We start from the raw sequence: 57,671 nt of genomic DNA, 5'->3' as shown, positions 1-57,671 counted from the left end.
CCACGCCGGCGTGCAGCCGCCGATGGACGCCATCGCCCTGCCCTATGCGCTGTACAACGACGACGACATCGCCAACCGCACCCTGTACGTCGAAGCCTCGCGCGGCTGCCCGTTCAAGTGCGAGTTCTGCCTGTCGTCGCTCGACAAGACCGCCTGGCCATTCCCGCTCGACGCGTTCCTGGCCGAGATGGAAGCGATGTACGCACGCGGCGCGCGCCTCTTCAAATTCGTCGACCGCACGTTCAACCTGAACGTCAAGACAAGCCTGCGCATCATGGATTTCTTCCTCGATAAAATCGCGCAGTATCCGGACGACCCGATCTACGCCCACTTCGAGCTGGTCCCCGACCACCTGCCCGATGCGCTGAAGGACACCATCGCCAAATTCCCGGCCGGCGCGCTGCAGTTCGAGATCGGCATCCAGAGCTTCAATCCCGAAGTGCAGGCGCTCGTGAGCCGCCGCCAGAACAACGAGAAGGCGGCCGAGAATATTCGCTGGCTCACGCAGCATGCCACCGCCCACCTGCACGTCGACCTGATCGCCGGCCTGCCGGGCGAAGACGTGGCCAGCTTCGCGCGCGGCTTCGATCAACTGGTGGGCCTGGGCGCTGAAGAAATCCAGTTCGGCATCCTCAAGCGCCTGCGCGGCACGCCCATCATCCGCCACACCGAAGCCTTCGGCATGGTCTACGACCCGTACCCGCCGTACACCGTGCTGGCGACGGACAAGATCGACTTTGCGACCATGCAGCGCCTGGTGCGCTTTGCGCGCTACTGGGACCTGGTGGCCAACTCAGGGCGCTTCGCCAACACCACGCCGGTGCTGCTGGGCGCGGCGCCGTTCGACAACTTCATGGCGTTTTCGGACTGGATCTATACGCGCACCGATGCGACGCACCGCATCGCGCTGGACCGTCTGGCCAAGCTGGTGGCCGAGTACTTACAAGTGCGCGGCATGGCGGCGCATGAAGCGGCCAGCCTGCTCGCCAGCGACTACGCCGGCAAGGTCGATGCGCCGGCGCGCACGCCGCAACCGGTCCCCGATACGGCGCGCGCGGTGGCCCCTTCGCGCCAGGCGCGCCACCTCGCGGCCTGATCGCGCAACCAACAATGTGGCAGCGGGCGCGATTCTCTTTTACACTGCCGCAATGCAGATTGAAAATGCGCCAACATTAACCATTCAACAGGCCGGCCAGGGGGCAGGCCAATCTGTCATCGCCAGCGGGGTCTGGCAAGTCCACGGCCTGTCGCAGCACGGTATATTGAAGGGCATCACGCGCCAGCTCGCGAGCCTGAAAGACAAATCAGCCTGCACCTGGGACCTGTCCGGCGTCGATAGCCTCGACCACATCGGCGCCCAGATGTTCTGGAATACCTGGAACAAACAGCGCCCGCCACGCCTCACGCTCGACCCGCGCCAGGAAGACCTGTTCAAGCGCATCGAAGCAGCCAGCAAGATCACGCTGCCGCGCCAGCGCGTCAGTCCCTTCGACTGGCTGATCAGGCTCGGCGCCGGCATGCTCGACTTTTTCGCGCACCTGCGCAGCTTCATTGGCCTGATCGGCATCGTGATCCAGGACCTGTGGCGTTTTGCGCGCCGCCCTGCAACCGGCCCGTGGCGCGAAATCTCGGCCAATATCTATCACTCGGGTTTCCAGGCACTGGGCATCACGGCGATCGTGGGCTTTTTGATCGGGATCGTGCTGTCGTTCCTGTCGTCGCAGCAGTTGCGCATGTTCGGTGGCGACGCCTACCTGGTCAACATCCTCGGCATGGCGGTGATCCGTGAACTGGGCCCGCTGCTGGCCGCGATCCTGGTGGCGGGCCGCTCCGGTTCGTCGATCACGGCGCAACTGGGCGTCATGCGCGTGACCGAGGAACTCGATGCGATGCTGGTGATGGGCGTCTCGCACGGCTACCGCCTGATCCTGCCGAAGGTGATTGCGCTGGCGATCTCGATGCCGCTGCTGGTGGTCTGGACCGATGCGATGGCCCTGCTGGGCGGCATGGTGTCGGCAAAAATCGAGATGGGCATGTCGTTCCGCTACTTCGTGCAAAAGCTGCCCGATGCGGTGCCGTTCGTGAACTACACCATCGGCCTGCTCAAGGGCGCGACCTTCGGCGTGCTGATCGCGCTGATCGCGTGCCACTTTGGCCTGCGCATCAAGGCCAATACCGAGAGCCTCGGGCGCGGCACCACGACCTCGGTCGTCACCGCGATCACGGTGGTGATCCTGGCCGACGCAGTCTACGCAATCATCTTCAGCAACACGGGATTCTGATGGCCGATACCCAAGCACAATCCCCCCAGCGCCTGAACCTGCGGCCCGACGAAGAAGTGGGCAAACCCGTCGTCGAGATCCGCAACCTGTGGACCCGCTTCGGCCGCACCGTCGTGCACCAGGACCTCAACCTCGAGATCTACGATGGCGAGATCCTGTCGATCGTCGGCGGCTCGGGCACCGGCAAGACCGTGCTGCTGCGCCAGATGCTGGGCCTGGAGCGCCCGTCACAGGGCAGCGTGCACGTGTTCGGCGAAGACATCAGCGCGGCCAGGCCGGAGCAGCTGCAACGCATGCGCAACCATTGGGGTATGCTGTTCCAGCAGGGCGCGCTGTATTCGGCGCTGAACGTGTTCGACAACATCGCCCTGCCAATGCGCGAGCTGCATGCGCTGCCCGAAGACGTGATCCGCGACGCAGTGCTGCTCAAGATGGACATGGTGGGCCTGGGGCCGGAGCACGCGGCCAAGATGCCGGCCGACCTGTCCGGCGGCATGGTCAAGCGCGCGGCACTGGCGCGTGCGCTGGCGCTCGAACCGCAACTGCTGTTTCTCGACGAGCCGACCGCAGGCCTGGACCCCGACCTGTCGGATGCCTTCGTCACGCTGATCCAGACGCTGCACCGCGAACTGAAACTGACGGTGGTGATGGTCACGCACGACCTGGACACGCTGTTCGCGCTGTCCTCGCGCATCGCGGTGCTGGCCGAAAAACACGTGCTGGCCGTCGGACCGTCGTGCGACGTGCTCAAGGTCGAGCACCCGTTCATCAAACACTTTTTCCTGGGCCCGCGCGGCCAGCGGGCACTGGAAGTGCTCGACGAGCGCCGGGCCCAGAACGAATCGGAGACACACTAGTATGGAAAACAGGTCACATGCGCTGATGACCGGCATCTTCACGATCGCCCTCTTGGTGGCGACGGTGCTGATCGGCCTCTGGTTCAACCGCGACAAGACCGAGCTGGTGCCGTACGAGATCGTCACCACGCAGTCGATTCCCGGCTTGAACCCTCAAGCCACGGTGCGCTACCGGGGCCTGGAAATCGGGCGCGTCGACACGATCATCTTCGATCCGCGCGTCACCGGCCAGATCCTGATTCGCCTGTCGGTCGACGAAGCCTCGCCCATCACCAGCACCACCTATGCTTCGCTCGGCTACCAGGGCGTGACGGGCATCGCGTTCATCCAGCTCAACGACGAGCGCACCGGCTCGCCGCGCCTGAAGACAGGCTCGGACGCGATCGCCCGCATCCCGCTGCGTCCGGGCCTGCTCGATCAGCTCGAGGACCGCGGCCTGGCCATCCTTGTCAAGGCCGAACAGATCACGACCAGCCTCGACGAGCTGCTCAGCCCAGAAAACCGCGCCACGATGCTCGGCGCATTCGAGAGCGTGGACCGCGCCGCCGAGGCCTACGCGGCAATCCCGCAGCGCCTCGATCCGGTGCTGAACCAGCTGCCGTCACTGATCACGAAAGTCGACCGCAGCATGGACTCGATCGACACGCTGGCCACCAGCGCCACATCGATGACGCGCAACTACGACAACCTGGCCACGCGCCTGCAAGCGCCGGACGGCCCGATCGAACGCCTGAACAGCACCATCGGCGCGCTCGGCGCAGCCACCAGCGAGCTGGAACTGGAAACGCTGCCGCACGTGGTGCAGATGACTGACGAAGCGCGCGCCTCGCTGCGCGCCGTGCGCCGCACCGCGAACTCGTTCTCCGACCGCCCGCAAAGCATCCTGTTCGGCACACCGGGCGATGCGCCCGGACCGGGCGAGCCGGGCTTCGCGCCCCCGACCAAATGAGGACCACCGTGAATCTCCGCCCCTACCGTCTCGCCGTTGCCGTCGCCTGTGCCGCGCTGCTGGCCGGCTGCGCCAGCAACAAGGGCGCGCCCAATACCATCTATGACTTCGGCGCGCCATCGGCCCAGGTGTCCACGCCCGTGCAACCGGCGTTGCTGCCCCCGATCGTGGTGATGGACGCCACCGGCGGCGCCGTGCTGGACAACGAGCGCATGGTCTACCGGCTGAACTACGCCGACCCGCTGCAGGCCCGCACCTACGCCGGCAGTCGCTGGAGCGGCACGCCGCTCGACCTGATCACGCGGCGCCTCAAGGTGCGCCTGGCGCAAGCCGGTGTCACGGTGCTGTCGGCCACTGACGCGGCTAATCGCGTGCCGATCCTGCGCATCGAGGTCGACGACTTCGTGCATGCGTTTTCCAGCACCAGCGCAAGCGAAGGGCAGATCCTGCTGCGCGCCTCGGTCCTGGCCGACCATCGCCTGGTGGCCCAGAAAAGTTTCGCGCACAGCGCCCCTGCCCCGAGCCAGGACGCCGCCGGCGGCGTGGCCGCGCTGGCCGCCGGCACCGACCGGATCGCGCTCGATCTCAAGAACTGGCTGTCGACCCTCGACCTGCAGGGCAAATGAGCGACGGGGCCATCTCCGCCGAAGTCGCAGCCGGCCGCTCGCGCGGCTCGCCGATCGTGCGCGCCGCGCTGATGGCGTATCTGCTCCTGATCATCTACGCCAGCTGGTTTCCGTTCACCGGCTGGCGCGATACCGGCGTGCCACCGCTGGCGTTTTTGAATCTGGTCAAGCAGCGCTATTTCACGGGCTTCGACGTGGGCGTCAATATCGCCGGCTACATCCCGTTTGGGCTGCTGCTGGTGCTGTCGTTCTATCCCCGCGTGCGCGGCATCTGGGCGGTGCTGCTGGCCGCCCTGATCGGCATCTTCACTACCGGCGTCATGGAAACGGTGCAGAACTTCCTGCCCAGCCGCGTGCCGTCGAACCTCGACTTCGTCACCAATGCGGGCGGCGCGCTGCTCGGCGCCGTGCTGGGCGCCTTGTGGGCCCCTGGCCTGCTCGATCGCAGCCGCCTGTTCAAGCTGCGCCAGCGCTGGTTCGCCCCCCATGCGAGCCAGGGGCTGGTGCTGGTGGCCATGTGGCCGCTGGCGCAGATCTACCCGCAAAGCTACCTGTTCGGCCATGGCCAGGTGCTGCCGATCGTCTCCGGCTGGCTGTCGTCGTGGTTCGATACCGACATCGACCTGGTGGCGATGCTGCGCCCCGGCGTGACGATGAGCGTCGAGCAGTACTGGCTGTCCGAGACCATCATCACCGCCTGTGGCATGACCGGCGCGGCGCTCACGCTGATGTGCCTCGTGCGGCGCGGCGCCCCGCGCTTCTGGCTGATGATCGCTCTCTTGGGGTCGGCGCTGGTGCTCAAGGCATTTGCCAGCTCGCTGCTGTTCCGGCCCGATAACGCGTTCGTCTGGGTCACGCCGGGCGCCGAAGGGGGCTTTTTGATTGGCATGATCATGCTCTCGGGCCTGGTCTTTGCGCCGCAGGTGGCGCAGCGGCGTCTGGCGGTGGTGACGCTGATACTGGCGCTGGTGGTCGTCAACACGATTCCGGTGAATCCGTATTTCTCGTCCACGCTGCAAGGCTGGGTGCAGGGCAAATTCCTGAACTTCAATGGCGCGGCGTGGTTCCTGTCGCTCAGCTGGCCGTTCTTCGCGCTCTGGTTCCTGCTGCTGCCGTCACATAAACTCAATCGCCAGTAAGATAATACTTCTGCCTTTTTCGACGAGAACGCCATGACCGACCAACCGTTTTACCAGCACCACGTCTTTTTCTGCATGAACGAGCGCGAAGGCAAGGATGCGCGCCAGAGCTGCGGCAAGTGCGGCTCTGAAAAAGCCCAGAAACACGCCAAGAAGCGCATCAAGGAACTGGGCCTGAGCGGCGAAGGCAAGGTCCGCATCAACCAGGCCGGTTGCCTCGACCGCTGCGAAGAAGGCCCCGTGCTCGTGGTGTACCCGGAAGGCGTCTGGTACACCTATGTCGATAACGAAGACATCGACGACATCATCGATACCCACCTGGTCGGCGGCAAGGTCGTCGATCGTCTCAAGATCTGACCATGAACATCCACTCGCAAAAATTCTATCTGGACGGCGACGCCGGCAAGATGCAATGCCTGCTCGACCTGCCCGACGACGCCCCGCGCGGCATCGCGCTGGTCGCGCACCCGCACCCGCTGTACGGCGGCACCATGGAAAACAAGGTGGCGCAGACGCTGGCGCGCACCTTCGTCACGCTGGGCTACGCCGTAGCGCGCTTCAATTTCCGCGGTGTCGGTGAATCCGAAGGCGTGTACGACGACGGCAAGGGCGAAGTGGACGACATGGCCATCATGTACGAGCACATGCGTGCGCGCTACCCCGACCTGCCGGTCACGCTGGCCGGTTTTTCGTTCGGCACCTTCGTGCAGGCGCAGTTCGCGCTGCGCCTGGAAGCCGAAGGCCGCGCGCCCGAGCGCCTGGTGCTGGTGGGTACTGCGGCCGGCAAATGGCCGATGCCACCCGTCCCGCAAGACACAATCCTGATCCACGGCGAGCAGGACGACACGATCACGATGCAGCAGGTATTCGACTGGGCGCGCCCGCTGGATATCCCGGTGATCATCATTCCGGGCGCCGATCACTTCTTCCATCGCCGGCTCGGCCATATTAAAAATCTGGTCGTTCAACTGTGGCGCCGTGACATTTAACGGTCACAGTCCCCTATAATCATTCCCTTCTCTTGAGGCAGTGCCCCCGGGCATTGCCTTGCGCTCTACCACCGCTCCACCTTTTACAATGACGAACGTTTCCATGAAAAAACTGTTAGCGGCCTTTGCCGCCAGCCTGGTAATGATCTCGGCCAGTGCGCAAACCGTGCCGGCTCCATCCATCGCAGCCAAGTCGTGGTTACTGCTCGACACCACGAGCGGCCAGGTCATCGCGTCGCAAGACCAGAACATGCGCATCGAACCGGCATCGCTGGCCAAGATCATGACCGCGTATGTCGCGTTCTCGGCGATCCGCGACAAGCGCCTGTCGATGAACCAGATGGTCAATGTGTCCGAGCGTGCCTGGAAAGTCGACAGCAGCAGCTCGAAGATGTTCATCGACCCGCGCGTGCCGGTCTCGGTCAGCGACCTGCTGCATGGCCTGATGATCCAGTCGGGCAATGACGCCGCCGTGGCGATCGCGGAAGCCGTTGCCGGCGACGAAGCCACCTTCGTCACGCTGATGAATCGCGAAGCGCAGCGCCTTGGCCTGAAGAGCACACGGTTTGCCAACCCGCACGGCCTGCCGGACGCGAACAACTACTCGACCGCCGCCGACCTGGCCAACCTGGCCTCGCACGTGATCCGCGACTTCCCCGAGTTCTACAAGATCGACTCGATCAAGCAGTTCACGTACAACAAGATCACGCAGCAGAACCGCAATCGCCTGCTGTGGCTCGATCCGACCGTCGACGGCATGAAGACCGGCCACACCGATTCGTCGGGCTACAGCATGATCTCGTCGGCGCGCCGGCCGAATGGGAGCACGGGCGAGCGTCGCCTGGTCGCCGTCGTGCTGGGCACCAGCTCGACCGAAGTGCGCACGCAAGAGAGCCAGAAGCTGCTGAACTGGGGCTTCCAGAACTTCGACACCGTCAAGCTGTACTCGAAAGGCCAGGCGATCCAGACTCCGCAGATCTGGAAAGGCTCGCAGCCGACCGTCAAGATCGGCTTCACACGCGACATCCTGGTGACCGTGCCGAAGGGCGTGGCCGGTAAACTCAAGCCGGTGCTGGAGCGCCGCGATCCGCTGGTCGCGCCGCTGGCGCGCAATGGCGCGGTCGGCACGCTCAAGATGACGGTCGACGGCAAGCCGCTGCTGGTGCTGCCGGTCGTCGCCCTGGAAGAAGTCCAGGAAGCGAGCATCTTTGGCCGCGCCTGGGATTCGATGCGTCTCTGGATGCAGTAATCCGGTCATCGGTGTCTGACAAGCCCGCCCGCGCAGCAGCGCCGGCGGGCTTTTTTCATGGGACGGCGATCAGGAGTTGGCGGTGGCAGGGCTATAATCGTGTAATCCTGTCATGACGAAAGAAACACGATGTCGCCTACCCTGCCTGCCGATCTGCGCTGCCCCCGCACCCTTACGCGCGAAGGCGGCCCGACGCTCTCGCGCATCGTCGCCGGCATGTGGCGCATGACCGAATGGGCGATGCCGGTCGCGGCGCGCGTCGAGTTCATCGAGCAATGCATCGCGCTGGGCGTGACCTCGTTCGACCATGCCGACATCTATGGCGACTACGGCGTCGAGATGCTGTTTGGCGAGGCCCTGCGCGCCCAGCCTTCGCTGCGCGCGCGCATCGAACTGGTGAGCAAGTGCGGGATCCGGCTCATGTCGGCCAAACATCCCGGCCACACGATCCAGCACTACGACACCGATGCCGCGCACATCATCGCGTCGGCCGAAGAATCGCTGCGCCGCCTGCATACCGATCACCTCGACCTGCTGCTGATTCATCGCCCTGACCCTTTGATGAACTTCGACGAGATCGCCGAAGCGTTTACGCGACTGCAGGCGGCCGGCAAGGTGCGGCACGTGGGCGTGTCGAATTTCACGCGCCACCAGTTCGAGTCGCTCAATCGCCGCGTGGCCCTGAGCACCAACCAGGTCGAGTTCTCGCCGCTCGTGACCACGCCACTGTTCGACGAAACCTTCGACGGCCTGCAAGACCTGGGCATCGCGCCGATGGTCTGGTCGCCGCTGGGTGGCGGGCGCCTGTTCGACCCGGCCAACGAGCGCGCAGCCGTGCTGCGCCAGACGATCCAGGGCATTGCCGATCGGTTGAACCAGCCGTTTGCCAGCGTGGTGTTCGCGTGGATCATGCGCCTGCCAAGCCGGCCGATTCCACTGACCGGCACCGGCCGCATCGCGGCGATTGCCGACGCGGTGGCCGGCACGACGTTCACGTTGTCGCGCGAGGACTGGTTCCTGATCCTGCGCGCCGCGCGCGGCCACGAGGTCGCCTGATGCTCGAGGCCCACGTCAAGATCGTCGAAGGCAAGGCGCTGACGGCGCCGCAAAAGAAGGACCTGCTGAACCGGCTGGCGCGGATCGAGGGCCAGTTGCGCGGTGTGCAGAAACTGATTGCGCTGGCCGACACGCCGTCGGACTGCGACGCCGTGGCGCAGCAGATGTCGGCGGCGCGCAAGGCGCTCGACCGCTCGTTCGTGCAGCTGCTGACCGCATCGATCGTGACGCAGACGAGTGGCGCGGCCGACCTGCCGGAAGCGCGCGAACGGGCCGCGCACCTGGCGGCAATGCTCGACAAGTTCGCCTGAACGAAAAAACGGCCCTTGTCAGGGCCGCCGGTTCATTCTTCGTCGTAGACTTTCGGCTGCGCCACCCCGCGCCAGCCCATCTTCCAGCCGATATTGAGCAGCAGCGTCAGGCTGATGTACACCAGGAAGAACAGCACGAAGAAGCGCGTCTGCAGCACGGCCAGCAAGGCTGCGCAGACGGCGACGATGACGATCATCAGCTTGCCGCTCGGGTGCTTGGAGCTGGGGAAGCGAATGGTTGAAACCATCAGCGCGCCAACCACCACCATCAGGGCCGCCACCATGAACGCCTGGGCCATCTGGGTAACCGGATCGGGCCAGGCCACGACCACGGCCGACACGCAGGCCGCGCCGGCGGTAATCGGCATGCCGACGAAGTAGCGCGGGTCGGTGCGGCCCTGGCTGATATTGAAGCGCGCCAGACGCAGCGCGCCGCACGTGACGAACACGAAGCAGGCCAGGCCACCCATGCGCACCAGCGTCGGATGCACGTCAGTCAGTTGCGTGAAGCCGTAGCAGTACAGCAGCAGGCCGGGCGCGCAGCCGAAGTTCATCACGTCGGCGATCGAGTCGAGCTGCATCCCGAAGCTGGACTGGGTATTGGTGGCGCGCGCCACGAAGCCATCGAGCGCATCGAACACGCCGGCCAGCACCAGCAGGATGGCGGCCAGGCGGAAGTCGCCCGGGGCGCCCACACCCGCGTTGTCGACCGAGATCACGATACTGGCGAAGCCGCAGGCAATCGACAGCAACGTGACGGAACTCGGCAGGGCGAACTTGGCGCGTGCGAGGCGTTGTTGGTTAATAGGCTTCAATGGACGACTCGACAAGATAAATGATGGCTTATTCTACAGCCTGCAAATCAAGGTGGTTGCGCGTTGACGTCACCACCCGCCATGACATCAAGATTTGCCCTAGAATATCGAATTAAGCCCGTATTGACAGGAGTTGTAAAATGAGCTATACGCGCCGTTGGCAGCTGATGATCCCAGCCCTGGCTGCCGTCCTGGGCCTGGCTGGCTGCGGCAGCAGCGATAGCGACAGCCTGTCCGGCCAGGTCGCCGGCGGCACCACCGTCAATCCCGATTCGTCCGTGGCCCCCGACCCCACCGGGGCCGCAGCGCCCACGCAGACCGGCAATATCGCCGTCGACGGGCGCAACTGGATCAACTACCGGCGCAGCCAGATCGGTGTGCCGCAGGTACCCGAGAACGCGCAGATCAACAACGCCGCGCTCGGGCATGCCGAGTACCTGCGCGTCAATAACCTCATGAGCCACGACCAGGTTGCCGGGCGCCAGGGCTTTACCGGCGCCGACCTGGGCGCGCGCCTGAACGCGGCCGGCTACACGTTGCGCGCCGATCGTGGCTATGCCTACGGCGAAGTCATCTCGGGCAGCCGCAACGGCTCCGGCTTCTACATGGCCGAAGAACTGATCACCGCGATTTACCACCGCTTCGTGATCTTCGAACCGATGTTCCGCGAGATCGGCACCGGCGCGGCCACGGCCAGCAGCGGCTACCGCTACTTCACAGCCGATTTCGCCAGCCGCGACGGCTTCGGCCCCGGCATCGCACGCGGCACGCTCGTCACCTGGCCGTTCAATGGCCAGACCCAGGTCGTGCCGAACTTCTTCAGCAATACCGAACAGCCCGACCCGGTCCCCAACGCCAACGAGGTGGGCTATCCGATCAGCGTGCACACCAACCTCGATGCCAACGTCACGGTCACCAGCTTTACCGTGCGCCCGCGCGGCGGCAGCGACCTGACCGTGCTACGCATCGCGCCCCTGTCCGACAACAAGCCTGCTGCGGCCATCATCCCGCTGCAACCGCTGCGCGGGTCCAGCGTCTACGACGTCAGCTTCGCAGGCACGGTCAATGGTGCGGCCGTCACGCGCACCTGGTCGTTCACTACACAGTGACGGGCGCCCCGAGCGGCGATGCCGCAGCTTCCATCGACCTGGCAACGGCCCTGGACCGGGTCATGGGCGACCGTGCGATGTTCCTGCGCCTGCTGGCGCGCTTTGCCGGCGACTACCGCGACCTGATCCCGCGCCTGCAAGCCGCCATCGCTGCCGGCGATGCCGTGCTGGCGCAGCGCATCGCCCACACGCTCAAGGGCGCGGCCGGCATGATGGAGGCACTCCCGCTGCGCCGCCTGGCGCTCGACGCCGAACTGGCGCTCAAGACGGACGGCGCGGCGTCGGCAGCGCTGATCGATGCGCTGGACTGTGAGCTGGCGCGGGTGCTGGTGGAAGTCGATGCGCTGCTGGTAGCGCCGGATGCGGCGCCTTTGCCGGTGGTGTCGTCGTCAATGGCATCGCCAGCGCTGCCGGTCGATGCGCGCGACCTGGCGCGGCTGCGCGCGATGCTCGACATCGGCGATGGCCGCGCGCCCGAGCTGGTGGCGCTGCTGCGGCCACGCCTCCTGGTCACACTGGGCGCCGACCGCATGGCGGCGCTGGAGAAATCCATCGAGCGTTTCGATTTCGAGCATGCGTTGCTGCTGCTGGCGCATGCAGGCAACGCATCGCCGCCGGACCTCAACGCGTAAACTCTGCCTCTTCGTCGAAGGCATCGGCGCAGGGCTTGCCGCAGAACCGCCGCACGCTGTCGAGCGGCTTTTCGCAATACCAGCACGAGCCCTTGGCGGGCAGGTTGGCGCGGGTGGGCGCGGCGCTCACGGCGGCGGCAACCGAGACGGGCGGCGCCTGAAGCGGCCTGCCACCGTTCGGAAAACTTTCATAAGTCGTTTCCAAGATCCACCCCCTGATACGACAACCTGAAGTCAGAGAAAGATTACTTCAGTGGAACTCCATGCCCATGAGAAAGCGCAAGCGGGAGCCCAACTGGCGAACCCATCACTGCGGTTCTTTGCGTATCAGTGTGCTCCGAATGCAATGCGGGTGCAATCCCTGACCTGCCGTGCCGATGCAATTTGACGCAACTGCAACATGCGGAGCGGATTACGTTACTTCGCCGGTTCGAGCGTGACCAACAGGCCCGTGCGGGTGGTCTGGATGCGCGTCGGGACGAACTGCACGCCGGCGTAGCGCAAGTCTTTCTGGTCAAACGCGTATACCGGCATGTCGCGCGCGACGGTGTCGATCAGCGTGTTGGCCACACGCGCCAGCCGGCGCTCGGCGTCGGGATTGCCAAGCTGCAGGCGATCAACGCGCGGCTCGGCCATCATGACGGCGGCGCGCCCCGGATCGATGTACAGGCGGCCCGAGAACGCGACGTTGCCAGCCCATGCGCGCGCAAACGGCGGCGCAACCGACGCATCGACGGCGAGCGCGACCCGGTCCTGGTCCGGCACCAGCGACAGTTGCGGGCGCGTGAGCTGGACGTCGAAGATGTCGAGCAGGCGCTCGTTGATCGGGAAGCGTTTGTCGAGGCTGGATTGCAGCTTGTGCAGCGGCAGCTCGACCTGGCGCGGGCCGAGGACGCTGGCGCAGGATGAGAGCAGGCAGGCGCCAGCCAGCATGGCGGCGAGCCGAAACAGCGTGCGGCGCGCAGGATGGGGGGCAAGGGTCGTGATTCGCGTGTTCATACCAGCAAGCCTAGCATGCCCGGCGGTGTTGGCGCGCGACGCGTCGCGACAACAGCGGTGAGCGATGCGCAAATGCGAGCCATTGCGCTTTGGACAGCTACCGCTATTCGCACAGGCATTTCATACAAGTTGATGCGCTGGCGACGGGCAAGACCCTCTCAAGTTTTGGACGACACAATACCCACTCACAATTCATCGGAGGTGGATATGGCGAATCGTATGAGGTGCGCAGTTCTGTGCGCTGTCCTGACGCTGATATGCGGCGCGGCGGCGCAGCCGCTTGGCGCATTCACATGGCACCTGTCGGGCGATAGGTTCGTGGCAAAGGTGACGGGACAGCCAGGCGTGGATAAATGGAGCCAGCAGCCCGATGCGGCGTTCCAGCAGCGGTATGCAGAGGGCTATCAGGCCGGGGTTGTCGATGCAACGCAGGGGCGGCTGTGGTGCGCGCCGCCGGGCATGAAGCCGCTGGAAATCGATGATCGTATATGGGACGAGCTGCGCGGGCGCGCTGGCTCGATGCCGGGCAATGCAGCCGCCGAGCTGATAGCGCTGTATGTGGCTCGCTTCCCTTGCGCTGATGAAAAACTACCCGAGTAACCGCGTCGTCAGCCGCGACACGTTGTTCCAGCAGATCGGGTGGGATGACCTGATCAAAATCCCTGCTACGGCAATACCTGCGCGATCCGCGTCAGTTTGGCGCTGATCCGGCCGCGCGTCACAATCCACGGTGGTCGCCTTCCTATCAAGAGGATCGAGCCGGGACAGGCATCGAATCCCCCATTGGCAACTATCTATTTCCCGATACAGAATCGCCCGAAAATCACCCCCAGTAAATCGTCCGGCGTGAACTGCCCGGTAATGCTGGAAAGCTGATCCTGCGCCAGCCGCAGCTCCTCGGCAAACAGGTCGAGCGACTGGTCATCCTGCATTGCATGCTGGCGCGCCAGTTCCAGATGGTCGCTCGCCGCCCGCAGCGCAATCAGATGCCGCTCGCGCGCCAGAAACAGCGATTCACCCGTCTGCTGCCAGCCGGCGATGCGCAGCAGTTCGGCGCGCAGCAGGTCGATGCCGAGCTTTTCGTGCGCCGACAGATACAGGTGCACGGCGTCCGTGCTTTCATCCTTTGATGGCTTGTGGCCCGACAGGTCGATCTTGTTCCAGATGCGCACCACCGGCACGTTGGCCGGGAAGGCAGCGACGATGGCTTCATCGGCCGCGCTCGGGCCCAGGTTCGCGTCCAGCAGATGCAGGATCACGTCAGCCTTGCCCACTTCACCCCAGGTGCGCTCGATGCCGATGCGCTCGACCACGTCGATCTCGTCACTGATCGCGCGGATGCCGGCGGTGTCGATGATGTTCAGCGGGATGCCCTCGATCTGGATCGTCTCGCTGACCTTGTCGCGCGTGGTACCGGCAATCGGCGTGACGATCGCGACGTCGGCCCCGGCCAGTGCGTTCAGCAGCGACGACTTGCCCACGTTCGGCTGCCCGACCAACACGACATTCAACCCTTCGCGCAGCAGCGCGCCTTGCGCCGCCTGGCGGAACACGTGTTCCAGCGCCGTGATGATCCCGGCGAGCTGGCCGCGCGCGTTCGATTTTTCGAGGAAGTCGATTTCTTCTTCCGGAAAATCGAGCGTGGCTTCGACCAGCATGCGCAAGTTGGTCGTCTGGTCCACCAGCGTGTGCACCACTTGCGAAAACGCGCCCGACAGCGACTGCGACGCCGACTTGGCGGCTGCTTCGGTCGATGCGTCGATCAGGTCGGCCACCGCCTCGGCCTGGGCCAGGTCGAGCTTGTCGTTGAGGAACGCGCGGCGCGTGAATTCGCCCGGTTCGGCCAGGCGCAGGTCCATGCTGCTGCCCGCTTCGAGCACGCGTCCCAGCAGCATCTGCAGCACGATCGGGCCGCCGTGCCCCTGGAGCTCCAGCACGTCTTCGCCGGTGTACGAATGCGGCCCCGGGAAGTACAGGGCCAGGCCTTCGTCGATGATGTCGCCGTTGGCGGCCTTGAACGGGATGTAGGTTGCGTGGCGCGGCACGAGCGTCATGCCGGGGAACAGCGCGGTAATCAGGTTGCCAAGCGACTTGCCGGAGGCGCGCACGACGCCGATGCCGCCGCGGCCCGGGGCAGTGGCGATGGCGGCGATGGGTGAGGTATCGAGTTTCATGGGGCGATTGTAAGGGATGCGCGCGGCCGGGCCTATCGGCGGGCCGCGAAAAACAAAAAAGCCCGCGCACAAGGCGCGGGCTTTTCTCGACGACGCCGGCAGCTTACTTCGCGGCGGCCGTCTCGAACTTGCGCGTGATGACCCACTGCTGCGCGATCGACAGGATGTTGTTGACCACCCAGTACAGCACGAGGCCGGACGGGAAGAAGAAGAACACCACCGAGAACGCGATCGGCATGAACAGCATCATCTTGGCCTGCACCGGGTCGGTCGGCTGCGGATTGAGCTTGGTCGTGATGAACATCGAGACCGCGTAGATGATCGGCAGGATGTAGTACGGGTCAGGCTGCGTCAGATCCTGGATCCAGCCGATCCATGGCGCGCCGCGCATCTCGACCGACGCCTGCAGCACCCAGTACAGGGCGAAGAACACCGGCATCTGCACCAGGATCGGCAGGCAGCCGCCCAGCGGATTGATCTTCTCGGTCTTGTACAGCTCCATCGTGGCTTGCTGCATCTTGACCGGATCGCTCTTGAAGCGTTCGCGGATCGCCTGCATTTTTGGCGTAACCACACGCATCTTGGCCATGCTACGATAACCTGCCGCCGACAGCGGGAAGAACGCCAGCTTGATCAGGATGGTCAGGGCGACGATGGTCCAGCCCCAGTTGCCCAGCATCGCGTACAGCTGCGTCATGACCCAGAAGATCGGCTTGGCGATCACGGTCAGCATGCCGTAGTCCTTCACCAGCTCCAGGCCCGGGGTGATGGTTTCCAGTGTCTGCTCGTCCTGCGGCCCCGAATACAGGCGCGAATCGACCGACACGGTGGCGCCGGGCGCCACGGTGCCCATCGACTGCACGGTACCGATCGCATACAGGTTGGTGGCGATCTTCTTGGTGAAGATGTCGCGCGGGGTGCGGTCAGCCGGGATGAAGGCCGAGACGAAGAAGTGCTGCGAAATCGCGACCCAGCCGTTGTCGGCCTTCAGCGAGTGATCCGCACTGCCCTTTTCGATCTGCTCGAAGGTCAGCTTCTGGTACTTGTCGGCGCTCGTGTACATGGTCGGACCGGTGTAGCTTGGCATGAACCACGAATCGGTGGCCGGCTTGGTGCCGTCATGCTGCAGCTGCAGGTACAGCGATGGCTGGACCGGCGCGGTGCCGATATTGGTCACGTCGTGACGCACGCCGATCAGGTAGTCGCCCTTGCGGAACGTCAGCGTCTTGGTCAGGCGCACGCCGCCCTGCTCCGCATCCATCACGACCTGGACCTGGCCGTTGGCGCCCAGCGTACGCACGCCAGGACGCACGGTGAACGGCGTGGTGTGGTTCGGCAGCACGCCAGCGGCGGTGGTGCCGATCAGGCCAGTCTGGCCCAGATACACATTCGGACCGTTCACGCTGAACAGGACCTGGTTCTTGGTCTTGTCGAAGTGATCGCGGTACTTGAGCATCTCGAGGCGCTTGATCACGCCGCCGACCGGGTCGATGTCGACCTTGACGACGTCGGTGGTGACGGTGACGAGCGGGCTCGCCACGGCCGCCACTGGCGCGCCGCCAGGAACAGCAGGCGCACCTGGCGTGGCCGGCACACCGGGCACGGCATTGCTGCCTGCTTGCGGTGCAGCCGGCACATCGGATGGCTTTTGCTGGGCAACCTGCGCCGGACGCGCCGGCGAGAACATCGACTGTTTGCCGTTAGCCACCATCCAATTGTTCCAGAGAACAATCAGGGAAATGGCGAACACGATCCACAGGACAGTACGTTTATTGAATTCCATTGGAGTCTTCAGGAGTGGTTGCAACCGCAAGCGGCTGAATGGGATTCCTTGGTGCCTGCAGACGGCACCGGGTCGAGGCCGCCCGCATGCCACGGATGGCAGCGGCCCACGCGGCGCGCGGCCAGCCATGAGCCGCGTGCAGCGCCGTGGACGCGCAACGCTTCGATCGCATAATTGGAACAACTGGGATAGAAACGGCAGCGCGGCCCGAGCATCGGCGAGATCAGCAGTTGATAACCGCGCAAGATCCCGACAAACAGCGAGACGAGCAGCGCTTTCATGCCGCGTCCACCGGCGCCGGGCGCCGCAGCTGCGACGCGAACAGGCGCGTCAGTTCCACCTTCAACGCGGCCTTCAGGGCCCGGTTCGTGGCCGGGCCATCCTTGCCGTTGACCGGCCGCGACAAGCGGACGATGCAATCGACAGGCGGCAGGCCGGTGGTGCGGAACAGTTCGCGCGTGATGCGCTTGATCGTGTTGCGCGTGACCGCGCGCGGCGCAAAGCGCTTGGCCGCAACGACGCCCAGCCGCGCATGCGGCAGTGCGTTCGGTCGCGTATAGAGCACGAAATGCGCCGTTTTTTGCGCTGGCCGCAAACGAAAAACGGATGAAAATTCATCCGTTTTAACGATGCGCCGAACGCGCGCGAAGTCGTGCGAACCTTCGCCTGTCATCACTGACCGCAACGTGCGGTGTGTGACTTAGACAGCCAGACGCTTGCGGCCTTTGGCGCGGCGAGCGTTCAGGACTTGACGGCCACCACGGGTAGCCATACGTGCGCGGAAGCCGTGCGTGCGCTTGCGACGGACGACGGAAGGTTGGTAAGTACGTTTCATGGTGGTCTCGCTTAAAGCAAAATAAGATGCAAAATCGGGTCTGACTTGAGTCAGATTCGGCGCCGATGACAATTTCGCAGATTAAGCTCGCGTCATGCCACAGGTCTCTCTTCGCCCGACTACCAGCCGCTGAAATTATCAGCCTGACACGGTGCACGGACGGGGAACCCTGAATTAGACTCTAATTCGCGCATCAGTGTCAAGGTGGATGTTGTTTCGCAAGCCGCCATCACCGCCCTTCCCGGCCCGGCTACCGGGCACCCCGACAGGCCGTTTCAGTGGAAAATATGTGTAGCGCCTGTGGATAACTTTGTCCGGTGCGGGTAAAATAGCGTGTTACGTATCAACAAGCGAAGTAATGGAAAATTTTTGGCAGACCTGTTCCGCGCAGCTAGAGCTCGAGCTCACGCCACAGCAATATAGCGCGTGGATCAAACCGCTGGTCGCCCTCGACTACGAAGACGGCAAGCTGCGCGTGGCCGCACCGAATCGCTTCAAGCTCGACTGGGTCAAGACACAGTTTGCCACCCGCATCACGGAGTTGGCAGCCCAGTACTGGGAAGCGCCGGTCGAGGTGCAGTTTGTGCTCGACCCCAAAACGCACCCGTCGCGCAACACGGTCAGCGCCGGTGCGTCCGGCTCCACCGCGACCGTCGACTTCAACGCCCCGCGCCCGGCGCCCGGCGCTGAACACCCGAGTCCGAACAGCGGCAACGGCCCGAGCCACAACCAGAACCTGAACATCGCCAACTCGCCCAAACGCGAGCAAAGCCGCATCAACACCGAGCTGACCTTCGACAGCTTCGTGACCGGTAAAGCCAACCAGCTGGCGCGCGCCGCTGCAATCCAGGTGGCGAACAACCCGGGCGTGTCGTACAACCCGCTGTTCTTCTACGGCGGCGTCGGCCTGGGTAAGACTCACCTGATCCATGCGATCGGCAACCAGGTCATGGCCGACCAGCCGAACGCGCGCATCCGCTACATCCACGCCGAGCAGTACGTGCGCGACGTCGTCACCGCCTATCAACGCAAGGGCTTCGACGACTTCAAGCACTACTATCATTCGCTCGACATGCTCTTGATCGATGATATTCAGTTCTTTGGTGGCAAAAGCCGCACGCAGGAAGAATTCTTCTATGCGTTCGAGGCGCTGATCGCCGCGAAGAAACAGATCATCATCACGTCGGATACCTATCCGAAAGAGATCACGGGCATGGACGACCGCCTGATCTCGCGCTTCGATTCCGGCCTGACGGTGGCGATCGAGCCGCCAGAGCTGGAAATGCGCGTCGCGATCCTGCTGAAAAAAGCGCAATCCGAAGACGTGACGCTGTCGGACGACGTCGCCTTCTTCGTGGCAAAACACCTGCGCTCGAACGTGCGCGAGCTCGAAGGCGCGCTGCGCAAGATCCTGGCGTACTCGCGCTTCCACGGCAAGGACATCACGATCGACGTCGTCAAAGAAGCGCTGAAAGATCTGCTGTCGGTGCAGAACCGCCAGATCTCGGTGGAAAACATCCAGAAGACGGTGGCGGACTTCTTCAACATCAAGGTCGCAGACATGTACTCGAAGCGCCGGCCGGCCAATATCGCCCGCCCGCGCCAGATCGCCATGTACCTGGCCAAGGAACTGACGCAAAAGAGCTTGCCGGAAATTGGCGAACTGTTCGGCGGACGCGACCACACGACCGTGTTGCACGCGGTGCGCAAGATCGCGGGCGACCGCCAGAAGAATCCCGAATGCAATCACGAGTTGCACGTGCTGGAACAGACCCTGAAAGGGTAATGCGGCAGCCGCCGGGCAGACGCCTTGTGTTTGCCGCAGGCAATGGCACAATATCGTTTTAGTAATAATTAACCAATCAAACGTACTGAGGATAAAATGCAACTGGTCAAATCCACCCGAGATACGCTTCTCCGGCCACTGCAGATTGTGAGTGGTATTGTCGAGCGTCGGCACACTATGCCGATTCTGGCCAATATCCTCATTCGCAAAGATGGCCAGAACGTGTCGTTCCTGTCGACCGACACCGAAGTACAGATCACCACGCACGCCAATATCGGCGCTGGCGATGAAGTCGCCGGCACGACGGTCGCGGCGCGTAAACTCCTCGACATCCTGCGCGCGCTGCCGGAATCGGGCGATGTCACGATGACCCTGCAAAACAAGCGCCTGGCCGTGCAGAGCGGCAAGTCGCGCTTCGCGCTGCAGACGCTCGCGGCCGAAGAGTTCCCGACCGTGTCGATCGCCGACACCTACAACGCATCGGTCACGCTGCCGCAAAAGACGCTCAAGCACCTGTTCAACATGGTGTACTTCTCGATGGCGCAGCAGGACATCCGCTATTACCTGAACGGCCTGCTGCTGGTGCTCGACGGCAGCAATATTATTGCAGTAGCTACAGACGGTCACCGCCTCGCTTTTTGTTCGGTGGAAACCGAACAGCAGTTCGAGCGCCAGGAAGTGATCATCCCGCGCAAGACCATCATCGAACTGCAGCGCCTGCTGGAAGAAAGCGATGAAACGGTCCGCCTGGACATCGCCGCGTCGCAAGTCAAACTGACCTTCGCCGACATCGAGCTGGTCTCGAAACTGGTTGAGGGCAAGTTCCCTGACTACACGCGCGTGATTCCAAAAGGTTACAAGAACGACTTCACGATCAGCCGCGATGAACTGCTGCGCTCGCTGCAGCGAGCCGCGATCATGACCAGTGACAAGTTCAAAGGCGTGCGCTGCATCATCGAGCCGGGCGTCATGAAGATCAGCTCGACCAATGCCGACCAGGAAGAAGCCGTCGAAGAACTCGAGATCGACTACGGTGGCGATTCGATCGACATCGGCTTCAACGTGACTTACCTGCTCGACGTGCTCAACAACCTGAAATGCGACCAGGTCAACATCGCCTTGGGCGACTCGAACTCGTCGGCGCTGATCTCGATTCCCGAGGTCGGCGACTTCAAGTATGTCGTCATGCCGATGCGTATTTGATGCCTCGAACGGGCCGCTCCGGCGGCCCGGATGCAGCGTACCGCACGCTTCGCGTGCCGGTCTGAAATACTCAGTTTTAAAGAAAGTAGTCCATGTCCGAGAATACCCCAGCAGAAAATATCCCCGCCATCCCGGTGGATGATTATGGCGCCTCCTCGATCCAGATCCTGGAAGGCCTGGAAGCGGTGCGCAAGCGCCCGGGCATGTACATTGGCGACACGTCCGACGGCACTGGCCTGCACCACCTGGTCTTCGAAGTGCTGGACAACTCGATCGACGAATCGCTGGCCGGCCATTGCACCGAAATCCACGTCACGATCCACTCGGACAACTCGATTTCGATCACCGACAACGGCCGCGGCATCCCGGTCGGCCTGAAAATGGACGACAAGCACGAGCCGAAGCGCTCGGCAGCCGAGATCGTCCTGACCGAGTTGCACGCCGGCGGCAAGTTCGACCAGAACTCGTACAAAGTTTCCGGCGGCCTGCACGGCGTGGGTGTGTCGTGCGTGAATGCACTGTCAAAACTGCTGCGCGTGACGATCCGCCGCGACGGCAAAGTGCACCAGATGGAATTCGTGCGCGGCGTGCCGCAAAACCGCGAACTGGCGATGGTCAACGGCATCGAAGTCTCGCCCATCAAGGTCATCGGCGAAACCGACAAGCGCGGCACCGACGTGCACTTCTGGGCCGACGAGACCATCTTTAACCACGTCGAGTTCCACTACGAAATCCTGTCCAAACGCATCCGCGAACTGTCGTTCCTGAACAATGGCGTGAGCATCAAGCTGACCGACCAGCGCTCGGGCAAGGAAGAAATCTATGCATTCGAAGGCGGCACGCGCGGCTTCGTCGAATACATCAACAAGACCAAGAACGTGCTGCACCCGACCGTCTTCCAGGCCACCGGCGAACGCATGTCGGACCAGAACACGAACATCTCGGTCGACGTGTCGATGCAGTGGAACGACGCCTTCAACGAGCAGGTGCTGTGCTTCACGAACAACATCCCGCAGCGTGACGGCGGCAGCCACCTGACGGGCCTGCGCGCAGCCATGACGCGGGTGATCAACAAGTACATCGACGAGCACGAGTTCGCCAAGAAGGCCAAGGTCGAAATCTCTGGCGACGACATGCGCGAAGGCCTGACCTGCGTGCTGTCAGTGAAAGTGCCGGAACCGAAGTTCTCGTCGCAGACCAAGGATAAACTGGTGTCGTCCGAAGTGCGCGGCCCGGTCGAAGAGATCGTCGCCAAGACCCTGACTGACTTCCTGGCCGAAAAGCCGAACGACGCCAAGATCATCTGCGGCAAGATCGTCGAAGCCGCCCGCGCCCGCGAAGCCGCGCGCAAGGCACGCGACCTGACGCGCCGCAAAGGCGTCATGGACGGCCTGGGCCTGTCGTCGAAACTGGCCGACTGCCAGGAACGCGACCCCGCGCTGGCCGAACTGTACATCGTCGAGGGTGACTCGGCAGGCGGCTCAGCCAAGCAGGGCCGCGACCGCAAGTTCCAGGCCATCCTGCCGCTGCGCGGCAAGGTGCTGAACGTGGAAAAGGCGCGCTTTGAAAAGATGCTGTCGTCGGAGCAGATCACGACCCTGATCGCCACGCTCGGCACGTCGATCGGTCCGGACGAATTCAACGTCGAGAAATTGCGCTACCACCGCATCATCATCATGACCGATGCGGACGTCGACGGCGCCCACATCCGTACCCTGCTGCTGACGCTGTTCTACCGCCAGATGCCGCAACTGGTCGAACGCGGCCACATCTACATCGCGCAACCGCCGCTGTACAAGGTCAAGGCCGGCCGCGACGAACGCTATCTGAAGGACGACATCGAAGAAGCCAGCTACATGATGACGTTCGCGCTCAACACCGCGTCGCTCATCCCGCGCGATGGCGCCGAGCCGATCAGTGGCGAAGCGCTGGGCGAACTGGCACGCCAGTACAACCTGGCCAACACCATCATGATGCGCCTGACGCGCGTGATCGACCGGGCAGCACTGACCGCGATCTTCAGCGGCGGCGTGGCACTGGACCTGACCACGCTCGAGAACGCCGAAGCATCGGCGCAGGCGATGGAAAAATCGATCAACGACCCGGCCGTCAAGGTCAAGGTGCGCTCGGACGATCTGTCCGAGAAGCACGCGCTGCGCATCGAACGCATCTACCACGGCAACGTGCAGGTGACATCGATCGACGCCGACTTCGTGGCGGGCGCGGATTACGCGGTGCTGGCCAACTCGGCAGCAACATTCCAGGGCCTGATGGGCGAAGGCGCGATCGTGCGCCGCGGCGAAGGCGAGCGCATGAAAGAATTCGCGGTGCGCGACTTCCACGCAGCGATGCTGTGGCTGCGTGAAGAAGCCGAGCGCGGCGTGTCGAAGCAGCGTTACAAAGGTCTGGGCGAGATGAACCCGTCGCAGCTGTGGGAAACCACGATGGATCCGACCGTGCGTCGTCTGCTGAAGGTGCAGATCGATGATGCGATCGCGGCGGATCAGATCTTTACGACGTTGATGGGGGATGACGTAGAGCCGCGCAGGAACTTTATTGAAGCAAATGCGCTGCGGGCGGGGAATATCGACGTTTAAAAGCGTGACACGCCACGCATCGGCAACATTGCTGTCAATGCTGCGGTAAGTGATCGTTCAGAAAGGCCAGCCATCGGTTGGCCTTTTTCTATTGGCGCTGTGAATCTCTTCACCACTGGCCATGAATGTTGTTGCTGAGATATTGAACAATCGATAGACTGGGTGGAACGCCACGTTCATCAAGTCATGTCCGAATTCTTCCACGAGCCGCAAGTTGTCAACAGCAGTCCGTGGTCGGATGATGAGCTCACGCGCGCTATCGATGCTTATCTCGACATGCTGCGGGCTGAATTGAACGGCGAGTCGTACAGCAAAGCCCAAGTAAATCGGGACTTGCGTGCAGGCCCACTTGCAAGCCGCACCAAAGGCTCGATCGAGTTCCGGATGCAGAATATTTCAGCAGCCCTCTACGAATTGAAGATGCCGTGGATCTTGGGCTATCTACCGGCGAAAAACATCGGCACGGTCATCAAAGAGAAAATGATTGCGATGCTGCATACAAGCGGTATCGCATTTCTCGAACCTTTCGTCGCTACATCCGATCCGGTAGCATTGGCCAGGAATGTCACCGCATTAAGGAAGCGCGCGCTCATGGCTCGCCCACCCGGCAGCAACAGACCGGCCATGGTATCGACAATTGCAACATCGTACGTGCGTGACCCGGCAGTCAAGGCATGGACTCTGCAAGTGGCAAATGGCCACTGCGAAGGATGCGATGCTCCCGCACCTTTCTTGGGAAGTGATGGCTTACCCTACCTCGAGGTGCATCACGTCATGCCCTTATCGAGCCACGGCTCCGACACAACGACGAATGCGGCCGCCCTCTGTCCGAATTGCCATCGCCGATGCCACTCGTCGATCGATCGCGATGAATTCAAGCTCGCCTTGTATCAGAAAATTTCCCGGCTGATCGTCGAGGTGCCCGAGCTGGATTGACGTACCAGCTAACGCTGATTGGCTCGCGGCTCGATCTGTTCGTCGTACACGCTCAGCAGTTTTTTCACGTTGACATCGCTGCCATATTTCTTCTTGAGCAAGCGCAGTCGCCGATCGGTACCGCGACAGTGTTTCGCGATCTGACCAGTGACCTCCCGCATACGCTCGGCCTCTTCAGGCTCGGGTAGCTCGCCACGAAAATGATCGCACGCGTCGCGTTGCGCAATAAATTTTCTAACATCGTTTGGCAGCTTTTCGGCTGCGAAAATGGACAAGCAGGAGAACAGAAGAAGAATAGGAACGATAACAAGCGTCTTCATAAAATCTCCTTACGTACCATTGTCAGACCAGTGTGGTTCGTCCCGCCCACGCCGGTTGTATTTGATGACGCCATAACTTTCGCCGACTCTATGGAGCTGAAGGTTCATGCCACTCCATGGCGGCGTTTTTATTTCTACGGTGTTGCCATGACTATCTACAATCAACAAATTCCCCTGCCAGCTTACCGACATGTCAATTGCGCTTCCAATGATGTGGCGAGAAGTGAGGGACGGCGCTACGCCGAGTCGTTCCATTCCAAAGGCTTTCACCGTCTCGGAGGCACCAGCCATTGATGCAACTCGTGAATAGTTTCCGGAACGGTCCGAGTGGGACCAGTTGATGCAAACTCCATTCATTGAAGGGATGCTCTGCGGATCCACGTGAGCCCTGACAATGCGCCAGCTCCAATGCATCAGATAAGCACGACGTGGGTCGCGTAAGGTGCCGTTGATGACGACGATAGCACCAGCGGCACGTATCGCTCCAATAAATGCTTCGACTCTGCCACGGAACGGATTTGCCAGGTCTGCAGTAGAGCGACTCCCGGGAAAGCGCTTGACCCATTGAGCACCGCTAGTTTCGGCAGAGACTGAGGCGACGTTTTTTATTCCATGTTTAACGATGTTCATCTCCAGCTTTCAAGGTTGAAACTGGACGATTACAAATTACATCAAACCTGCATGCATTGTGTCTGCACAAATGTATCGGCAGTGAAGAACAGGAATGCTTAGAGTCACTGACACGCGGTAGACCGATCCCGCAAAAAGATTGCACGATTCTCCGGCGTGGCGCGAACCTTCGCGCCGCTTAACGCAACCGAATCCTGACCACCGCATTCCCCGATGTCACATACAGCAGCCCCTTGCCGTCCGTAACAATGCCGCGAACATCGCCCAAGCTCCCCGGCAAATCACCAACCCGCAATGTCGCCCCCCGCGTCGTGCCCGCCACCGTCGTCACCACACCCGCAGACGTCATCTTGCGCACCAGGTTATTTACCGCATCGGCCGCATACAGATTGCCCTGCGGATCAACCGTCAGCGCCACAACCTGCTCGAAACGCACCGCGTTGCCGGTGCCGTTGACCGCGCCGCGAACGTTAGGCGCACCAGCAATCGTAAACAGATTGTCCGACCCAAAATTAGCCGTTGGATTCCAGCGACTGATCTCGCGCTCGAGGTCGAACAAGTACACGACATTGCTGCTGTCGACTGCCACGCCGCGCGGCGCCAGCGTGCGCGTGCCGAACAGATCGCCCACCGTGTTCTGCCCTTCCAGAATCCCCGTCCCACCTACACCGATGGCGAAGCGGCGCGTGCCGTAGTTATTGGTGATGTAGAGATTGTTGTTGGCGTCAACGGCAATCGCCCCTGGCGTGACGTCAGGCCGGCTCGCTGTCGCGATGTTGCTGCCAATCGGGATCGTGGTCACCGTCGCGACCTGGCCACCGGTTGTGATGCTGCGGATATTCACATCGTCCGCCACATACACCGTGCCGCCGCTCCCCACTGTCAACGCGACCGGATTGACGAAGCGCGCATTAGCGGCAGCGCCGTTGGTCAGCCGGCTCTGCCCCGCGCCGCCAGCCAGCGTGGTTACCACACCGTCGGGCGTGATTTTGCGGATGACGTAGTTGCCGCGGTCCGCCACGTAGACGTTGCCGCTGCTGTCGATCGCCAACCCGTGCGGATTGTTGAAGCGCGCTGCCGTGCCGGTGCCGTCCATCGTGCCGTCAGCAGTGGGGTCGCCCGCGAACACCGACAGCGCCGCCGTTGATGCTGGCGGCGGCTTGTCATCGTCCTTGTCCTTCGGGATGCCGTCTCCGCAACCGGCCAGCAGCGCCATCAAACCAAAGGCGCCAAGCAGATTCAGGCGCGAACGGGACACATCGTTAACAGGGCGGCGCATTGGCAAAACCTCCAGAAAGTATCGCCGTCGATGCTATCACGCGCCATCCTGGGAGCAGGTGCTCTCTTCCATGGCAGCCGCATAAACGACGACCTGAAAGCTGTATGCGCCACTCAGACTGCGGCAGAGAACTCGCCCGAATTCCCGTACTTTCTTTTCCACACGCCCCTATTGTCCGCTTGACATACGGCGCCGAGTTCCTTAAAGTCGAAATTATGTCTTTCACCCTGCATCTGTCGAACACTCTCCCAGCCGCTGGCGCGCTATCGCTAGCTGCACTGCTACTACGCGCCTGATCGTTCGGCCGTACGCCCGGCACACGCCGGTCCCCACAGCAGCAGGAAAGTCGCAGATGTCTACCACGCCAATTTTCGCTTCATCGTTTTTCCTCACCGGGTCCATCCTGGCGGCGAGCGCTTGCGTCCCATCCGCAGCGCTAAACCTACCGACCGGTTGCCGGGCCTCGCGTTTCGTGGCCCGCCCGGCAGCCTCCGCCACCCGCAGGCGCATCCGCGCCGCCCAGTGACCAAACCAATCAGGAGCACCCGATCATGTTGACCAATCCCGCCGCCAAGTACCGTCCCTTCCCTGCCATCGACCTGGCAGACCGCCAGTGGCCGAGCCGCACCATCACCACGCCGCCGATCTGGATGAGCACCGACCTGCGCGACGGTAACCAGGCATTGATCGAGCCGATGAGTCCGGAGAAGAAGCTGCGCTTCTTCAAGATGCTGGTCAAGATCGGCATCAAGGAGATCGAGGTGGGCTTCCCGTCCGCCTCGCAGACCGACTTCGATTTCGTGCGCATGCTGGTCGACGACAAGCACATCCCGGACGACGTCACCATCATCGTGCTGACCCAGTCGCGCGATGAGCTGATTCGCCGCACCGTCGAATCGGCCGTTGGCGCCAAGCGCGCGATCGTCCACGTCTACAACTCGGTCGCGCCGGTGTTCCGCCGCGTGGTGTTCAATATGGAGCGTGACGAGATCGTGCAGATCGCCGTCAAGGGCACGCAGCTGATCAAGGACCTGACGTCCCAGCATCCGCAGACCCAGTGGGGTCTCGAGTATTCACCGGAGTCGTTCTCGACGACCGAGCTGGATTTCTCGAAGCAGATCACCGATGCAGTCAGCGCCGTCTGGCAGCCGACGCCGGCCAACAAGATGATCGTCAACCTGCCGTCGACCGTCGAAGCGGCCACGCCCAACGTCTATGCCGACCAGATCGAGTGGATGTGCCGCAACCTGAACAACCGTGAATCGCTCGTCATCAGCGTCCACCCGCACAATGACCGTGGCACCGCGGTTGCTGCTGCTGAACTGGCGGTGATGGCCGGCGCGGACCGCGTCGAGGGCTGCCTGTTTGGTAACGGCGAGCGCACCGGTAACGTCGATCTGGTCACGCTGGCGATGAATTTGTACACGCAGGGCGTGCACCCGGGCCTGGACTTCTCGGACATCGACGCCGTGCGCCAGCTGGTCGAGGACTGCAACCAGCTGCCCGTGCACCCGCGCCATCCATATGCAGGCGACCTGGTGTTCACGGCGTTCTCGGGTTCGCACCAGGATGCGATCAAGAAGGGTTTTGCGAAGCAGCAGGCCGACGCCATCTGGGAAGTGCCGTACCTGCCGATCGATCCGGCCGATCTGGGGCGCAGCTACGATGCGGTCATCCGTGTCAACAGCCAGTCGGGCAAGGGCGGCATGGCGTATCTGCTCGAACAGGAATACGGCCTGCAACTGCCGCGCCGCCTGCAGATCGAGTTCTCGCGCGTCGTGCAGCGCCAGGCCGACGAAAGCGGCCGCGAAATCAACCCGGCCGACTTGCACGCACTGTTCGCGCGCGAGTACCTGGATCAGCAGGAGCCGTATCACTACATCGCGCACCGGATGACCGAAGACAGCGCGCATGACGTGCAGCTCGAAGTCGATGTGGCGCGCCACCATGCACCTCAGGTATTCTCGGGCCGCGGCAACGGGCCGATCGACGCGTTCGTCACGGCGCTGGGCCTCGAGATTCGCCTGATGGATTACCACGAGCATGCGATCGGCTCGGGCGCCGATGCCCGTGCAGCGTGCTATGTCGAGCTGCGGGTGGGCAATGGCCCAACGTTGTTCGGTGTGGGCATCGACAGCAATATCGTGACGGCTTCGTTCAAGTCAGTGCTGTCGGCGGTGAATCGCCATGTGGTGAGTGCCGAGCCCACGTCAGACGCATTGGCAGCGTAACGCGTGGACGGCGAAGCCGTCCACCCTACCCGTTCACGTGAAATGCATTGCCGCCCCCGCATCCGCTCCACGTGGCCGGTTTTTACCGCCCGTATCCGATCCGCAACGATGCGCGCCCGGTCGTCTTGACCGTAGGGTGGACGGGTACCCCGTCCACGCGGTGATGGTTGGCGCCGAGATCACCCGGCCCGCCAATCATCGCCGCGATGATTCACCGCCCGCTCATCCGATCCACAATCTGCAACGACGCGCGCTCACTCATCACCAGCACGAGCTTGAGCCGCGCGCGTGTCATCCCCACGAACAGCTTGCGCAGCGTCTGCTCGTCGAGCTCCTCGAAATCGATCTCGGTAAAAATCAGCGCCGGCGCCGACTGCCCCTTGAAGCGGTACACCGATTCGACCAGCAGCCCGCCTTCGCGAAACACCGGCGTGCCGAACAAGTCATACGCCCCCGTGAACGAGCGCAGCGAGTGCGCGTCGCTCAGGCGATCGAGCTGCAGAATCGCCGACTTTTCGCGGCCGCGAAACGCGCAGATCGCGATGTCCTGGCGCCCGAAGCCGGCCGCCAGGCACGACGTCACGGCGCGCCGCGTCTGCGCCAGCATCGCTTCGACGTCACCTTCGGGATAGGTCAGCTCTTCGATGTCGGCACCCTTGAACGGGCTGCCCGCCTCCACCGGCTGGTGCGATGCGCCGATGGATGTGAGCATGTCGACGATCTGGCGCGGGCTGCGGTAGTTGGTGTTCGAGTGCAGCGTCACCCAGCCCGGCAGCGGCACCATGCCGCGGCCGTACAGGTTCTGGTCCGGGTCTTCCATCCAGATCGCGCGCCCGCCCTCTTTCAGCATGCGCAGCACGATGTCGCGCCACGCTACTGAAAAATCCTGGCCCTCGTCGACGATGACGACGTCGAATTGCCAGGTTTCGGGCAAGGTGGCGTCGGCCATCGACGCTTCGATCTTATCCCATACATCCGGCGCTGCGTAGTCGGGCATGATGTCCTGCGCGCGCAGCCAGGCGTCCGACAGCATGTGGAAGGTCGCCACCCGTCCGCCCGCCGGCACCAGCCGTTCGATGTGGTCGGCCAGCGGCCGGTTGAAGCAGACGTACAGCGGGCGCAGGCCGGCGTCGATGGCGGCGCTGTATTCGGCCAGCGCCAGCTGGGTCTTGCCGCTGCCGGCGGTGCCGATCACGTGCAGCCGGAATGGCGAGAAATCGAGCCGCCGCGCCCAGGTGGCCAGGCCGCCCGAGAGTTTGGTGACCATCGCCTCGGCATTGCCGATCATGGCGCTCGGATCGGGCCGCAAGTTCAGCGTGTCGCCCAGAAAGCGCGTGACCTTGTCGAAGTCGTCGGTGCGCTCGGTGATGGGCAGCGCCTCGCGGATCACGCGCGCGAGCTTGGGCTTGTTCGATGCGTCGATGATGTGGTCGGCATCGATGCCGGCCAGCGGCTGGTCGCGCACGATGTAATCGGGGCAGTACAGCAGGTAGTCGATCGACAGCGTGCCCTGGAAACGCTTGGCCAGGCCTTCGATCGTGGCCAGGATCTGCGTGCGGACCTTGCGTGGCTTGCCCTGGTAGCTTTTGACCAGGCCGTCCGGCGTCTCGTTCAGAAAGCCGGCGACCTGCTCGATGACCAGGATGCGGCCATTCGGCGCGAGCACGATGAAGTCGACGTCACCATATACCGAGTAACCCTGCTCGACGTTCGTCCAGTGCACGCCGTGGTAGATCACGTAGGGCGTGTCGGCCAGGCGCTGCTCCAGGTAGGCGAGCGTCTCGATTTCGCGGGCGGCGGCGCCCGTGACGGACAGTTCGCGCCAGCCGCTTGGTTGGATATGGGCCATGGTGTCCGCTAACGTTAATAAGGTGGAAACTATTGTAAGACTGTTTGCACGATAGCCACACACCGTTGTCCATAGCACGCACCCGGTGCGCGGAAAGCTGTCGAATGGTTGCCTGAGTGAAAAATCTATTGTGGCCGTACGGCAATCCAGTGCACACTTTCGCTCATCCCGTTTCGTCCAGGTTTCCTTGTGTATTTCACTTCCCCGTTCTCGCTGGTCCTGCGCACGGCGCTGGTCCTGATCGGCCTGCTGCTCGCGACCGGCACCGCCCAGGCCGGCGCGACGTACCGCTTCGGCGGCGCGGCGGTACCGGGCTGCTCGCTGTCGGGCAAGGTGTACACCTGCCCCAGCAGTGCGGGTATCGCAGCGGACGACAAGATCATCATCGACTCGGGCTATACCGTCAGCGTGCGGTCCGATTTCACGTTCGGCTACAACCAGGGCCTGACGATGTCGGGCACCGCACGCCTGACCAGTACGGGCAATCTGAGCATTGCCGATCTTCCGCCCTTCAACCTGAATGTTTCCGGTGGTTCGTTCAGCTCAGCCAAAACCTTCACCGCTGGCAACCAGGTGCAGACCTTCAAGGCCGACATCAACGCCGCGTCGCTGGTGCTGGGCAGTGGGTCAACCTTGCAGATCACCGGCACGCTGGTGTCCACCGGTCCGGTCACCATCGGATCGAACACGACGATCACTGGCCCTGTCACCGGCACCACGGTCTCGATCGGCACGCCGGTCAGGATCACCGGCGACGTCAAGGCGTCCACGAGCCTGTTCCTGGGTTCAGGCAGCACGATCGACGGCAACGTCGACACCGGTCAGATGACGCTGCAAGCCTCGGAGGCGCTCATCACGGGCAATGCAGCGGTCGACTTTGCAAAGCTGGACTGGCACGGCCGCGTGGCCAAGAAAATCATCTGCAAGACAGGTACGCGCCCTGGCGAGTGCGACTGTGTGGAGAACCAGAGCGGCTATCCGGTCAATACCCCCGAAGGCCCGACCTGTGAGTCGGCCAAGCCGGCGACGGCCCCCTTGCACCATTTTCAGATCACCCATGACGGCAGCGGCCGCACCTGCGCGCCGGAAAGCGTGACTGTGACGGCCTGCGCCAACGAGTCTTGCAGCGCCTTGTACAAGGGCGGTGCACAAATCACGTTGTCGCCGGGTGCAGTGGCGGCCACCATCGACAGCTCCGGCACCACGCTGGCGCAGGTGTCGCGCAACACGGCCGGCGCGGACACCCTGCAACTGACGCAAAGTGGCGCCAAACCAGCCACCACCTGCTACAACAGCACGAGCAAGAGCACCAGCTGCACGATGACGTTTGCCAGCGGCGTGAGCTTCCGGATCGATGCAAACCACCACAAGGCCGGTGACAGCGCGGGCGCCATCGTCACGGCGCTCGCGCCCGACCCTGCCACCGGCCAGTGCGTGGCGGCCTTCAAGAACACCAGCAAGGATATCGCGTACGCCTGCCAGCATGTCACGACCAGTGCCGACACCAAGGGTTTGCTGCTGACCGATAACACGACCAAACGCGCCGCCACGCTGGCCTGCGCCACCGGCGCGGCACAAGCCGTCAACAGCCGGTTCGATGCCGATGGCAAGGCGCAACTGACGCTGGCCTACCAGGATGTGGGCACACTCAAGCTGCTGGCGTCGTTGGACGACGCCCAGGGCGACACCACCGTGACCGTCGCGCCCTACACCTTCGACTTTTCAAAGTTGCCTTCCTCCCCCGTTCGCGCGGGCGACAATTTTCAGGTCACCGTCACGGCAGTCAACAAGGCCGGCGCCGCCACGCCAAGCTTCCACCGCAGTGCCCTGGCGGCTGGCGCCACGCTCACCGACATTGGGCTGTCCTGCGTGGGCAAGGGCAGCGCCGGTCTGTTCACTGGCACCAGGACGGAATTCAATAGCGGCGTCGCTGTGGCGACCCTGGCGTGGGGCGACGTCGGCATGCTGGACCTGAAGGCGACGTTGAGCGATTTTTTGGGCAGCAAGGTAGACGTGCTGGGTACCAGTGGCGAGACAACGACATGCACGCCAACCGTCGGCCCCTTCATCCCCAAATATTTCAAGGTCGATTATCCGGCTGCGAGCAAGACACGCGCGTTCTACTATGCCGGCGAGCCCATCCCTGTCGAGGTGGCGGCGATGAATGCGCAAGGCGCCATTACCACGAACTATTCAGGCGACCTGGGCCTGAGCGAAACGGTGACGCTTACTGCGCTCAACCCGGCCGACTATGCTGCAATCAAGGACACCAGTGCCGAACTGAAGGACTTCACCGTGCCGGCGAGCGCCTTCAAGGCCGGACTCGCACAGGCCAAGCCGGCTTACGGGCCGACAACCGCGGCGCCGATCGCTGCCAGCATTTTGCTCAGGGCCAGCAACAGCGGGGACGTGGTGACATCGGGCGATGGCAAAGGCACTTATGAAAAAGCCCGGCCTGCGGTCCATAGTGGCCGCCTGCGTATCGCCAATGCATTCGGTCGCATCAACACGCTACTTCCGATGCGCATTGAAGCCTATTACTGGACCGGCAAAAGCTGGCTGTTCAATCAGAAGGATGACTTCACCGTGATTCCGGCCGGCGCGTTCGTGCAGGCGGCCCGGCCCAAAGTGACGGGCGGCGTGGCGCCGACAATTGCCGCCGTCAAGAGTGCCGTGGTGCTGGCCAGCGGCCGCGGGCAAGTCGACCTGACGGGTGACCGGCCCGGCTGGATCGACCTGGCGATCAATCTGGGCAATGATACGCAGCCCCTGCCGTGCAACAAGATCGCGTATCCCACGAACACCGGCGCCCGGCTGGCCTGGCTGCGCCTGCCCACGGGCTGCGCCGATCCATCGGCGCGCGCGACCTTTGGCGAGCAGTCGGCCGAAGAGCGTCGCATCATCCATGTGCGCCAGGTGTTCAATTGAGCCGCCAGCAGGGTTTCACGATGGTTGAACTGATCACGGTGATGGTGCTGATCGGCGTGCTGGCAGCCTTCGCCGTCCCGCGCCTGATGGGAGACAGCGCGACCGGCGCGGCCCTGTTTGGCGACCAGGTGGCCAGTGGACTGCGCATGGCCCAGAAAAGCGCGGTCGCGCGGCGCCGCACGGTATGTGTGACCACGACGGCAACCACGCTGACGCTGCGTGTGCGTACTGCCGTCGGCAACGGACTCTGTGGCAACGTGCAGCTGCAGGGCATCACCGATGATCTGTACGACAGCAAGGAAGCAGGCATTGTGATGAGCGGCGCGCCCCCGCTGCTGCTGTTCCGACCCGACGGCACCATCGATGACGGCAACGGCGTACGCCTGGGCAGGGTCGACATCGCCATCAAGGGTGCAAACGCCATCCGGCGCACCATCACGCTCGACGGAGGCACTGGCTATGTCCATTAAACGCATGGCAGGCACCACGCTGATCGAACTGATCGTCGCGATCGTCATCGTGGGTACCGCCCTGGCGGGACTCGTGGCTGCCTACAACCGCGCCAATATCGCCTCGACCGATCCCTTGATTACCCAGCAGATGCTGGCGATCGCCGAATCGATGATGGAAGAGGTCATGCAAAAGCCGTTCGTCGCGCAACCAAATCAGGCGGGCCGCCTGTTTTTCAATGACCTCATGGACTACAACGGCTACGGGCCTGTCGCCGTCAGCAATGTCAACGGCGCCCCTGTCCCGGACCTGGGACGCTATACCGTGCAGGTGCAGGTCAACCAGCAGGGCATCACCGGCGTGGCCGCTACCGACGCCATGCGCGTCCAGGTCATCGTGCGCGCGCCCGGCGCCCAGGATCTGCGTCTGGTCGGCTGGAGGACGCGTCCATGAGCCATTCCATGCGCCATCCCATGCGCCAGGGCGTGCAGCGCGATGGCGGCTTCACGCTGGTCGAGCTGATCCTGGTCATCGTCCTGATCGGCATCATCGGCGGCGTGCTCACGATGCAGCTGGCCCCGGCGATTCAGAGTTACCTCTTGATCAGCCAGCGCGCAGGCCTGACGAGTCAGGCTGACACCGCGCTGCGCAGGATCACCACCGAGGTGCGCGCCGCCGTGCCCAATTCGCTGCGCCTGAATAATCCGCAATGCCTGGACCTCGTGCCGACCCGCGATGGCGGCCGTTATCGAATGGGCCCTGACACGGTCAATCCCGGCGACGCCCATATCAACGATGCCGAAACCGGTACCGCGTTCGATGTGCTCACGCCGCTCAATGCGATGCCGACGCCAGGCGATGCGATCGTGATCGGCAACCGCAGTCCGGACGATGTGTATAGCGGATCAAATGTCGGCACGGTCAGCGCGCTGGCCGGGCCATCGCCGAATGCACAGGCCGGCATCAGCCGCATCATGCTGAACGCACCGATCCAGATTCCCCAGGGGTACGATGGCGGCCGCTTCCTGGTCGTGCCAGGAGGCGAGCGCGTCGTTACTTACGTCTGTACGCAGGGCGTCGATCAAGCGACCGGCAACGGCACAGGCTTCCTGACACGGTTTTCCCGCGCCACGCCTGGCGCAACGACGTGCAATGCGCCGGCCGGCACATCGGCCATCGTGGCCACCCGGGTGTCGGCCTGCAGCTTCGTCGTCTACACCAACCAGGGAGCGACCCAGGACAGCGGCTTCGTACAGCTCCAGCTCACGCTGACCGAGCGCGGTGAATCGGTCCCGCTCACGATCGGCACCCACGTCGACAACCTGCCATGAGCCGCTTCCCCATCCTTCCCCGGCGCCAGTCGGGCTTCGCCTATATCGCTGCCGTGATCTTCCTGGTGGTGATTGCCGGCATTGCGGTCGTGCTGTTGCGCCTGACCGATACGCAGCAGAGCACCGTCAACCAGGCCTTGCTGGCTGCGCGCGCCAGCCTGGCGGCGCGCGGCGGCCTTGAATGGGTCTTCAACAACCCGGCGCAGCGCTGCTCCCAGGCCCCTCTGTCGACCAGCAATGCAGCGCCAGCGGGAACGGTCAACCATCTCACTGACTTCCGTGCCGAGTCCGGATTTCTGGTCAGTGTCAGCTGCTCGTTCCGCGCCTATAACGAGGGCGAGGCGATCGATGCCAGCGGTAACTCGTCTCCCGTTGTCAAACGCATCTACCGGATCGAGGCCGTGGCCTGCAATGGCACTGCCACCACCTGCCCGGACTCTGGCAGCGTGCCACGCGCCGATTATGTCGAGCGCGCGCAAGTGGCCACCATCTGCCTGCTGACCAACGGCACGCCTTGCGTGTGAGTGTTATCGTCGGCAGCCGCTGCCTTGCCGGAGGATCGTGCAATCTTCCCGGACCATCGCACGCCCCGCCGGTGGTCTAATGGCACGTTGTCCACCGACCCGAGAAACTGCCCATGCAAGCGATCCGCGACCTCGCCACCCAGATTGCGCAGCACGCCCCCGGCGACGGCATGCACCAGAGCCCGATCCCCGGCGTGTGGCTGATCCGCAGCGGCCAGACCACCGAACCGCTGCGTGTCGTGCACACGCCGGCGGTGTGCATCATCGCGCAGGGCGCCAAGCTGGTCTCGCTGGGCGGCACTGACTACCGCTACGACACGGCCAAGTTCCTGGTGGTGTCGGTCGATTTGCCGGTGACCGGCTGCGTGACGCTGGCGACCGAGGATGAACCCTATCTGTGCCTGCGGGTCGATCTCGACGCGCAGTTGCTCGCCGCGCTCGACCTCGAACTGCCGGCCCGGCCGACCGCGCGCGGCACGCCCCCGGCGCGCGGACTGTTTCTGAGCGAGACCACGCCCGCGCTGCTCGAGGTCGCCAACCGCCTCGTGCGCCTGCTCGATGCGCCCCACGACATCGCGGTGCTCGCGCCGCTGCTGCTGAAGGAATTCCACTATCGCCTGCTCACCGGCGAGCATGCCGACACGGTGCGCCATTGTGCGCGCGGCGATGGCCGCATCGCGCAGGTCACCCGGGCCATCTGCTGGATCAAGGATCACTACAACCGGCCATTGAGCGTCGAGCGGCTGGCCGGCGAGGTGGGCATGAGTTCGTCGACGCTGCACGAGCATTTCAAGACCGTGACCTCGATGAGTCCGCTGCAATACCAGAAGCAGCTGCGCCTGCAAGAGGCGCGGCGGCTGATGCTCGCCGGGTCGATCGACGCGGCGCGCGCGGGCCATGCGGTGGGCTACGAAAGCAGCTCGCAGTTTTCGCGCGAATACGCGCGCTTCTTCGGCCTGTCGCCGGGGCGCGATGCGACGCGGCTGCGCCAGTCGCTCCAGACGGGCGGCCTGCAGGCCATGCGCTGACAGGTGCGTCCCGGCGGCGTGCCAGCGCTGCGGTCTCTATAATCGCCGCATGACTTCCACTTTAATGGCCCGCGCATGAGCTATCGCCTGGCGATCTTCGACTTCGACGGCACGCTGGCCGACTCGTGGCCTTTCTTCATGAGCGTGTTCAACGAGATCGCCGACCAGCACGGCTTTCGGCGCGTCGACGCGGCGCAGGCCGAGCAGCTACGCCACTACGGGCCGCGCGACATCATGCGCCATGTCGGCATGCCGGCCTGGAAGCTGCCGATCGCCTCGCGCTCGTTCATCGACCGCATGCGCGGAGCCACCGGCCGCATCGCACTGTTCGACGGCATCGCCCCCACCCTGCGCGAGCTCGACCGCAATGGCGTGCGGCTGGCGGTGGTGTCGTCCAATGCCGAAGACAATGTGCGCCACGTGCTGGGGCCGGAACTGGCCGGCCTGATGGGGCAATACGAATGCGGCATGTCGATCTTCGGCAAGGCGGCGCGCATCCGCAAGGTCGTGCGCCGTGCCACGGTGCCAGCGATCCAGGCGCTGTATGTCGGCGACCAGACGACCGATGGCGACGCCGCGCGCCGGGCCGGGATCGCGTTCGGGGCGGTCGGCTGGGGCTATGCCTCGATGGAAGCGCTGCGCCGGGTGGCGCCTGAGCGCGAGTTCGGGACGCCGGCGGATCTGCTGTCGCTCGCAGGCCAGGCATGCCCGCCACGGAATTGCCCGGACGCATAGGCCAGTTGCTATACTCGGCAGCAACTGCATCAATGAACAACGGACCTTTCATGCGCCTTCCCCTCATCTTCCTGGCTCCGCTACTGCTGAGCGGCTGCTTCATCGAGACGTCGACGTACGTGATCGACCTGAATACCGATCATGCGATCACGCTGAAGGTGGAAAAGGACAATTTCTGGACCAAAGAAGGCACGCTGCGCGTCGTCATGTCGCGCCTGCCGGATTGCCAGCGCCAGTATGAGCTGGGCTCGGTATGGCTGGCCGACTTGCAGGTCGAGCTGTTCGGCAACGGCAACAACGTGTATACGCTGCGTGCGGACGACCAGGCATGGCAGATCGACACCACGACCTGTAGTGAACTGAAGGCGCCCGACCCTGATGCCGTCACCGGCCTGCCGCTGGGGATCTTTACGCTGGACAGCGACAACAAGCTCAACTTCGAGAAGCCGGAAGCGGCCAGCGAATAAGGCTCAGTAGCGCTGCGTCAGCGCGCGCAATCGGTTGAGCTCGACGTCACGACCTGATTTCTCAAGCACGCTTTCAAGCAGCGACTGGCCGTTTTCGCGTTGCATCGTCCACTGCGTGAAATACTCGTGCACCGTGCGCCACGGGGGAAAATCTGGTGGCATCGCGCGCCAGGTGGCGCCAGTGTGCAAAAAATACAACACGGCGCAAAAGACGTCGTACAAATCGTGCTTGCGTGGGCGCGTCTTGCGGCGTGCCGCTTCAAGCATGGCGCGCACGACCTCGAAGTGTTCGCGTGGTATATCGCTGGGGTAGACAGCTCGGTCCATGGGTGACCTCCAAAACAGCTTGGAGGCCCGGATCTGGAACAGGTTCCCTAGCTGTATTTACAGTCTACCCAAAATAATTGAACCTAGCTAGTCCCGCGCCAGCGCCAGGAACTCGGTTCGCAGTGCCAGGTTCGGCTGCAGCTCGCCCAGCAGGGTCGAGGTAATGGTTTCCTCGCCGATGGCGCGGATGCCACGGCTTTCCATGCACAGGTGGCGGCACTTGATGACCACGCCGACTGCTTTTGGTTCCAGCACTTCCATCAGCGCATTGGCGATCTGCATCGTCATGCGTTCCTGTACCTGCAGGCGCTTGGAAAAGATATCGACCAGGCGGGTCAGCTTCGACAGGCCGACGATTTTGCCGTTCGGCAGGTAGCCAACGGTGGCCTTGCCGAAGAACGGCGCCAGGTGGTGCTCGCAATGGCTGTAGACCGGGATGCCGCGCACGACGATCAGCTCGTTGTATTCTTCGGCGCCGTCTTCGAACGCCTTGAGCACTTCCACCGGATTCTGGTCGTAACCCGAAGTCCAGTGTTTCCAGGCCTTGGTCACGCGCGCAGGCGTTTCGATCAGGCCAGGACGGTCCGGATTTTCGCCCAGCGATGTCAGCAGACGACGCCAGTCGTGTTCGGTGAAAGCTTCTTTGTCAGACATGGTGCACCCTAAAATAACGATTGCCGCCAGTATATAGAAAACGTCTGGCCCCGGTCGGGGTGGCCCTATTCTTGCGCTAAATCATCCCCTGCATGCGACATATCTCATAACGTTGAGTACGGTCGTCGTTCAGGGAGAGCGCTATGTTTGGCAGCACGGTCATGGAAGTCGTCATCGGCATGGCATTCTGCTACGGCTCCCTGGCGCTGACGGTCACCACCTTGCAAGAGGCATTATCGGCCGCGTTCAGCCTGCGCGCCGGCATGCTGCGCACCTGCATCCAGCGCATGCTGCGCGACCCGCAGTTCACCGGCACTGCGCGGGCGGTCTACGCACACCTTTTGGTCAGTGCACATGACGACCTCACCGGCCCGCACGCGCCGCCGCATCCCGGCCCATCCTACATCGAACCGGCCAACTTCGCGATTGCGCTGATCGACGCCATCCGCGGCGGCGGCGCAGCGCTCGACAGTGCCATTGCCGCCGTGCCCGATCCGCAATTGCGGCGCACGCTGAACACGCTGTACGTGCAAACCGGCGGCGACGTGGAGCGCTTCCAGGCGGCGCTCGGCGGCTGGTTCGACAGCACCATGGCGCGCCTGTCGGGCGCCTATAAACGGCGCCAGCTGCTCGTCTCGTTCCTGCTGGCGCTGCTGCTGGCGATCCTGCTCAACATCGACAGCATCCACCTGTTCCAGACACTATGGCGGCATCCGGCCCTGGCTGCCGGCATCGGCGCTGTGCCTGCCGCGCTCGACGCGAAGCTGGTGAACGATCTGGCGACGCTGCCGATCGGCTGGGCCAGCTTTCCGCCGGTGCCCGACGCCGCGTTCGCGCTGCAGGTCACCGGCTGGCTGATCACTGCCAGCACGACGCTGTTCGGGGCGCCGTTCTGGTTCGACATCCTGCAGCGCGCGATCAACCTGCGCAGCACGGGCGCCAAGCCCGCCGCGGTAGAGGTCGGGCAAGCCATGGCGCACCACGCCGGTCCGGCAGCGCCGTAACGCCACCTCAGGCATTACGTCCCGGGCGGCCGGTGCGCGTCGATCAGTACGCTCGAGATCGACATCTGCGGCACCCGCTCCGGCCACGCGTCATCCGGACCGAACCAGCGCGCCTCGGCGATTTCGGCCGGGTCCACGCGGATCTCGCCGTCGAGGTAATCGGCCGTGAAGGCCAGCATCAGCGAATGCGGGAACGGCCACGACTGGCTGGCGAAATAGCGCGGATTGTGCACGCGCAGTCCGACTTCTTCGAACACTTCGCGCGTGATGCATTCTTCGATCGACTCGCCCGCTTCCAGGAAGCCCGCCAGCGGCACGAAGCGCTGCGTGGCATGCAGCACGTGCTTGGCCAGCAGCACCTGGTCGCCCTTGCGGATCAGCACCATCATGGCCGGCGAGATGCGCGGATAGGCCATGTGCCCGCATTGCGGACACTTGAAGCAACGCTCGCCGGTGGCCAGCACCGTGCCGCTGCCGCACACACCGCAGAAGCGATGGGTGCGTGCCCATTCCGCGACCTGGGCAGCGCGGCCGGCCAGGCCGACCAGGGACTCGTCCATCACGCCAAACAGCGCGCGCAGGCCACGCCAGGCATAGCCTGCCGGTAGTGCGGGTTCGGCATCGAGCCAGCCGGTCTGGCAATACCGGCCATCGAGCAGGCCGAGCGGCTGCAGGTGTTCGCGCACCGCGCCGACCTGTTCGAGCACGGCGACGTCGGGCAGCGCTGGCCCGTCTTCACGCACCAGTAATTGTCCCTTATGGAACAGGAAGTTCAGCGGCGCCGGATCGGGATGCGGCGCAAACAGCGGCGTGAAGGAAGCAGGCGTATGCAGCATGGTCAATGGGTGGTCAATGAGATCGCCAAATGATACTGCCTTTCACCGTTCGGGATTCGGTACGCCCTGCCCGTTGACTGACCCGGCCAATGTCGTGGCAGCAGGCCAGCGCACCTGCAAAGACGCACTTTTTGAGCCGGCAGATGCACTGAATCGGCGCTGCCCGAATGCAACGAATCAACGAACTGAACTGCTCTTGACCCGATGTCATGAACGAAATTGACTTGGAACTTGTCTAGTCAGGTTATGTTGGAATCTCCATATCCATGTCTCGACTTTTACAAGCTGACTTTTCTCTAAGTCATTAATTTATTAGGGAAAATAGTTGAGCCTGAGCATCAAAAAAGCGTTGTATTCTGGATGAAATCTCACCAATTTCCACTCGGAAATATCGCTTTTCGTCCAGAATAGATAGCCATCTATCTAAATCGTACTGTCATGGACAAACTGTCATCACTGGTCGGTCGCCACTCGTTCAACGCCCGTATTTTCTATAACGGTGCTTTTTGCGATACCAATCAATTCACTGAAAACGGTGTCTCCGGTCAGCTGCACGTGGTGCGCGAAGGACCGGTCGACTTCATCCATGACGATGGCAAGGTCATCACCGTGACCGAGCCGTCGCTGCTGTTTTATCCGCGCGGCGCCAGCCACCGCTTGCAGGTGCATCCCGGCCACACCGCCAACCTGTTGTGCGCGCATATCCAGTTCCAGGACGAAATGAGCAATCCGCTGTCGCGCGTGCTGCCCAACTGCCTGGTCATGCCGCTGAGCGAAATTGCCGGATTGCGCTCGACGCTCGACCTGCTGTTCAGCGAAGCCAGCCAGGCCGAGCCGGGCCGCGAAGTGATCCTGGATCGCCTGTGCGACGTGTTGCTGATCCAGATGATCCGGCGCGAATTCGACAGCGGGCGCTTGTCGCTGGGCCTGCTTGCCGGCCTGTCGGACCGTCAGTTGTCGCTGGCACTGACAGCCATCCACGAGCGCCCGCACGAGCCATGGAGCCTGCAATCGCTGGCCAAGGTGGCCTGCATGTCGCGCGCCGCTTTTACCGAACGCTTCCGTGACGTGATGGGCATGCCGCCGGGCGAATACCTGACGCGCTGGCGCATCGGCGTTGGCAGCCGTCTGCTGCGCCAGGGCATGCCGGTCAAGCAGGTCAGCAGCCGCGCCGGCTACACCAGCCCGTCCACGTTCACCCGCGCCTTCACGGCGATGATGGGCGCCTCGCCGCGCGAGTGGCTCAAGCAAGCCGCGGGCTGATCCAGAAACGACAACGCAGACGGGCCTTGCGGCGCCGTCTGCGTTTGTGTTTGCAGCTCATGCATGCGGCCATCCAGGCCGCAGCGCACGCAACTCACTTCAGCATGCGGGTACGGCAAGCGACCATCGCGATCACGATCGACAGGCCGCCGATATAGGCAATGGCTGCCTGCATGCCGATGAAGTGCGCGACGGCGCCAATGGCTGGCGGGCCCATCAGGCTGCCGCTGTACGCCATGCTGGCCACCGCAGCCAGGGCTGCCGGGCCTTGTGCACCGGCCGCGCTGAACACGAACGGGAACACCAGCGCCAGGCCAACGCCCGCAACAGCGAAACCAATCAGCGCCACATAGGCATTCGGGGCCAGCACCGCAAAGAACAGGCCGGCGGCCGCGACCATGGCGCCGGTGCTCACCAGGCGCTTGGCGCCATGGCGCTCTTTCAGTTTGTCGCCGAACATGCGCGAGATCAGCATCATCACCGAGAAAGCGGACAGCGACAGCGGCGCCAGGCCATCCGATGCACCGAAATGCTCTTTCAGGAACATGCCGCTCCAGTCAGCGATGCTGCCTTCGGCCATCGAACCGAAGAAGCCCAGCAGGCCCAGCAGCACCAGCGGACCGCGCGGCAATGCAAACGATTTCTTCTCGACCTGGACGCCCACTTCGTCCGCGTCCAGCACGCTGTAGGCCATCCACAGCACGACGGCCAATGGACCGGCCAGCATCAGAAAGTGGGTTGCCGGTGCAATCTTGAGGCTCGCCATCAAGCTGCCCAGCGTGGCGCCGACCAGGCCACCGGCGCAGCACAGGCCATGCAAACGCGACATTTCCGACTTGCCGCTGGCCTTTTCGCGGCGCGCTGCCGCCGAATTCATTGCCACATCGAAGATGCTGGCGGTTACACCCAGCATCAGCACCGACATCATCAGGCGCGACACGGTCGGCGCCATGCCGATCGACACCAGTACACTCAGCAGTGCCAGGCCCGCGAGCAGGATGGTCTTGCGGGCGCCGAAGCGGCCCATCATGAACGACGAGACCGGGTACGACAGCACGGCGCCCACGCCGCCGCAGACCAGCACCATCGACAGGGCCGCATGCGACACATTGACGCCGGCGGCCAGCGCAGGGATACGGCCAGCCCACGATCCCATGATCAGGCCGAACAGCGCGAAGACGAGTGGCAGGGAATATTGCTGGGCTTGTACAAGAACAAACGACGAACGGCGCGGGGCGGAAACAGGGGTGTGCATGAAAGCGGTGAAATGTTAAATTTATTGAGGTGTCAAAGGATTGGCAAAGTGCTCTTCAGACGCCAGCCGCGCGTGGAATATTTACTTCAGGCACCTGATGGACCGCAATTCTAAACACCTTTTTTCGCTATAGTTTTCTGAGCGGAAAAATATTTTCAACCGTTGTTTTGCGCTGACACATCACAGCAAAAGCATTGCTTGGAAGATATCAAGCGATAGGGATTTCACATCACATATCCGCTGTGAAGGCTAAAAACTGCCGGATATGTAACGATTTATTGCGCTTCTTGCGCGGCTGGTGTGAACAATGTTCAAAGTTCCAGATTTGCTGCAGCGCGTCAAAATAGAGCGTATTCGGGCATTACATCGGGCATTTGAACAGACGATCAGCACCTGGAATCAAGCAAGTGAAGATTCCAGCGGGAAATATTGTTGGAGCTACTTCACAACCAGTCCAAGCATTCGCCAATTGTTAAATCGTGGTTCTCCAGCACGGACAAGAACCGCCCCTGAAGCAATGTCGGTAGGGTGGACGGCTACGCCGTCCACGCGTTCAAACTGACTTGATGTCGTAGCGCACTAGGGCTCGTTGAACGCCGATCACAGCCGGGGTCAGGTCTGACATTCAGACACAACCTCAGCCTTAACCACTTCCAATAGTCCTTTGCCCAGTATGAGCATGGCCCGTTGCCAGCTTGTTCCGGCTATCCGACTGTCGAGATCGTGTCCGAATGTCAGACCTGCCCCCCGCTTTTCATCTAGTACAGCGGCACAAAAAAAGGCTGCCTTCGGGCAGCCTTTTTCGTCATCAACATCATCCTGGTTTTCCAGGCAGTCGCGTCTACACCAGTTGCAGGGTCACATCGATATTGCCGCGGGTCGCGTTCGAATACGGGCACACGATGTGCGCGCGGTCGATCAGCGTTTGCGCTTCATCGGCCGGCACGCCTGGCAGGCTGATCTTGAGCAGCACTTCGATGCCGAAGCCGGTCGGGATCGGGCCGATGCCGACCGTACCTTCCACCGCGACGTCCGGCGAAATCTTCAGCTTGTCGCGGTTGGCGACGAATTTCATCGCGCCCAGGAAGCAGGCCGAGTAGCCAGCAGCGAACAATTGCTCAGGGTTCGTGCCAGCCAGGCCATTACCACCGAGTTCTTTTGGGGTGGTCAGCTTCACATCCAGTGCGCTGTCGGACGACACGGCGCGGCCTTCGCGGCCACCCGTTGCGGTGGCGTTGGCGCGGTAGAGAACGTTTTCGATTGCCATGATGAGACTCCTTGAAAGGGTGGCGGATGCCCGCCGATCTATTTAACGCTATTATATAGCGCGCTATTTATATGGATTGCTGCCTTGGCCCGCCGACCCGCTTGCCCGTTGTGGGGTACGTTCGGCGCTGCCATGAACAGCATAATACATAGCTCGCTATTTAATAGCAAGCGATTTTTATGAAGCGCCTTGAGCAAGCCGACAACACGGCGATTACACCAGCCGCACCGACTCCCGCACGACAAGACTCAACCCCGGCACATCGGCTGCCGGTTGCTGATGCCCCAGCATCGCCAGCATGCGCCGCCCGATCCCGGTCCCGACTTCGTACAGCGGCTGGCGCACGGTGGTCAGCGGCGGCGTCGTGTACATCGAACTTTCCAGATCGTCGAACCCGACCAGCGAAATGTCTTCGGGGACGCGGATATTGCGCCGGTACAGCGCCAGGCGCGCGCCATAGGCCGTCAAATCGTTGGCCGCGAAGATCGCGCTGAAACGCACGTTGGCCACCAGCAGGCTGTTCAGTGCCAGCAGGCCGCTGGACTCGCTGAAGTCGCCCGTCACGACCAGCCGTGGGTCGCTTGCAATGCCGTGTTTGGTCAGTGTGTCGTTGTAGCCCGCCAGGCGCTCGCGCGCGTCGCGATGATCAGGCGGCCCGGCGATATGGGCAATGCGCCGGTGCCCCTGGCTGATCAGGTATTCCACTGCTTCGCAGGCGCCGCCGTAATTGTCCAGGCAAAACGCCTGCGTGCGCTCGCCCTGCACTTCGCGCCCGAACGCCACGATTGGTACGCGGCGCGAAAAGTCGAGGATCTGCTTGTCACTCATATTGCCGGTCAGGATTGCCACGCCATCGACGCGGCGTCCGATCAACAGCTCGACCCGCTCGGCTTCTTCATCCGCATGCCAGTGGCCGCTCATGATCAGGAGCGCATAGCCGGATGCCTTGACCGCATCCTCGATGCCGACCATGGCGCGGTTGAAGTAACCACTCTCGAGCGACTGGGTGAGTACGCCGATGGTGTTGGTGCTGCCCATCTTGAGGCTTTGCGCCAGCCGATTGGGCTTGTAGTTCAGCTCATCGATGACGCGCTCGATCGTGCGCCGCTTGTCGTCCGACACTTTCGCCGTGCCGTTCAAGAAACGCGAGACGGTGGCCGGCGACACGCCTGCCCTGCTGGCGACCTGGTACAGCGTGGTGATACCGCTCTCGATGTTTTTCATGAAGCGTTCTGGACAGGTCCGGGGCAATTTGTTGCTTGAAGTATATCACGCAGCTTTCACATAAAACGGCCGCTGGAAGATGCTTATGAAACGCTTTCATAAACAATCCGTCGTTGACCTGCAACAAACCCGCTACTCCCTATCATAAATACTAATTGACATTTTTTTACCGTTGAAATTACTATGAAACCGTTTTCAAGATTGATGAAACCGATTTCTTATCAGTCCTAACGCACGCAGTGTCCATAAAACTATATCGGAGACAAGCATGACAACCATGACGCCCCAACTGGCAGGGGTCCGTACGCCCTCGTCCGCCCCTATCCGCTTGGCCATCCTGACGCTGCTCGCCAGCATCGGTACAGCCCACGCCCAATCGGCCGCCGATCCGGCGTCGCCTGCCGCCGCTACCCCGGCAGCAGTCGTCGACAACGGCCGTATCGCCGAAGTGGTCGTGACCGCCACCAAGCGCTCGACCTCGCTGCAGCGCACCCCGATCGCGGTCACCGCGCTGACCGCCGCCACGCTGGCAGACAACCATGTGCAGACCCTGCTCGACGTCGTCGCACTGGTCCCGGGTTTCCAGGCCACGGCCCAGGGTGACCACGGCGTGACGACGATGACGCTGCGCGGCATCGGCAACGACAGCGCCAAGACCGAATACGCCGATCCTGAAGTCGCTTCGTTCGTCGACAACGTATATTCGCCACGCGCCGAAGGCGCCACTGCCCTGCTGTTCGACGTCGAAGGCATCGAAGTGCTGCGCGGCCCGCAAGGCACGCTGTGGGGCCGCAACTCCACCGTCGGCGCCGTCAATATCCAGACCGTCAAGCCAGAGCTGAACAGCCGCTCGGGCTACGTTGAAGGCGGTATCGGCGACTACAACCGCATCGGCACGCGCGGCGCGGTCAATGTCCCGCTGTCCGAAACGGCCGCACTGCGCTTTGCCGTCGTGCACGAGCGTCATGATGGCTACGTCGATTACCAGCAATTCCCGAACCCGTCGATCGCGCAACAGCGCGCTGCCTACCTGGCCGCTGGCGGCGCCGCTGCCGGCTTCCGCCCAATCAATCCGAACAACTACGTTTCCGGTGGCGACAAGTACAGCGCCCAGGACCAGACTGCAGCACGCATGTCGCTGCTGTGGCACCTGGCGCCAAACCTGCGCTGGAACATCGCCTACGAAAAATTCATCGACCGCGGCACCCCAAGCGCCAACCTGATGCAGACGCCGCGGGCGGGCCAGGACCACTGGTCGACCCTGTCCGACTCGTCGCCATGGGTCAACCGTGACAGCGACAACGTGCGCAGCCGCCTGAGCTGGGACATCAGCCCCGACCTCGCGCTGCAATACGTGGCGGGCTGGTCCAAGTACAGCGGCGACATGCGCTTCGACCAGGACGGCGGCACGATCCTCCCGACCTCGATCATCTCGGGCGGCAAGTTCCAGGAACACACCACGACCGACTCCAACTACCGCAGCTACAGCCACGAAGTGCTGCTGCAATCGGTCGGCACGCGCGCCATCGACTGGCAGGTCGGCGCCTACTACGGCAAGGAAAAAAACAATATCCGCTTCGACATCGGCGGCATGAACGGTACCGAAGATGGCACCGTGGCATGGCAGGGTTCGTTCATCCAGCCGGACCAGACCGTGGAAAACTCGGCCGTCTTCGGCCAGGCCACCTGGAACATCACCGATGCCTGGCACCTGACCGGCGGCGTGCGCTACACCCACGACAAGCGCGTCCACATTGGCGGTCGCGGCTACACCTGGGCGTACGACGCCAGCGCGCCACAACTGCCGCTCAATCCGCAGATCGATCCGCGCGATCCGGTCAACGGCTACCAGTCCGGCGTACCGAACGATGGCCGCTACAGCGACAACAAGGCCACCGGCCTGGTGCGCGTGAACTACGACATCGACCGCAACAATATGGTGTATGCGAGCGTGTCGACCGGCTACAAGGCCGGCGGCGTGCAGGATCGCGGCTTGCCGTACCAGCCAGAGACGCTGACCAACTTCGAGATCGGTTCGAAGAGCACGTTCATGGATGGCGCGCTGCGTATCAATAACGCGCTGTTCTACATGGACTTCAAGGACTTCCAGTTCAATTCGCCGGTCAGCTTCTCCGACGGCAGCCGTGGCCTGGCCATCGAGAATGCCGATGGCGCCAAGGTCACGGGCCTGGAAACCGAGATTTCCGCACGTATCGCAAAAGACGGCCGCCTGTCGATCGCGCTGGCCGTGCTCGACACCAAGCTGGGTCACCTGGTCGCCGGCTCGAACGACTATGCGCTGCCACCGTGCACGGTCGACACCCGCATCGAGACCTGCCTGGACGTGAGCGGTCACAAGCTGCCGCACGCACCGAAGTTCTCGACCACGGTACAGTACCAGCACACGTTCCGCCTGGCCGATGGTGCTACCCTGGTGCCGCGCATCACGGCGCGCTACGAGGATGAAGTCAGCCTGAGCGTGTTCGACCTGGGTCCGGAAGACCGCCAGAAAGCCTACGCCAGCGCCGACCTTGGCCTGCGCTACGCGAAGGACAAATGGTGGGTCGACGCCTTCGTGCGCAACGTCGGCGACAAGAAGATCAAGACCAGCGCCTTCAACGGCTTCGGCCCATGGCTGGCGCAGTACAAGCCACCACGTACGGTTGGCGTGAATACCGGCTTTGATTTCTAAAAGCTGAAGCATGGCAAGCGCGCCCGGTGGGCGCGCTGCTTTTTTTTGTTTGACCTGAATCTGCCCCAGCAGTGATCCGAGAGTTCCATGACCAACAGCCCCGACTTCGACTTCCGCAACAACTTCCCTTCCGACTTCACCTGGGGCGTGGCCACCAGCTCCTTCCAGATCGAGGGCGCTGCCGCCGTCGATGGCAAGGGGCCGTCGATCTGGGACACCTTCTGCCTGGACCAGAACAATATCAAGGACGGCAGCGATGGCATCATCGCCTGCGACCACTATCACCGTTACCAGGAAGACGTCGGCATCATGGCCTCGATCGGCGTGGACGCCTACCGCTTCTCGTTCGCCTGGGCGCGCGTGCAGCCGGACGGCAAGGGCGCCTGGAACGAAGCAGGCTTCGATTTCTATGACCGCCTGCTGACCGAACTGGAAAGCAAAGGCATCCGCGCGCACGCGACCCTGTACCACTGGGACCTGCCGCAAGGCCTGCAGGATGATGGCGGCTGGCTCAATCGCGAAACCGCCTACCGCTTCGCCGACTATGCGCGCGAGATCGCGCGCCGCTTCGGCAACCGGATCGAGGCAATCGCCACCCACAACGAGCCGTGGTGCACGGCCAATCTGGGTTACGGCAATGCGCAGTTCGCACCCGGCGTGGCCGACCTGAAGCAATCGATCCAGGTCTCGCACCACCTGCTGCTGTCGCATGGCCTGGCCATGAGCGCGATGCGCGAGGTTGGCAGCAGCGCGCAGCTGGGCATCGTGCTGAACCAGTGGACCGCCGATGCGGCCACCGATTCGCAGGCCGACCGCGACATGGCCGAATTCGAGTATGCACGCTCGGTGCAGTGGTTCATGGACCCGATCTTCAAGGGCCGCTACCCCGAACTGGCGCTGCGCGGCCATGGCGAGAACGCCCCCGTCGTTGCTGACGGCGACCTCGCCATCATCCACCAGAAGATCGACTTCCTCGGCTCGAACTATTACTTCCGCTCGTGGTGCAGCGCCAGCACGCCGCCCGTGCCAGCGCCGGCGCGCCACGGCGTGACCGACATGGGCTGGGAAATCTTCCCCGAAGGCCTGTCCGAACTGCTGCTCAAACTGAAGGCCGAGTATCCCGACCTGCCGCCGGTGTACATTACCGAAAACGGCATGGCCAATCCAGACGTGCTGGAAAACGGCCGCGTGCACGATACGGCGCGCATCGCCTACGTGCGCAGCCATCTGGCCGCGCTCAAGGACGCGATGGATGCAGGCGTGGACGTGCGCGGTTATTTCCTCTGGAGCCTGCTCGACAACTTCGAGTGGAATTCGGGCTACGCCAAGCGCTTCGGCATCGTGCACGTGGACTATGCAAGCCAAGAGCGCACGCTGAAGGACAGCGCGCTGTGGTACCGCGAATTCATCGCCAGCCGTATCAAGGCTTGATCAACGGGATCGATCATGCGCCCTGCCAAAACCGTATCACCGCTGCTGTGGGTCCCGACCGGCTACTTCACGATGGCGCTTGGCTACGTGATGCTCACCAGCGTCACCGCCATCATGTTCAAGAATCTGGGCATGGACAACGGCCGCGCGGCCCAGTATTCGAGCCTCCTGATCCTGGCTTATACGGTCAAGCCGCTGTTTGCGCCGTTCGTCGAGATGTACCGCACCAAGAAGTTCTTTGTCCTGTGTTCGCAGCTCGCCATCGGCGCCGGCTTTGCCGGCGTGGCGCTGCTGATGGAACTGCCCGGCTACATGACCTTCCTGATGGCGATCTTCTTTGCGCTGTCGTTCATCGGCGCGACGCAGGACATCGCCAGCGACGGTGTGTACGTCACGTCGCTCGACGCGCGCGCGCAGTCGCTGTACTGCGGCATCCAGAGCCTGTCGTGGAATATCGGCCCGATCGTCGCCGCCGGCGGCATGGTCTACCTGAGCGGCTACCTGCACACCCACGTGTTCGGCCATGATCCAGGCGTGTTCGGCCCGGACTGGATCGACGCCTGGCGCATCATCTTCCTGCTCGTCGGCGGCCTGACGCTCTTGATGGCGCTGTGGCACTGGCGCTTCATGCCTGAGGGCGCGCGCGCCGCCGATACGCCATCGAGCGCGAAGGACGCCGGCCGCATCCTGGTCGACGCCTTCGTCACGCTGTTCCAGAAGCGCGGCGTGTGGCGCATGATCGCGTTCGCGTTCCTGTTCCGCTTCAGCGTCGGCCTGCTGGAAAAGATCGGCCCGTTCTTCATGGTCGATCCGGCCTCGAAAGGGGGCCTGGGTCTGTCCAACGAAATGCTGGGCCTGATCTACGGTACCTATGGCCTGGCAGCGGTGCTGGTCGGCTCGCTGCTGGGCGGCCTGTATGTCGCCAAGCGGGGCCTGAAGTCGACGCTGTTCGTGCTGTGCTGCGCGATCAACATCCCGAACGTCGCCTTCCTGGTCATGAGCATCTACACGCCATCGAGCCTGGTGCTGATCACGCTGGGGGTGGCCATCGAAAAGTTCTTCTTCGGCTTCGGCGCGGTCGGCTTCATGATCTACCTGATGCAGCAGCTCGCACCGGGCAAGTACACGACCACCCACTACGCGTTCGGCACGGGCCTCATGGGCCTGTGCGGCATGGTCACGGGCGTCATCAGCGGCCACCTGCAGGAGATGATGGGTTACGTCGCCTACTTCGGCCTAGTGATGGTCGCAACGATCCCGTCGTTCGTCGCCACCTGGTACGCGCCGTTCTATCACGATGACGGCAGCACGCCGGCGGCGGGCGTCGGCACGGATGGCAAGACGGTGCCGGCATGAAGCGCACCATTCTCGCCACGGCGCTGCTGACGCTTGCTGCCGGCGCCGGATCTGCACAGATCAAGGTCAATGCGGTGGGCTTCCTGCCGCAATCGCACAAGCTGGCCGTCATCCCGCAGGCGCCTGGTGCGAACCGGTTCGAGGTCGTCGACGCTGACGGCAAGGTCGTGCTGGATGGCGCGCTGGGCGCGGCGAGCCGCTGGGCGCCGTCGGGCGAAACCGTGCGCGTGGCCGACTTCAGCGCGCTGACGCAGGCCGGCGCCTACCGCGTCCGCGTGGGCAGCCTGCTGTCCGATCCTTTCACGGTCGCCCAGGATGGCTACCGCGCGCTGGGCGACGCGGCCCTGAAGGCGTTCTACTTCAACCGCAGCGCGCTCGTCCTCACGCCGGAGCATGCCGGGGCATGGGCACGACCCGCCGGCCATCCGGACGACAAGGTGCTCGTGCACGCGTCGGCGGCATCAAAAGCGCGCCCGCAAGGCACGGTCATCGCCAGTCCCAAGGGCTGGTACGACGCCGGCGACTACAACAAATACGTGGTCAACTCGGGCATCGCGACCTACACGCTGCTGGCCGCGCTCGAGCACTTCCCCGACTACTTTAAACGCGACATCGGCATTCCCGAATCCGGCAACGGCGTGCCCGACATCCTCGACGAGGCGCTGTGGAACCTCGACTGGCTGCTGACGATGCAGGACCCGGCCGATGGCGGCGTGTACCACAAGCTCACCAACCTGCGCTTCGACGGGATCGTGATGCCGCACGCGGCATCGACTACCCCGCGCTACGTGGTGGCCAAGAGCACGGCGGCGGCGCTCGATTTCGCCGCCACGATGGCCACCGCCAGCCGTGTGCTGGCCCCGTACGACGCGAAGTGGCCCGGCCTGTCGCAGCGCATGCTGGCGGCGGCGCAGGCCGCGTGGCGCTGGGCCGAGGCGCACCCGAATGTCGTCTTCAAGAACCCCAAAGATGTCGTCACCGGCGAATACGGCGACGCCCAGCTGGCCGACGAATTCGCGTGGGCGGCGGCCGAACTGTTCATCGCGACCGGGCAGGATAACTATGCGCAGGCGTTCATGCGTCATGATGCTGCACTGAGCACGCCGGCCTGGGGCGATGTGGCCGCGCTGGGCTGGATGTCGCTGGCGCACCACCGCGAGCACCTGAAGCCCGGCATCGACCGCGCCCTGATCGAACGCCGCATCGATGCGCTGGCCAGTCAGCTCGCAAAAAATGCCGATGACGGCTACCGGGTACCGCTGGCATCAAAAGACATCGTCTGGGGCAGCAATGCGGTGATTCTGAACCAGGGCATGATGCTGCTGCAGGCCTATCGCATCAACGGCACGCCGGCCTACCTGCAGGCGGCGCAGTCGAGTCTCGACTATGTATTGGGCCGCAATGCCACCGGCTACACGTTCGTCACGGGCTTTGGCGCGCGCCCGGTCATGCATCCGCACCACCGGCCGTCGATGGCCGATGGCGTGGCTGCGCCGGTGCCGGGCTGGCTGGCCGGCGGCCCCAATCCGGGCCAGCAGGACGCCAAGGATTGCCCGCCGTATCCGAGCAAGCTGCCGGCGCTGTCCTATCTCGACCACGCATGCAGCTACGCCGCCAACGAGGTCGCCATCAACTGGAACGCGCCGCTGGTGTACGTGACCGCGGCGCTGTCCGCGCTCACGCCCCATGCCATGAACGACACTGCCACCGTCTCGCTTGCCGCGCTGCTGCGCGAAGAACAGCAACTGCAATTTGACCGCTTCGACGATGCCACCGCGCGCGCCGTTGGCGCGCAGCTCGTTGCGCGCGCCGAGCGCGAACACAAGACGGTGACGATCCAGGTCACGCGCGGCGACGCCGTGCTGTTCAAACAGGCGATGCCGGGGGCGTCACCGGATCACGCCGACTGGATCCGCCGCAAAAACAATCTGGTGGGGCGCACCGGCCACAGCTCGTTCTATACCCACAACGAAGTGCGCCAGGGCGGGGGCGACCATGATGCGCTGCCGGGCCTGGACATGCGCGACTATGCCGCCCACGGCGGCGCGTTCCCCGTGATCGTGCGCGGCCAGGGCGTCGTCGGCACGGTGACGGTGTCCGGGCTGCCGGGACCGGACGACCATGCGCTGGTGGTTGCGGCGCTGAAGGACTACCTGGCGCCCGGTTCGCCGTAACGGCGCGCGGCTTCCTGGCGGTACCACTGCCAGGCAAAGCGCCACACCACCACGGTCACGATCACCAGCTTGCTCCAGATGAACAGCCAGACCGGGGTGGGCAGGTCGATGCCAAGGCTGGTCCAGCGCACGACGCCGGTGGCGATCATGATCAGCACGACCGGCGCCAGCGCCAGCAATAGCGGCCGCACCAGTTGGCGCCGCGTGCGGGTACAGGGAGACGTCATCATGGCGGGGACAGGGTTGGTTGAATCGGCCATGCAGGATTGAGCGGGACGAGTCTGACATCCTACCAGCCCCGCATCGAGGCAGGATAACGACCTGTACGCCGGCTTTACGCTGCTTTACATTTGCCACCCTGTTGCATGCCAGGTGAGCGACCGTTAAAAAGAGACGACTCGCTACAGGACAGACATCATGGTTTCCAGCATCAGCAGCAGCACCCCAACCCAGGCAACCTATGCACCGGCCGCCCGGAACAATCCGGACCAGACGGTTGCCACTCCCACCGTGGTCACGACGACCGACGATCAAGGCGACACTCCCGCGCCGACCCAAAGCGCCGAATCGGCCGCCAGCGCGCGCCTGGGCGACCAGTTGAACGCCCAGGCCGATGCGTCGCGCGTGCAGCGCGCAGTGGACGAGGCCAGTACTGACAGCGGCACGGCCACCGAAAGTGAAGCAGCCGCCGGAACTGCAGCGGTTGCCACCCCGCCTGCCGCCGCAGCATTGGCCGCATCCACCACATCGGCCACGACCAACGACTACGTCGCCGAGGCCGACACCAATTCGGACAAGACCGTCAGCGACGACGAGCAGGCTGCCTACGATACCAAGCTGCGCCAGCAAGCCGAAGCGGCTGCCGCGACGAAGGCGGCGACGGCAAAAGAAGCCGATCCACAGGACGCGCTGACGGCCGAAGTGCGCGCCACATATGGCGTCGATGACGCCGCCGAACCGGTACTGAACATTACGGCTTGATGCACGAATTTGTTGCGCTGCACCCGAAGTTACAAGCAGTAAAATCGAAATAAACGACGAAACGCGTTGTAGTCAGGTCGTCAACTACGGTAGAGTGTCGTATTCCGAGAAGTATTTCACGAGGCGGCGCATGCCAGAACTTAGCCCAACTACGCCCCCCGGATCGTTGATTGCCAACCATCTGCACGCCTGCTTTGCCAGGCTGCCGGATGCAATCTGGCACCCAACCAGCCAACAATCACCCTCGCTGCTGACCACGGCGGTACGCAACGTACCCGTGGCGCCTGCGATGCACGCCCATGGCGCGGCGCATTCATTGCGGATGCGCGCGCCGGAGAACACCATGAACCAGCACCAACCTGTCCTGCGCCTGTGCGCGCGTCGTTACATGTCGCACTGCCCCGAAGGATGATGTCGATGACCTCACTGCCACTGATCCTCCTCGTCCTTCTGCCCTTCGCGGGCGCCATCATTTCCGCCTGCCTGCCCAACCGGTCGCGCAACCGGCCCGCCGCCGTTGCCGGCGTGTTCACCCTGGCGGCGCTCATCATCGCCATCTCCAAATTCGACGAACTCGGCGCCGGCCAGGTGGTATTGGAGCGCTATGAGTGGCTGCCGCTGTTCGGCCTGGACTTCATCATGCGCATGGACGGCCTGGCCTGGCTGTTCTCGATCATGGTGCTCGGCATTGGCCTCCTGGTGATCCTGTACGCGCGCTACTACATGTCCAAGCAGGATCCGGTGGCGCGCTTCTATGCCTACATGCTGGCGTTCATGGGTTCGATGATGGGCGTGGTCCTGTCCGGCAACCTGATCCAGCTGGTGGTGTTCTGGGAACTCACCAGCCTCACGTCCTTCCTGTTGATCGGCTACTGGCAAGATAGTAACGATGCCCGCCGCGGTGCGCGCATGGCGTTCACCGTCACCACCGCCGGCGGCCTGTGCCTGCTTACCGGCGTGCTGATCCTGGGCCACATCGTCGGCAGCTACGAGCTCGATGCGGTGCTCGCGGCCGGCGACCAGATCCGCGCCCATTCGCTGTACCTGCCGGCCCTGATCCTGGTGGCGCTGGGCGCGCTGACCAAGAGCGCGCAGTTCCCGTTCCACTTCTGGCTACCGCACGCGATGGCCGCGCCGACGCCGGTGTCGGCCTATCTGCACTCGGCCACGATGGTCAAGGCCGGCGTATTCCTGCTGATCCGCCTGTGGCCGGCGCTGGGCGGCACGCCCGAATGGACCTGGCTGATCGGCGGGGCCGGCGTCATCACGCTGCTGCTGGGCTCGTTCTTCGCGATCTTCCAGAACGACATGAAAGGATTGCTCGCCTATTCGACCATCAGCCACCTGGGCCTGATCACGGTGTTGCTGGGCATCGGCTCGCCGCTGTCGGTGGTGGCGGCGATCTTCCACGTCATGAACCACGCGATCTTCAAGGCCTCGCTGTTCATGGCTGTCGGCATCATCGATCACGAGACGGGCACCCGCGACATGCGCGTGCTGCGCGGGCTGCGCCGTGCGATGCCCGTCACTGCCGCGCTGGCGATCGTCGCGTCGGCCTCGATGGCCGGTGTACCACTGCTAAACGGCTTCCTGTCGAAAGAGATGTTCTTTGCCGAAACCGCCCACGTGGGCGGCACCGAAGACTGGAAGATGTCGTATGCGGCGGTGGCGATGGGCATCTTCAGCGTGGCGTATTCGCTGCGCTTCATCAGCGTGTTCTTCGGCCAGCTGGCCAAGGACCTGCCGCAGGAACCGCACGAGCCGGTACGCTGGATGCGCTTCCCGGTCGAATGCCTGGTGGTGCTGTGCATCGCCGTGGGCGTGATGCCTGAGCGCGTGGTGGGCGACATCCTGGCTGTGGCCTCGAGCTCTGTGCTGGGCGCGGCCATGCCGGCCTACGACCTGGCGATCTGGCACGGCTTCAATCTGGCCCTCGGGATGAGCGGCGCGGCGCTGGTGCTGGGCGCCCTGCTGTACTGGGTGCTGCTGCGCCGTCACGATCTGCGCGAACGCACGCGGGTGCCGGTGCTGCACCGCCTGAAAGGCGCGCAAGCCTACGAGAGCACGATGCTGGCGCTGTCGCTGGGCGCGACCTGGATCATCCGCCTGACCGGCACCCGGCGCCTGCAGCCGCAACTGCTGGTGCTGATGTCGTTCATGATCGTGGTGCCGCTGCTGCTGGTCGATCCGTGGTTCAGCCTGCCACCGGTGAACCTGCTGAATATCGAGCCGCTGTTTGCCGTGCTGTGGCTGATCGGCGCCGCCTGCGCTGCCGGCGCGGCCTACAAGGCCAAGTACCACCGCCTGGCGGCCCTGAGCATGGTCGGCGGCACTGGCATCGTCACCGCGATCACCTTCGTCTGGCTGTCGGCGCCCGACCTGGCGCTGACCCAGCTGATGGTCGAAACGGTGACCACGGTGCTGATCCTGCTCGGCCTGCGCTGGCTGCCGCCGCGTCTGGTGCCGAAGGTCCTCAAACTGACGAAGGCGCCGCCAAGCACGTGGTTCCGGCGCTCGCGCGACAGCCTGATCGCCGTCGGCGGCGGCCTGGGCATCGCCGCTGCCAGCTACGCGGTGCTGATGCGCTCCCCGCCGCCGTCCATTGGCGAATTCTTCGTGCTGCGCGCCCTGACCGAAGGCGGCGGCTCGAACGTCGTCAACGTGCTGCTGGTCGACTTCCGCGGTTTCGATACGCTGGGCGAAGTGACCGTGCTGTCGGCCGTGGCGCTGACCGTGTATGCACTGCTGCGCCGCTTCCGCCCTGCCACCGAATCGATCGCGATTCCCGTCCAGCAGGCCAGCGACGTCGATCCGACCAAGGACCAGGCGCCGGCCGCGCAGGCGCGCCACGGCTACCTGATGATCCCGGCCGTCTACCTGCGCCTGCTGCTGCCGGTGATGGGCGTGATGGCGGCCTACTTCTTCATGCGTGGCCACAACCTGCCTGGCGGGGGCTTCGTCGCCGGCCTGATCTTTGCCACCGCGCTGATCGTGCAGTACATGGTCGCCGGCACCGACTGGGTTGAATCGCACCTGCGCCTGCGCCCGCACCGCTGGATTTCGTGGGGCCTGTTCTGCGCCTGCTTCACCGGCATCGGCGCCTGGTTC

General features: G+C 63.3%; 54 protein-coding genes and 1 pseudogene (2 of these 55 only partly in view). 36 read left to right on the top strand and 19 right to left on the bottom strand.

The genetic code is table 11. The annotated features are described in order from the left end of the window. From AC56LV_RS15620 to AC56LV_RS15570, 11 genes are all read left to right on the top strand, one after another. Positions 1-1,096: the 3' portion of a B12-binding domain-containing radical SAM protein gene (locus AC56LV_RS15620; protein ID WP_499558885.1), read on the top strand. 407 nt of this gene lie to the left of the window's left edge; 1,096 of the gene's 1,503 nt are visible here — the last part of the coding sequence; the start codon falls outside the window, past its left edge; the stop codon is at positions 1,094-1,096. Positions 1,097-1,148: 52 nt separating this feature from the next. Continuing rightward, on the top strand, positions 1,149-2,282 hold the full coding sequence (locus tag AC56LV_RS15615) for an MlaE family ABC transporter permease (RefSeq protein ID WP_499558883.1): 1,134 nt from the start codon (positions 1,149-1,151) through the stop codon (positions 2,280-2,282). After that, positions 2,282-3,139: an ABC transporter ATP-binding protein gene (locus tag AC56LV_RS15610; RefSeq protein ID WP_499504053.1), complete on the top strand. Its 858-nt coding sequence runs from the start codon at positions 2,282-2,284 to the stop codon at positions 3,137-3,139. Before AC56LV_RS15615 ends, AC56LV_RS15610 begins: the two co-directional genes overlap by 1 nt. 1 nt (position 3,140) lies before the next feature. Beyond that, entirely contained in the window at positions 3,141-4,088 is a 948-nt protein-coding gene (locus AC56LV_RS15605; protein ID WP_499504054.1) for an MlaD family protein, read from the top strand. An 8-nt stretch (positions 4,089-4,096) separates the two neighbouring features. Next, the gene (locus AC56LV_RS15600) at positions 4,097-4,714 is read left to right on the top strand and encodes an ABC-type transport auxiliary lipoprotein family protein (protein WP_499558881.1); all 618 of its coding nucleotides are present in this window, start codon (positions 4,097-4,099) and stop codon (positions 4,712-4,714) included. Continuing rightward, a complete protein-coding gene (locus AC56LV_RS15595; protein ID WP_499558879.1) occupies positions 4,711-5,853 on the top strand; it encodes a VanZ family protein in 1,143 nt (380 codons plus the stop codon). Before AC56LV_RS15600 ends, AC56LV_RS15595 begins: the two co-directional genes overlap by 4 nt. Before the next feature lie 33 nt (positions 5,854-5,886). Beyond that, on the top strand, positions 5,887-6,210 hold the full coding sequence (locus tag AC56LV_RS15590) for a (2Fe-2S) ferredoxin domain-containing protein (RefSeq protein ID WP_183555244.1): 324 nt from the start codon (positions 5,887-5,889) through the stop codon (positions 6,208-6,210). Positions 6,211-6,212: 2 nt separating this feature from the next. Beyond that, positions 6,213-6,842, top strand: a complete 630-nt coding sequence (locus tag AC56LV_RS15585) for an alpha/beta hydrolase (RefSeq protein WP_183555243.1) — start codon at positions 6,213-6,215, stop codon at positions 6,840-6,842. A 103-nt stretch (positions 6,843-6,945) separates the two neighbouring features. Beyond that, on the top strand, positions 6,946-8,091 hold the full coding sequence (locus AC56LV_RS15580; protein WP_499504058.1) for a D-alanyl-D-alanine carboxypeptidase family protein: 1,146 nt from the start codon (positions 6,946-6,948) through the stop codon (positions 8,089-8,091). Positions 8,092-8,220: 129 nt separating this feature from the next. Continuing rightward, the gene (locus AC56LV_RS15575) at positions 8,221-9,147 is read left to right on the top strand and encodes an aldo/keto reductase (RefSeq protein ID WP_499558877.1); all 927 of its coding nucleotides are present in this window, start codon (positions 8,221-8,223) and stop codon (positions 9,145-9,147) included. Further along, positions 9,147-9,458, top strand: a complete 312-nt coding sequence (locus tag AC56LV_RS15570) for a metal-sensitive transcriptional regulator (RefSeq protein WP_499558875.1) — start codon at positions 9,147-9,149, stop codon at positions 9,456-9,458. The genes AC56LV_RS15575 and AC56LV_RS15570 overlap by 1 nt, the downstream gene beginning before the upstream one ends. Before the next feature lie 32 nt (positions 9,459-9,490). Here AC56LV_RS15570 and pssA read toward each other — a convergent pair whose 3' ends face one another. After that, the gene (pssA, locus tag AC56LV_RS15565; RefSeq protein ID WP_499558874.1) at positions 9,491-10,273 is read right to left on the bottom strand and encodes a CDP-diacylglycerol--serine O-phosphatidyltransferase; all 783 of its coding nucleotides are present in this window, start codon (positions 10,271-10,273) and stop codon (positions 9,491-9,493) included. Positions 10,274-10,413: 140 nt separating this feature from the next. Between pssA and AC56LV_RS15560 the strand changes: the two genes are divergently transcribed. Further along, the gene (locus AC56LV_RS15560) at positions 10,414-11,382 is read left to right on the top strand and encodes a CAP domain-containing protein (RefSeq protein ID WP_499558872.1); all 969 of its coding nucleotides are present in this window, start codon (positions 10,414-10,416) and stop codon (positions 11,380-11,382) included. Then, positions 11,379-12,014, top strand: coding sequence for an Hpt domain-containing protein (locus tag AC56LV_RS15555; protein ID WP_499558870.1), 636 nt, complete (start codon positions 11,379-11,381; stop codon positions 12,012-12,014). The genes AC56LV_RS15560 and AC56LV_RS15555 overlap by 4 nt, the downstream gene beginning before the upstream one ends. On the opposite strand, the gene AC56LV_RS15550 is transcribed toward AC56LV_RS15555, so the two are convergent. Beyond that, the gene (locus AC56LV_RS15550) at positions 12,004-12,219 is read right to left on the bottom strand and encodes a hypothetical protein (RefSeq protein WP_183555324.1); all 216 of its coding nucleotides are present in this window, start codon (positions 12,217-12,219) and stop codon (positions 12,004-12,006) included. The genes AC56LV_RS15555 and AC56LV_RS15550 overlap by 11 nt on opposite strands. A 212-nt stretch (positions 12,220-12,431) precedes the next feature. Next, positions 12,432-13,013 (bottom strand): DUF1439 domain-containing protein, encoded by a 582-nt coding sequence (locus AC56LV_RS15545; RefSeq protein ID WP_499558868.1) that lies wholly within the window; start codon positions 13,011-13,013, stop codon positions 12,432-12,434. 207 nt (positions 13,014-13,220) lie between these two features. Between AC56LV_RS15545 and AC56LV_RS15540 the strand changes: the two genes are divergently transcribed. Further along, positions 13,221-13,613, top strand: coding sequence for a Rap1a/Tai family immunity protein (locus AC56LV_RS15540; protein WP_499558866.1), 393 nt, complete (start codon positions 13,221-13,223; stop codon positions 13,611-13,613). Between the two features lie 194 nt (positions 13,614-13,807). On the opposite strand, the gene mnmE is transcribed toward AC56LV_RS15540, so the two are convergent. The 5 genes from mnmE to rpmH form a co-directional block, all read right to left on the bottom strand. Beyond that, positions 13,808-15,187: a tRNA uridine-5-carboxymethylaminomethyl(34) synthesis GTPase MnmE gene (gene mnmE / locus AC56LV_RS15535; protein ID WP_499558864.1), complete on the bottom strand. Its 1,380-nt coding sequence runs from the start codon at positions 15,185-15,187 to the stop codon at positions 13,808-13,810. A gap of 103 nt (positions 15,188-15,290) precedes the next feature. Continuing rightward, the gene (gene yidC / locus AC56LV_RS15530) at positions 15,291-16,970 is read right to left on the bottom strand and encodes a membrane protein insertase YidC (RefSeq protein WP_499558862.1); all 1,680 of its coding nucleotides are present in this window, start codon (positions 16,968-16,970) and stop codon (positions 15,291-15,293) included. Positions 16,971-16,978: 8 nt separating this feature from the next. Further along, positions 16,979-17,251, bottom strand: coding sequence for a membrane protein insertion efficiency factor YidD (gene yidD, locus AC56LV_RS15525; RefSeq protein WP_499558860.1), 273 nt, complete (start codon positions 17,249-17,251; stop codon positions 16,979-16,981). Then, complete coding sequence (gene rnpA / locus AC56LV_RS15520) at positions 17,248-17,643, bottom strand: ribonuclease P protein component (protein WP_258838052.1); 396 nt, start codon at positions 17,641-17,643, stop codon at positions 17,248-17,250. Before rnpA ends, yidD begins: the two co-directional genes overlap by 4 nt. A gap of 27 nt (positions 17,644-17,670) precedes the next feature. Next, on the bottom strand, positions 17,671-17,805 hold the full coding sequence (rpmH, locus tag AC56LV_RS15515; protein WP_040378179.1) for a 50S ribosomal protein L34: 135 nt from the start codon (positions 17,803-17,805) through the stop codon (positions 17,671-17,673). Positions 17,806-18,163: 358 nt separating this feature from the next. Between rpmH and dnaA the strand changes: the two genes are divergently transcribed. The 4 genes from dnaA (at position 18,164) to AC56LV_RS15495 (ending at position 24,327) form a co-directional block, all read left to right on the top strand. Then, complete coding sequence (dnaA, locus tag AC56LV_RS15510) at positions 18,164-19,591, top strand: chromosomal replication initiator protein DnaA (protein WP_183555234.1); 1,428 nt, start codon at positions 18,164-18,166, stop codon at positions 19,589-19,591. Between the two features lie 96 nt (positions 19,592-19,687). After that, entirely contained in the window at positions 19,688-20,794 is a 1,107-nt protein-coding gene (gene dnaN, locus AC56LV_RS15505) for a DNA polymerase III subunit beta (protein WP_183555233.1), read from the top strand. A 92-nt stretch (positions 20,795-20,886) separates the two neighbouring features. Further along, positions 20,887-23,391: a DNA topoisomerase (ATP-hydrolyzing) subunit B gene (gene gyrB, locus AC56LV_RS15500; RefSeq protein WP_183555232.1), complete on the top strand. Its 2,505-nt coding sequence runs from the start codon at positions 20,887-20,889 to the stop codon at positions 23,389-23,391. Between the two features lie 186 nt (positions 23,392-23,577). After that, entirely contained in the window at positions 23,578-24,327 is a 750-nt protein-coding gene (locus AC56LV_RS15495; RefSeq protein ID WP_499558858.1) for an HNH endonuclease, read from the top strand. An 8-nt stretch (positions 24,328-24,335) separates the two neighbouring features. Here AC56LV_RS15495 and AC56LV_RS15490 read toward each other — a convergent pair whose 3' ends face one another. From AC56LV_RS15490 to AC56LV_RS15480, 3 genes are all read right to left on the bottom strand, one after another. After that, positions 24,336-24,647: a hypothetical protein gene (locus AC56LV_RS15490; RefSeq protein WP_499558857.1), complete on the bottom strand. Its 312-nt coding sequence runs from the start codon at positions 24,645-24,647 to the stop codon at positions 24,336-24,338. A 9-nt stretch (positions 24,648-24,656) separates the two neighbouring features. Beyond that, positions 24,657-25,277 carry a hypothetical protein gene (locus tag AC56LV_RS15485; protein ID WP_499558855.1) on the bottom strand — a complete coding sequence of 207 codons (621 nt, stop codon included), beginning with the start codon at positions 25,275-25,277 and terminating at the stop codon, positions 24,657-24,659. A 178-nt stretch (positions 25,278-25,455) separates the two neighbouring features. Then, the gene (locus tag AC56LV_RS15480; RefSeq protein WP_499558854.1) at positions 25,456-26,535 is read right to left on the bottom strand and encodes an NHL repeat-containing protein; all 1,080 of its coding nucleotides are present in this window, start codon (positions 26,533-26,535) and stop codon (positions 25,456-25,458) included. Positions 26,536-27,104: 569 nt separating this feature from the next. On the opposite strand from AC56LV_RS15480, the gene leuA reads away from it, so the two are divergent. Next, a complete protein-coding gene (gene leuA, locus AC56LV_RS15475; RefSeq protein ID WP_499558907.1) occupies positions 27,105-28,787 on the top strand; it encodes a 2-isopropylmalate synthase in 1,683 nt (560 codons plus the stop codon). Positions 28,788-28,998: 211 nt separating this feature from the next. On the opposite strand, the gene AC56LV_RS15470 is transcribed toward leuA, so the two are convergent. Then, positions 28,999-30,636: an ATP-binding domain-containing protein gene (locus tag AC56LV_RS15470; protein ID WP_499558853.1), complete on the bottom strand. Its 1,638-nt coding sequence runs from the start codon at positions 30,634-30,636 to the stop codon at positions 28,999-29,001. Between the two features lie 189 nt (positions 30,637-30,825). On the opposite strand from AC56LV_RS15470, the gene AC56LV_RS15465 reads away from it, so the two are divergent. From AC56LV_RS15465 to AC56LV_RS15430, 8 genes are all read left to right on the top strand, one after another. Further along, positions 30,826-33,564, top strand: coding sequence for a DUF6701 domain-containing protein (locus tag AC56LV_RS15465; RefSeq protein WP_499558851.1), 2,739 nt, complete (start codon positions 30,826-30,828; stop codon positions 33,562-33,564). After that, positions 33,561-34,034 (top strand): pilus assembly FimT family protein, encoded by a 474-nt coding sequence (locus tag AC56LV_RS15460; RefSeq protein WP_499558849.1) that lies wholly within the window; start codon positions 33,561-33,563, stop codon positions 34,032-34,034. Before AC56LV_RS15465 ends, AC56LV_RS15460 begins: the two co-directional genes overlap by 4 nt. Next, positions 34,024-34,467, top strand: a complete 444-nt coding sequence (locus AC56LV_RS15455; protein ID WP_499558847.1) for a type IV pilus modification PilV family protein — start codon at positions 34,024-34,026, stop codon at positions 34,465-34,467. The genes AC56LV_RS15460 and AC56LV_RS15455 overlap by 11 nt, the downstream gene beginning before the upstream one ends. After that, positions 34,464-35,345 (top strand): prepilin-type N-terminal cleavage/methylation domain-containing protein, encoded by an 882-nt coding sequence (locus tag AC56LV_RS15450; RefSeq protein WP_499558845.1) that lies wholly within the window; start codon positions 34,464-34,466, stop codon positions 35,343-35,345. The genes AC56LV_RS15455 and AC56LV_RS15450 overlap by 4 nt, the downstream gene beginning before the upstream one ends. After that, positions 35,342-35,869 carry a hypothetical protein gene (locus AC56LV_RS15445; RefSeq protein ID WP_499558844.1) on the top strand — a complete coding sequence of 176 codons (528 nt, stop codon included), beginning with the start codon at positions 35,342-35,344 and terminating at the stop codon, positions 35,867-35,869. The genes AC56LV_RS15450 and AC56LV_RS15445 overlap by 4 nt, the downstream gene beginning before the upstream one ends. A gap of 113 nt (positions 35,870-35,982) precedes the next feature. Continuing rightward, positions 35,983-36,897, top strand: coding sequence for an AraC family transcriptional regulator (locus AC56LV_RS15440; protein ID WP_499558842.1), 915 nt, complete (start codon positions 35,983-35,985; stop codon positions 36,895-36,897). 75 nt (positions 36,898-36,972) lie between these two features. Beyond that, a complete protein-coding gene (locus AC56LV_RS15435; RefSeq protein WP_499558840.1) occupies positions 36,973-37,632 on the top strand; it encodes an HAD hydrolase-like protein in 660 nt (219 codons plus the stop codon). A gap of 50 nt (positions 37,633-37,682) precedes the next feature. Then, entirely contained in the window at positions 37,683-38,099 is a 417-nt protein-coding gene (locus AC56LV_RS15430; protein WP_332531340.1) for a hypothetical protein, read from the top strand. 51 nt (positions 38,100-38,150) lie between these two features. On the opposite strand, the pseudogene AC56LV_RS15425 reads toward AC56LV_RS15430, so the two are convergent. Next, positions 38,151-38,426 (bottom strand): annotated as a pseudogene (locus AC56LV_RS15425) (transposase); the annotation flags it as partial. A gap of 87 nt (positions 38,427-38,513) precedes the next feature. Next, positions 38,514-39,080 (bottom strand): GTP cyclohydrolase I FolE, encoded by a 567-nt coding sequence (gene folE, locus AC56LV_RS15420; protein WP_499455954.1) that lies wholly within the window; start codon positions 39,078-39,080, stop codon positions 38,514-38,516. Between the two features lie 143 nt (positions 39,081-39,223). Between folE and AC56LV_RS15415 the strand changes: the two genes are divergently transcribed. Then, positions 39,224-40,084 carry a hypothetical protein gene (locus tag AC56LV_RS15415; RefSeq protein ID WP_499558838.1) on the top strand — a complete coding sequence of 287 codons (861 nt, stop codon included), beginning with the start codon at positions 39,224-39,226 and terminating at the stop codon, positions 40,082-40,084. A gap of 14 nt (positions 40,085-40,098) precedes the next feature. Here AC56LV_RS15415 and nudC read toward each other — a convergent pair whose 3' ends face one another. Further along, positions 40,099-40,920, bottom strand: coding sequence for an NAD(+) diphosphatase (gene nudC, locus AC56LV_RS15410; protein ID WP_499558905.1), 822 nt, complete (start codon positions 40,918-40,920; stop codon positions 40,099-40,101). Positions 40,921-41,358: 438 nt separating this feature from the next. Here nudC and AC56LV_RS15405 point away from each other — a divergent pair, with 438 nt between their 5' ends. Further along, positions 41,359-42,183, top strand: coding sequence for an AraC family transcriptional regulator (locus tag AC56LV_RS15405; RefSeq protein WP_499558837.1), 825 nt, complete (start codon positions 41,359-41,361; stop codon positions 42,181-42,183). Positions 42,184-42,277: 94 nt separating this feature from the next. On the opposite strand, the gene AC56LV_RS15400 is transcribed toward AC56LV_RS15405, so the two are convergent. The 3 genes from AC56LV_RS15400 to AC56LV_RS15390 all read right to left on the bottom strand — a co-directional run bounded on the left by AC56LV_RS15400 (position 42,278) and on the right by AC56LV_RS15390 (position 45,929). Continuing rightward, a complete protein-coding gene (locus AC56LV_RS15400) occupies positions 42,278-43,438 on the bottom strand; it encodes an MFS transporter (RefSeq protein WP_499558835.1) in 1,161 nt (386 codons plus the stop codon). Positions 43,439-44,279: 841 nt separating this feature from the next. Beyond that, positions 44,280-44,705, bottom strand: coding sequence for an organic hydroperoxide resistance protein (locus tag AC56LV_RS15395; protein ID WP_183555210.1), 426 nt, complete (start codon positions 44,703-44,705; stop codon positions 44,280-44,282). A gap of 213 nt (positions 44,706-44,918) precedes the next feature. Then, a complete protein-coding gene (locus AC56LV_RS15390; protein ID WP_499558833.1) occupies positions 44,919-45,929 on the bottom strand; it encodes a LacI family DNA-binding transcriptional regulator in 1,011 nt (336 codons plus the stop codon). 268 nt (positions 45,930-46,197) lie between these two features. Here AC56LV_RS15390 and AC56LV_RS15385 point away from each other — a divergent pair, with 268 nt between their 5' ends. The 4 genes from AC56LV_RS15385 (at position 46,198) to AC56LV_RS15370 (ending at position 53,582) form a co-directional block, all read left to right on the top strand. Continuing rightward, on the top strand, positions 46,198-48,621 hold the full coding sequence (locus tag AC56LV_RS15385) for a TonB-dependent receptor (protein WP_499558831.1): 2,424 nt from the start codon (positions 46,198-46,200) through the stop codon (positions 48,619-48,621). Between the two features lie 87 nt (positions 48,622-48,708). Beyond that, positions 48,709-50,052: a GH1 family beta-glucosidase gene (locus AC56LV_RS15380; protein WP_499558829.1), complete on the top strand. Its 1,344-nt coding sequence runs from the start codon at positions 48,709-48,711 to the stop codon at positions 50,050-50,052. Between the two features lie 15 nt (positions 50,053-50,067). Next, on the top strand, positions 50,068-51,408 hold the full coding sequence (locus tag AC56LV_RS15375) for an MFS transporter (protein WP_499558827.1): 1,341 nt from the start codon (positions 50,068-50,070) through the stop codon (positions 51,406-51,408). Then, positions 51,405-53,582 (top strand): heme-degrading domain-containing protein, encoded by a 2,178-nt coding sequence (locus AC56LV_RS15370; RefSeq protein ID WP_499558825.1) that lies wholly within the window; start codon positions 51,405-51,407, stop codon positions 53,580-53,582. The genes AC56LV_RS15375 and AC56LV_RS15370 overlap by 4 nt, the downstream gene beginning before the upstream one ends. On the opposite strand, the gene AC56LV_RS15365 is transcribed toward AC56LV_RS15370, so the two are convergent. Then, positions 53,558-53,842, bottom strand: a complete 285-nt coding sequence (locus AC56LV_RS15365) for a hypothetical protein (protein ID WP_258838028.1) — start codon at positions 53,840-53,842, stop codon at positions 53,558-53,560. The genes AC56LV_RS15370 and AC56LV_RS15365 overlap by 25 nt on opposite strands. 157 nt (positions 53,843-53,999) lie before the next feature. On the opposite strand from AC56LV_RS15365, the gene AC56LV_RS15360 reads away from it, so the two are divergent. The 3 genes from AC56LV_RS15360 to AC56LV_RS15350 form a co-directional block, all read left to right on the top strand. Then, positions 54,000-54,563 carry a hypothetical protein gene (locus tag AC56LV_RS15360; protein ID WP_499558823.1) on the top strand — a complete coding sequence of 188 codons (564 nt, stop codon included), beginning with the start codon at positions 54,000-54,002 and terminating at the stop codon, positions 54,561-54,563. Positions 54,564-54,693: 130 nt separating this feature from the next. Further along, positions 54,694-54,975: a hypothetical protein gene (locus AC56LV_RS15355; RefSeq protein WP_499558821.1), complete on the top strand. Its 282-nt coding sequence runs from the start codon at positions 54,694-54,696 to the stop codon at positions 54,973-54,975. A gap of 5 nt (positions 54,976-54,980) precedes the next feature. Then, positions 54,981-57,671, top strand: partial view of a monovalent cation/H+ antiporter subunit A gene (locus tag AC56LV_RS15350; protein WP_499558819.1) — the 5' portion only. The gene runs 225 nt beyond the window's last position; the window shows 2,691 of its 2,916 coding nt (coding positions 1-2,691); its start codon is at positions 54,981-54,983; the stop codon falls past the right edge of the window.

Source organism: Telluria sp. RB2R28, from assembly GCF_059685835.1.
The sequence above is the reverse complement of the archived record's forward strand: the minus strand, read 5'-3'. Positions and strand labels throughout refer to the sequence as shown.

Coding starts and splice junctions, on each gene's coding strand:
- AC56LV_RS15615 (WP_499558883.1), top strand. CDS start 1,149: ATGCAGATTGAAAATGCGCCAACATTAACCATTCAACAGGCCGGCCAG.
- AC56LV_RS15610 (WP_499504053.1), top strand. CDS start 2,282: ATGGCCGATACCCAAGCACAATCCCCCCAGCGCCTGAACCTGCGGCCC.
- AC56LV_RS15605 (WP_499504054.1), top strand. CDS start 3,141: ATGGAAAACAGGTCACATGCGCTGATGACCGGCATCTTCACGATCGCC.
- AC56LV_RS15595 (WP_499558879.1), top strand. CDS start 4,711: ATGAGCGACGGGGCCATCTCCGCCGAAGTCGCAGCCGGCCGCTCGCGC.
- AC56LV_RS15590 (WP_183555244.1), top strand. CDS start 5,887: ATGACCGACCAACCGTTTTACCAGCACCACGTCTTTTTCTGCATGAAC.
- AC56LV_RS15585 (WP_183555243.1), top strand. CDS start 6,213: ATGAACATCCACTCGCAAAAATTCTATCTGGACGGCGACGCCGGCAAG.
- AC56LV_RS15580 (WP_499504058.1), top strand. CDS start 6,946: ATGAAAAAACTGTTAGCGGCCTTTGCCGCCAGCCTGGTAATGATCTCG.
- AC56LV_RS15575 (WP_499558877.1), top strand. CDS start 8,221: ATGTCGCCTACCCTGCCTGCCGATCTGCGCTGCCCCCGCACCCTTACG.
- AC56LV_RS15570 (WP_499558875.1), top strand. CDS start 9,147: ATGCTCGAGGCCCACGTCAAGATCGTCGAAGGCAAGGCGCTGACGGCG.
- AC56LV_RS15560 (WP_499558872.1), top strand. CDS start 10,414: ATGAGCTATACGCGCCGTTGGCAGCTGATGATCCCAGCCCTGGCTGCC.
- AC56LV_RS15545 (WP_499558868.1), bottom strand. CDS start 13,013: ATGAACACGCGAATCACGACCCTTGCCCCCCATCCTGCGCGCCGCACG.
- AC56LV_RS15540 (WP_499558866.1), top strand. CDS start 13,221: ATGGCGAATCGTATGAGGTGCGCAGTTCTGTGCGCTGTCCTGACGCTG.
- mnmE (WP_499558864.1), bottom strand. CDS start 15,187: ATGAAACTCGATACCTCACCCATCGCCGCCATCGCCACTGCCCCGGGC.
- yidC (WP_499558862.1), bottom strand. CDS start 16,970: ATGGAATTCAATAAACGTACTGTCCTGTGGATCGTGTTCGCCATTTCC.
- yidD (WP_499558860.1), bottom strand. CDS start 17,251: ATGAAAGCGCTGCTCGTCTCGCTGTTTGTCGGGATCTTGCGCGGTTAT.
- rnpA (WP_258838052.1), bottom strand. CDS start 17,643: ATGACAGGCGAAGGTTCGCACGACTTCGCGCGCGTTCGGCGCATCGTT.
- rpmH (WP_040378179.1), bottom strand. CDS start 17,805: ATGAAACGTACTTACCAACCTTCCGTCGTCCGTCGCAAGCGCACGCAC.
- dnaA (WP_183555234.1), top strand. CDS start 18,164: ATGGAAAATTTTTGGCAGACCTGTTCCGCGCAGCTAGAGCTCGAGCTC.
- dnaN (WP_183555233.1), top strand. CDS start 19,688: ATGCAACTGGTCAAATCCACCCGAGATACGCTTCTCCGGCCACTGCAG.
- gyrB (WP_183555232.1), top strand. CDS start 20,887: ATGTCCGAGAATACCCCAGCAGAAAATATCCCCGCCATCCCGGTGGAT.
- AC56LV_RS15495 (WP_499558858.1), top strand. CDS start 23,578: ATGTCCGAATTCTTCCACGAGCCGCAAGTTGTCAACAGCAGTCCGTGG.
- AC56LV_RS15490 (WP_499558857.1), bottom strand. CDS start 24,647: ATGAAGACGCTTGTTATCGTTCCTATTCTTCTTCTGTTCTCCTGCTTG.
- AC56LV_RS15485 (WP_499558855.1), bottom strand. CDS start 25,277: ATGAACATCGTTAAACATGGAATAAAAAACGTCGCCTCAGTCTCTGCC.
- AC56LV_RS15470 (WP_499558853.1), bottom strand. CDS start 30,636: ATGGCCCATATCCAACCAAGCGGCTGGCGCGAACTGTCCGTCACGGGC.
- AC56LV_RS15455 (WP_499558847.1), top strand. CDS start 34,024: ATGTCCATTAAACGCATGGCAGGCACCACGCTGATCGAACTGATCGTC.
- AC56LV_RS15450 (WP_499558845.1), top strand. CDS start 34,464: ATGAGCCATTCCATGCGCCATCCCATGCGCCAGGGCGTGCAGCGCGAT.
- AC56LV_RS15445 (WP_499558844.1), top strand. CDS start 35,342: ATGAGCCGCTTCCCCATCCTTCCCCGGCGCCAGTCGGGCTTCGCCTAT.
- AC56LV_RS15440 (WP_499558842.1), top strand. CDS start 35,983: ATGCAAGCGATCCGCGACCTCGCCACCCAGATTGCGCAGCACGCCCCC.
- AC56LV_RS15435 (WP_499558840.1), top strand. CDS start 36,973: ATGAGCTATCGCCTGGCGATCTTCGACTTCGACGGCACGCTGGCCGAC.
- AC56LV_RS15430 (WP_332531340.1), top strand. CDS start 37,683: ATGCGCCTTCCCCTCATCTTCCTGGCTCCGCTACTGCTGAGCGGCTGC.
- folE (WP_499455954.1), bottom strand. CDS start 39,080: ATGTCTGACAAAGAAGCTTTCACCGAACACGACTGGCGTCGTCTGCTG.
- AC56LV_RS15415 (WP_499558838.1), top strand. CDS start 39,224: ATGTTTGGCAGCACGGTCATGGAAGTCGTCATCGGCATGGCATTCTGC.
- nudC (WP_499558905.1), bottom strand. CDS start 40,920: ATGCTGCATACGCCTGCTTCCTTCACGCCGCTGTTTGCGCCGCATCCC.
- AC56LV_RS15405 (WP_499558837.1), top strand. CDS start 41,359: ATGGACAAACTGTCATCACTGGTCGGTCGCCACTCGTTCAACGCCCGT.
- AC56LV_RS15400 (WP_499558835.1), bottom strand. CDS start 43,438: ATGCACACCCCTGTTTCCGCCCCGCGCCGTTCGTCGTTTGTTCTTGTA.
- AC56LV_RS15395 (WP_183555210.1), bottom strand. CDS start 44,705: ATGGCAATCGAAAACGTTCTCTACCGCGCCAACGCCACCGCAACGGGT.
- AC56LV_RS15390 (WP_499558833.1), bottom strand. CDS start 45,929: ATGAAAAACATCGAGAGCGGTATCACCACGCTGTACCAGGTCGCCAGC.
- AC56LV_RS15385 (WP_499558831.1), top strand. CDS start 46,198: ATGACAACCATGACGCCCCAACTGGCAGGGGTCCGTACGCCCTCGTCC.
- AC56LV_RS15380 (WP_499558829.1), top strand. CDS start 48,709: ATGACCAACAGCCCCGACTTCGACTTCCGCAACAACTTCCCTTCCGAC.
- AC56LV_RS15375 (WP_499558827.1), top strand. CDS start 50,068: ATGCGCCCTGCCAAAACCGTATCACCGCTGCTGTGGGTCCCGACCGGC.
- AC56LV_RS15370 (WP_499558825.1), top strand. CDS start 51,405: ATGAAGCGCACCATTCTCGCCACGGCGCTGCTGACGCTTGCTGCCGGC.
- AC56LV_RS15365 (WP_258838028.1), bottom strand. CDS start 53,842: ATGGCCGATTCAACCAACCCTGTCCCCGCCATGATGACGTCTCCCTGT.
- AC56LV_RS15360 (WP_499558823.1), top strand. CDS start 54,000: ATGGTTTCCAGCATCAGCAGCAGCACCCCAACCCAGGCAACCTATGCA.
- AC56LV_RS15355 (WP_499558821.1), top strand. CDS start 54,694: ATGCCAGAACTTAGCCCAACTACGCCCCCCGGATCGTTGATTGCCAAC.